Source organism: Streptomyces sp. NPDC091282 (assembly GCF_044757385.1).
GTDB lineage: Bacteria > Actinomycetota > Actinomycetes > Streptomycetales > Streptomycetaceae > Streptomyces > Streptomyces gramineus.
Genome location: NZ_JBIVUX010000001.1, coordinates 1,086,246 through 1,143,323, shown reverse-complemented (window position 1 = coordinate 1,143,323; position 57,078 = coordinate 1,086,246). Strand labels below are relative to the sequence as shown.

General features: G+C 72.7%; 52 protein-coding genes, 1 tRNA gene and 2 pseudogenes (2 of these 55 running past the window's edge). 45 read left to right on the top strand and 10 right to left on the bottom strand.

The features are described from left to right. From ACIQOE_RS05170 to ACIQOE_RS05150, 5 genes are all read left to right on the top strand, one after another. Positions 1-134, top strand: partial view of a response regulator transcription factor gene (locus ACIQOE_RS05170; RefSeq protein WP_351328154.1) — the final stretch only. It extends 715 nt beyond the left edge of the window; the window shows 134 of its 849 coding nt (coding positions 716-849); its start codon lies beyond the left edge, outside the window; it ends in the stop codon at positions 132-134. A gap of 489 nt (positions 135-623) precedes the next feature. Next, positions 624-1,811, top strand: coding sequence for an acyltransferase family protein (locus ACIQOE_RS05165; protein WP_401409706.1), 1,188 nt, complete (start codon positions 624-626; stop codon positions 1,809-1,811). A 188-nt stretch (positions 1,812-1,999) separates the two neighbouring features. Beyond that, the gene (locus tag ACIQOE_RS05160) at positions 2,000-2,806 is read left to right on the top strand and encodes an SAM-dependent methyltransferase (RefSeq protein ID WP_401409704.1); all 807 of its coding nucleotides are present in this window, start codon (positions 2,000-2,002) and stop codon (positions 2,804-2,806) included. A 435-nt stretch (positions 2,807-3,241) separates the two neighbouring features. Continuing rightward, positions 3,242-3,901 carry a hemerythrin domain-containing protein gene (locus ACIQOE_RS05155; protein ID WP_351328160.1) on the top strand — a complete coding sequence of 220 codons (660 nt, stop codon included), beginning with the start codon at positions 3,242-3,244 and terminating at the stop codon, positions 3,899-3,901. A gap of 1,106 nt (positions 3,902-5,007) precedes the next feature. Continuing rightward, complete coding sequence (locus ACIQOE_RS05150) at positions 5,008-5,640, top strand: ScbR family autoregulator-binding transcription factor (RefSeq protein WP_365559878.1); 633 nt, start codon at positions 5,008-5,010, stop codon at positions 5,638-5,640. 89 nt (positions 5,641-5,729) lie between these two features. Here the strand turns inward: ACIQOE_RS05150 and ACIQOE_RS05145 are convergent, their stop codons facing one another. Further along, positions 5,730-6,311: a TetR/AcrR family transcriptional regulator gene (locus ACIQOE_RS05145; protein WP_365572222.1), complete on the bottom strand. Its 582-nt coding sequence runs from the start codon at positions 6,309-6,311 to the stop codon at positions 5,730-5,732. Between the two features lie 400 nt (positions 6,312-6,711). Here ACIQOE_RS05145 and ACIQOE_RS05140 point away from each other — a divergent pair, with 400 nt between their 5' ends. From ACIQOE_RS05140 to ACIQOE_RS04990, 31 genes and pseudogenes are all read left to right on the top strand, one after another. Continuing rightward, positions 6,712-7,341: an OvmZ protein gene (locus ACIQOE_RS05140; protein ID WP_351328166.1), complete on the top strand. Its 630-nt coding sequence runs from the start codon at positions 6,712-6,714 to the stop codon at positions 7,339-7,341. Further along, on the top strand, positions 7,341-7,550 hold the full coding sequence (locus ACIQOE_RS05135) for a hypothetical protein (RefSeq protein ID WP_351328168.1): 210 nt from the start codon (positions 7,341-7,343) through the stop codon (positions 7,548-7,550). Before ACIQOE_RS05140 ends, ACIQOE_RS05135 begins: the two co-directional genes overlap by 1 nt. A 309-nt stretch (positions 7,551-7,859) precedes the next feature. Then, positions 7,860-8,231, top strand: a complete 372-nt coding sequence (locus tag ACIQOE_RS05130) for a dehydrogenase (protein WP_351328170.1) — start codon at positions 7,860-7,862, stop codon at positions 8,229-8,231. Further along, positions 8,228-9,214 (top strand): ester cyclase, encoded by a 987-nt coding sequence (locus ACIQOE_RS05125; protein WP_401409700.1) that lies wholly within the window; start codon positions 8,228-8,230, stop codon positions 9,212-9,214. Before ACIQOE_RS05130 ends, ACIQOE_RS05125 begins: the two co-directional genes overlap by 4 nt. Before the next feature lie 157 nt (positions 9,215-9,371). Next, positions 9,372-9,776: a nitroreductase family deazaflavin-dependent oxidoreductase gene (locus ACIQOE_RS05120; protein ID WP_351328173.1), complete on the top strand. Its 405-nt coding sequence runs from the start codon at positions 9,372-9,374 to the stop codon at positions 9,774-9,776. Beyond that, positions 9,773-10,366, top strand: a complete 594-nt coding sequence (locus ACIQOE_RS05115; RefSeq protein WP_351328174.1) for an NAD(P)H-dependent oxidoreductase — start codon at positions 9,773-9,775, stop codon at positions 10,364-10,366. The genes ACIQOE_RS05120 and ACIQOE_RS05115 overlap by 4 nt, the downstream gene beginning before the upstream one ends. An 81-nt stretch (positions 10,367-10,447) precedes the next feature. Continuing rightward, positions 10,448-11,779 (top strand): cation:proton antiporter, encoded by a 1,332-nt coding sequence (locus ACIQOE_RS05110; RefSeq protein WP_365572225.1) that lies wholly within the window; start codon positions 10,448-10,450, stop codon positions 11,777-11,779. Positions 11,780-12,056: 277 nt separating this feature from the next. Beyond that, entirely contained in the window at positions 12,057-13,526 is a 1,470-nt protein-coding gene (locus ACIQOE_RS05105; RefSeq protein ID WP_351328178.1) for an MFS transporter, read from the top strand. A 99-nt stretch (positions 13,527-13,625) separates the two neighbouring features. Further along, the gene (locus ACIQOE_RS05100; protein ID WP_351328179.1) at positions 13,626-14,666 is read left to right on the top strand and encodes a methyltransferase; all 1,041 of its coding nucleotides are present in this window, start codon (positions 13,626-13,628) and stop codon (positions 14,664-14,666) included. A 139-nt stretch (positions 14,667-14,805) separates the two neighbouring features. Next, positions 14,806-15,726 carry a MarR family transcriptional regulator gene (locus tag ACIQOE_RS05095; protein WP_351328181.1) on the top strand — a complete coding sequence of 307 codons (921 nt, stop codon included), beginning with the start codon at positions 14,806-14,808 and terminating at the stop codon, positions 15,724-15,726. Between the two features lie 165 nt (positions 15,727-15,891). After that, on the top strand, positions 15,892-17,607 hold the full coding sequence (locus tag ACIQOE_RS05090) for an FAD-dependent monooxygenase (protein ID WP_351328183.1): 1,716 nt from the start codon (positions 15,892-15,894) through the stop codon (positions 17,605-17,607). A gap of 45 nt (positions 17,608-17,652) precedes the next feature. Continuing rightward, positions 17,653-18,228 carry a flavin reductase family protein gene (locus ACIQOE_RS05085; RefSeq protein ID WP_351328185.1) on the top strand — a complete coding sequence of 192 codons (576 nt, stop codon included), beginning with the start codon at positions 17,653-17,655 and terminating at the stop codon, positions 18,226-18,228. Between the two features lies 1 nt (position 18,229). Continuing rightward, positions 18,230-19,694: pseudogene (locus tag ACIQOE_RS05080) on the top strand (acetyl/propionyl/methylcrotonyl-CoA carboxylase subunit alpha); the annotation flags it as partial. 74 nt (positions 19,695-19,768) lie between these two features. Beyond that, positions 19,769-19,999 (top strand): annotated as a pseudogene (locus ACIQOE_RS05075) (acetyl-CoA carboxylase biotin carboxyl carrier protein subunit); the annotation flags it as partial. Between the two features lie 29 nt (positions 20,000-20,028). Further along, positions 20,029-20,973: a hypothetical protein gene (locus ACIQOE_RS05070; RefSeq protein WP_365572231.1), complete on the top strand. Its 945-nt coding sequence runs from the start codon at positions 20,029-20,031 to the stop codon at positions 20,971-20,973. Positions 20,974-21,032: 59 nt separating this feature from the next. After that, positions 21,033-22,499, top strand: a complete 1,467-nt coding sequence (locus ACIQOE_RS05065; protein ID WP_351328189.1) for an FAD-dependent monooxygenase — start codon at positions 21,033-21,035, stop codon at positions 22,497-22,499. 155 nt (positions 22,500-22,654) lie between these two features. Beyond that, on the top strand, positions 22,655-22,984 hold the full coding sequence (locus tag ACIQOE_RS05060) for a TcmI family type II polyketide cyclase (protein WP_351328191.1): 330 nt from the start codon (positions 22,655-22,657) through the stop codon (positions 22,982-22,984). After that, on the top strand, positions 22,981-24,255 hold the full coding sequence (locus ACIQOE_RS05055; RefSeq protein ID WP_351328193.1) for a beta-ketoacyl-[acyl-carrier-protein] synthase family protein: 1,275 nt from the start codon (positions 22,981-22,983) through the stop codon (positions 24,253-24,255). Before ACIQOE_RS05060 ends, ACIQOE_RS05055 begins: the two co-directional genes overlap by 4 nt. Next, on the top strand, positions 24,252-25,460 hold the full coding sequence (locus tag ACIQOE_RS05050) for a ketosynthase chain-length factor (protein WP_351328195.1): 1,209 nt from the start codon (positions 24,252-24,254) through the stop codon (positions 25,458-25,460). The genes ACIQOE_RS05055 and ACIQOE_RS05050 overlap by 4 nt, the downstream gene beginning before the upstream one ends. Before the next feature lie 235 nt (positions 25,461-25,695). After that, positions 25,696-25,971: an acyl carrier protein gene (locus ACIQOE_RS05045; RefSeq protein ID WP_351328196.1), complete on the top strand. Its 276-nt coding sequence runs from the start codon at positions 25,696-25,698 to the stop codon at positions 25,969-25,971. Positions 25,972-26,081: 110 nt separating this feature from the next. After that, a complete protein-coding gene (gene fabG / locus ACIQOE_RS05040) occupies positions 26,082-26,867 on the top strand; it encodes a 3-oxoacyl-ACP reductase FabG (protein ID WP_351328198.1) in 786 nt (261 codons plus the stop codon). 29 nt (positions 26,868-26,896) lie between these two features. After that, complete coding sequence (locus ACIQOE_RS05035; RefSeq protein WP_365559866.1) at positions 26,897-27,835, top strand: aromatase/cyclase; 939 nt, start codon at positions 26,897-26,899, stop codon at positions 27,833-27,835. 3 nt (positions 27,836-27,838) lie between these two features. After that, positions 27,839-30,133, top strand: coding sequence for an SDR family oxidoreductase (locus ACIQOE_RS05030; protein ID WP_401409693.1), 2,295 nt, complete (start codon positions 27,839-27,841; stop codon positions 30,131-30,133). 4 nt (positions 30,134-30,137) lie between these two features. Further along, complete coding sequence (locus tag ACIQOE_RS05025) at positions 30,138-31,706, top strand: MFS transporter (protein ID WP_401409691.1); 1,569 nt, start codon at positions 30,138-30,140, stop codon at positions 31,704-31,706. 2 nt (positions 31,707-31,708) lie between these two features. Beyond that, positions 31,709-32,164 (top strand): acyl carrier protein, encoded by a 456-nt coding sequence (locus ACIQOE_RS05020; RefSeq protein WP_351328203.1) that lies wholly within the window; start codon positions 31,709-31,711, stop codon positions 32,162-32,164. Between the two features lie 8 nt (positions 32,165-32,172). Then, entirely contained in the window at positions 32,173-33,018 is an 846-nt protein-coding gene (locus tag ACIQOE_RS05015) for a 4'-phosphopantetheinyl transferase superfamily protein (RefSeq protein WP_351328205.1), read from the top strand. 103 nt (positions 33,019-33,121) lie between these two features. Beyond that, entirely contained in the window at positions 33,122-34,633 is a 1,512-nt protein-coding gene (locus ACIQOE_RS05010; protein WP_351328213.1) for an acyl-CoA carboxylase subunit beta, read from the top strand. Continuing rightward, positions 34,630-34,962 (top strand): acyl-CoA carboxylase epsilon subunit, encoded by a 333-nt coding sequence (locus ACIQOE_RS05005; RefSeq protein ID WP_401409688.1) that lies wholly within the window; start codon positions 34,630-34,632, stop codon positions 34,960-34,962. The genes ACIQOE_RS05010 and ACIQOE_RS05005 overlap by 4 nt, the downstream gene beginning before the upstream one ends. A gap of 36 nt (positions 34,963-34,998) precedes the next feature. Beyond that, positions 34,999-35,574 (top strand): nuclear transport factor 2 family protein, encoded by a 576-nt coding sequence (locus ACIQOE_RS05000; protein WP_351329172.1) that lies wholly within the window; start codon positions 34,999-35,001, stop codon positions 35,572-35,574. Between the two features lie 4 nt (positions 35,575-35,578). After that, a complete protein-coding gene (locus ACIQOE_RS04995) occupies positions 35,579-35,887 on the top strand; it encodes an acyl carrier protein (protein WP_351329174.1) in 309 nt (102 codons plus the stop codon). A 164-nt stretch (positions 35,888-36,051) separates the two neighbouring features. Beyond that, complete coding sequence (locus tag ACIQOE_RS04990; protein ID WP_401410115.1) at positions 36,052-36,741, top strand: GAF and ANTAR domain-containing protein; 690 nt, start codon at positions 36,052-36,054, stop codon at positions 36,739-36,741. A gap of 83 nt (positions 36,742-36,824) precedes the next feature. Here the strand turns inward: ACIQOE_RS04990 and ACIQOE_RS04985 are convergent. After that, positions 36,825-36,897, bottom strand: a tRNA-Arg gene (locus ACIQOE_RS04985). A gap of 320 nt (positions 36,898-37,217) precedes the next feature. Here ACIQOE_RS04985 and ACIQOE_RS04980 point away from each other — a divergent pair. The 5 genes from ACIQOE_RS04980 (at position 37,218) to ACIQOE_RS04960 (ending at position 44,017) form a co-directional block, all read left to right on the top strand. After that, positions 37,218-38,825 carry a dynamin family protein gene (locus tag ACIQOE_RS04980; RefSeq protein ID WP_351319256.1) on the top strand — a complete coding sequence of 536 codons (1,608 nt, stop codon included), beginning with the start codon at positions 37,218-37,220 and terminating at the stop codon, positions 38,823-38,825. A gap of 3 nt (positions 38,826-38,828) precedes the next feature. After that, positions 38,829-41,177, top strand: coding sequence for a GTPase (locus ACIQOE_RS04975; protein WP_401409686.1), 2,349 nt, complete (start codon positions 38,829-38,831; stop codon positions 41,175-41,177). 216 nt (positions 41,178-41,393) lie between these two features. After that, complete coding sequence (locus ACIQOE_RS04970) at positions 41,394-41,861, top strand: single-stranded DNA-binding protein (protein ID WP_401409684.1); 468 nt, start codon at positions 41,394-41,396, stop codon at positions 41,859-41,861. A gap of 371 nt (positions 41,862-42,232) precedes the next feature. Next, positions 42,233-43,612, top strand: a complete 1,380-nt coding sequence (locus ACIQOE_RS04965; protein WP_401409682.1) for a Cys-Gln thioester bond-forming surface protein — start codon at positions 42,233-42,235, stop codon at positions 43,610-43,612. A gap of 36 nt (positions 43,613-43,648) precedes the next feature. Next, a complete protein-coding gene (locus tag ACIQOE_RS04960) occupies positions 43,649-44,017 on the top strand; it encodes a hypothetical protein (protein ID WP_399008104.1) in 369 nt (122 codons plus the stop codon). 21 nt (positions 44,018-44,038) lie between these two features. On the opposite strand, the gene ACIQOE_RS04955 is transcribed toward ACIQOE_RS04960, so the two are convergent. Then, a complete protein-coding gene (locus ACIQOE_RS04955) occupies positions 44,039-44,260 on the bottom strand; it encodes a hypothetical protein (protein WP_351319266.1) in 222 nt (73 codons plus the stop codon). Positions 44,261-44,440: 180 nt separating this feature from the next. Between ACIQOE_RS04955 and ettA the strand changes: the two genes are divergently transcribed. From ettA to ACIQOE_RS04940, 3 genes are read left to right on the top strand one after another with little or no spacing between them, the layout of a single operon-like run. Continuing rightward, on the top strand, positions 44,441-46,105 hold the full coding sequence (ettA, locus tag ACIQOE_RS04950; RefSeq protein WP_351319268.1) for an energy-dependent translational throttle protein EttA: 1,665 nt from the start codon (positions 44,441-44,443) through the stop codon (positions 46,103-46,105). 6 nt (positions 46,106-46,111) lie between these two features. Further along, positions 46,112-46,522, top strand: a complete 411-nt coding sequence (locus ACIQOE_RS04945) for a thioesterase family protein (protein ID WP_351935378.1) — start codon at positions 46,112-46,114, stop codon at positions 46,520-46,522. Next, positions 46,519-47,187, top strand: coding sequence for a hypothetical protein (locus tag ACIQOE_RS04940; protein WP_401409679.1), 669 nt, complete (start codon positions 46,519-46,521; stop codon positions 47,185-47,187). The genes ACIQOE_RS04945 and ACIQOE_RS04940 overlap by 4 nt, the downstream gene beginning before the upstream one ends. Before the next feature lie 15 nt (positions 47,188-47,202). On the opposite strand, the gene ACIQOE_RS04935 is transcribed toward ACIQOE_RS04940, so the two are convergent. After that, a complete protein-coding gene (locus ACIQOE_RS04935; protein ID WP_351319273.1) occupies positions 47,203-47,607 on the bottom strand; it encodes a globin in 405 nt (134 codons plus the stop codon). Positions 47,608-47,685: 78 nt separating this feature from the next. Here ACIQOE_RS04935 and ACIQOE_RS04930 point away from each other — a divergent pair, with 78 nt between their 5' ends. Beyond that, positions 47,686-48,669 carry a methyltransferase domain-containing protein gene (locus ACIQOE_RS04930; RefSeq protein WP_401409677.1) on the top strand — a complete coding sequence of 328 codons (984 nt, stop codon included), beginning with the start codon at positions 47,686-47,688 and terminating at the stop codon, positions 48,667-48,669. Between the two features lie 21 nt (positions 48,670-48,690). On the opposite strand, the gene ACIQOE_RS04925 is transcribed toward ACIQOE_RS04930, so the two are convergent. The 6 genes from ACIQOE_RS04925 to ACIQOE_RS04900 all read right to left on the bottom strand — a co-directional run. Next, the gene (locus tag ACIQOE_RS04925; RefSeq protein ID WP_401409675.1) at positions 48,691-50,214 is read right to left on the bottom strand and encodes an FHA domain-containing protein; all 1,524 of its coding nucleotides are present in this window, start codon (positions 50,212-50,214) and stop codon (positions 48,691-48,693) included. A 66-nt stretch (positions 50,215-50,280) separates the two neighbouring features. Then, entirely contained in the window at positions 50,281-51,624 is a 1,344-nt protein-coding gene (locus ACIQOE_RS04920) for a VWA domain-containing protein (RefSeq protein ID WP_401409673.1), read from the bottom strand. 124 nt (positions 51,625-51,748) lie between these two features. Then, positions 51,749-53,074, bottom strand: coding sequence for a PP2C family serine/threonine-protein phosphatase (locus ACIQOE_RS04915; RefSeq protein ID WP_362643251.1), 1,326 nt, complete (start codon positions 53,072-53,074; stop codon positions 51,749-51,751). Next, a complete protein-coding gene (locus tag ACIQOE_RS04910) occupies positions 53,075-55,576 on the bottom strand; it encodes a tetratricopeptide repeat protein (protein ID WP_401410113.1) in 2,502 nt (833 codons plus the stop codon). Between the two features lie 23 nt (positions 55,577-55,599). Further along, a complete protein-coding gene (locus ACIQOE_RS04905) occupies positions 55,600-56,931 on the bottom strand; it encodes a hypothetical protein (RefSeq protein WP_351319283.1) in 1,332 nt (443 codons plus the stop codon). Between the two features lie 47 nt (positions 56,932-56,978). Next, positions 56,979-57,078, bottom strand: the final stretch of a protein-coding gene (locus ACIQOE_RS04900; RefSeq protein ID WP_351319868.1) for a glutamate ABC transporter substrate-binding protein. It continues 926 nt past the right edge of the window; 100 of the gene's 1,026 nt are visible here — the last part of the coding sequence; its start codon lies beyond the right edge, outside the window; its stop codon occupies positions 56,979-56,981.

Below are 57,078 nucleotides of genomic sequence, written 5' to 3'. Positions count from 1 at the left end.
TCGGCACCCTGCGCGGCAAACTGGGCGACAGCGCCTGGATCGTGACGGTCCGGGGCGTCGGCTTCCGGATCGGAGACCCCACCGGACCGCCGCCGGACGAGCTGCCCGCGCGCGCGGGCGTCGGACGCGGCTGACCTCGGCCGGGCCCGCGACGTCCCGCCGGGCGTCGCGAGGCCGACAGGACGCCGACGGCACGGACCGGGCCCGCGGGCCGCCCCGCACCCGCGTCCCGGTGCCGCCGCCCGCGCCCCGCCGTCACCGGTGTGCCGGAACGGGGCGCGGAACTCCGGCATGCCCTCCCGCGGACGGCCGCGCACCGCCCCTCTCCCGCCCCGGAAGACCCGCCGCGGGGCCGCGCGAAGAAGCGGGTTGACTTCCGTGAAGCGGCCCTGTCACGCTCTTCGCGGCGGTCCATGTGCGTCTCCAGCACGCCCGTGGCCTCTCAGGCAGCCGGGTCCACCGCCGTCGCACCTCTCTCGTCGCGCTCCTCCCATCGCGCCTTCCATCGCGCTTCACCGTGCGCCGCCGACACCGCGCGGCGGGCCCCCTCGGGCCCGCCGCGCGGTGTTCGTCGTACGGCGCCAGCGCTTCCGTGCCGTTCGTGCCGTACGAAGGAGAGATCCATGACCATCCCCACCCAGCGTTCCCGAGCGGAGGCGCCCGGCCGGTCCGGGCGGGCGGTGTCGCTCGGCGGACTGCCCTCGCTCACCGGCCTCAGGTTCTACGCGGCGACGGCCGTGTTCCTGTACCACGTCACGAGCCCCCAGCTCAGCCCGTTCAGCGGCAGCACCGCGCACGACGCGGCCCGGCTGTTCGGCATCGCGGGCGGCCTCGGGGTGTCGTTCTTCTTCCTCCTCAGCGGGTTCATCCTCACCTGGTCCGCCCGCGCCACGGACACCCCGGGCCGGTTCATGCGCCGCCGCCTGGTCAAGCTGTTCCCCAACCACCTGGTCACCTTCGTGATCGCGCTGCTGGTCTTCGCGGGCGCGACCGTCACCTCGGTGCGCCAGTGGCTGCCCAACCTGCTGCTCGTGCAGAGCTGGTCCTGGGACCCGGCGGTCTCCTTCAGCGTCAACGCCCCCAGCTGGTCGCTCGGTTGCGAGCTGCTGTTCTACCTGTGCTTCCCGCTGCTGCTGCGCGCGGTGAACGCGATATCCCCGCGCCGGCTGTGGGCCTGGGCGATCGGCTTCGCCGTCGCCGTCGGTGCCGTGCCCGCGTTCGCGTACGCCGTGCTGCCCGGCCGGGTGACCATCCCCGGCTGGCAGGTCAGCACCGTGCAGAACTGGTTCGTGTACCAGCTGCCGCCGGTGCGGATGCTGGAGTTCGTGCTCGGCATGCTGCTCGCCCGGGTCGTCCTGACCGGCCGGTGGGTGGGCGTCCGGCTGTGGCAGGCGGTGCTGCTGTGCGTCGCCGCGTACGCCGTCGCGCTCTACGTCCCCTACCTGTACGCCCTGTCCGCGGTCTGGGTGATCCCGCTCGGCCTGCTCATCCCGGCCGCCGCGGTCGCCGACACGAGCGGGCTGCGGTCGCCGTTCCGGGGGCGGGTGATGAAGTGGCTCGGCGAGGTGTCGTTCGCCTTCTACCTGCTGCAGGCCACCGTGCTGATCGGCGGCAACAAGTACCTGGCCGGGCACGCCCCGTACGGCGTCGGCGAGGCGGTCGCGCTGAGCCTGCTCGCCTGGGCGATCACCACCGTCCTCGCGTACGTGCTGTACACCCTGGTCGAGCGGCCGGCGATGAAGCACTTCAGCCGTCCCCGCCGGAAGGCCGCGGACATGCCCGCAACTGAACGGCCGGTCAGCATCCGTTGACAACGGAAGCGTGCACATGTCACGCTTTTCCGCAGAGCCCTTATGCCTTGAAACGGCACGACAAAGGCGATGTCCACCGGTAAGCACCGGTTCGGACATCGCCTTTTCTGTTTGCCCGTCCACGTGCCGGCCGGTCCCGCACGGGCTCCTCCGCAGCAAACCCAGCCCCTCACCAAGGATGTGTGGCCATGCCCGAGACCCCCACCCCCGACCAGATCCCGCACGCCGCGCGCATCATGGACTACTTCCTGGGAGGTTCCGAGAACCTTCCGGTGGACCGCGCCGCGGCGGACGGCATCGTGAAGCTGCTGCCCGGCGGCCCGCTGGGGGCGCGTGCCAACCGGCGCTTCCTCAACCGCGCGGTGCGCGAGGCCACCCGGCGCGGCATCACCCAGTTCCTCGACATCGGCAGCGGCATCCCGGCCGCCGAGGCCACGCACGAGGTGGCGCCCGAGGCCAAGGTCGTCTACGTCGACAACGACCAGGTCGTCGGCGTCATCGCGCGCCGCATCCTGGGGGAGGCCTCGGACGGCCGCACCGCCTACGTCGACGCGGACTTCCGCGAGCCCGAGGCCGTGCTGTCGGCGCCCGCGACCAAGGAACTGCTGGACTTCTCCCAGCCGGTGGCGGTGCTCTTCGGCGCGCTGCTGCACTTCATCGTGGACTCCCAGGACCCGTACGCCACGGTCGAGCGCTACAAGGAGGCGCTGGCCCCCGGCAGCTTCGTCATCCTCACCCACTCCAGCCCCGACTACGTCTCCGCGCCGGTGCGGGCCGCCGTCGACGAGCTGTACACGAACCTGCGGGTCGACCTCGCCTCGCGGTCCCGTGCGGAGATCACGCGGTTCGTGGAGACCGACGGCTGGACGGTGCTCGAACCGGGTGTGGTCTCCGTCAACGAGTGGGAGACCGAGGACGAGCGGGCCGCGGACGCGGACTACCAGACCAACCGGGAGGACACGGCCGGCTTCGCCGCCGTCGCCGTGAAGAACTGATCCACCCTGACGCGGCCGGCCCGGCCCCCGCGGGCCGGCCGCGTCACCCCCTTCGAGGGCAAGTCGCCGCGGAAAAAGCCGAGTTGACGGCCCTCCGGGCGAAGTGTCACACTTTTTTCGGCGGCTTCCTGCCCTGAACCCCCTTCCGTGTCCGATCGGTGTCCCCGACCTGGGCACGGCTTTTTTCGTTTCGCCCGCTCGGCCGCTCCGGCCGGGGTCGGGATCCGGACCACGACCCGCCCGGAATCAGCCAAGAAGGGCCGGACCCGGCCTCTTCTCCGGCCGGGCCGAGGGGCCTCACACCGCATCTGACCTGCCATTTCAGGTACTAGTGGGCGGCTCTGATAGTTGGCGGACTGCTAGTTAGCAAGTTGATGGATAAGCAGGTTGACGATACCCTCGGGGTACGGCAACGCAGCAGTGAGGGAGACAGTGATGAGCCAGGAGTTCAAGAACCACGACATGACGATGATGTTCGCGATCCACGACGCCCTGCGGCGTGAGCTGGAGCGGATCGCCCGGATCACCGCCCGGGTCGACGAGGACCCCCGTCATGTGCTGAGCACCGCGGTGGGCTGGGAGCTCTTCAAGAAGTTCCTGACCATCCACCACACCTCCGAGGACGTCACCGTCTGGCCCGTGATGCAGCGGGCGCTGGCCGGGCAGCCGGACGAACTGGCCCTGCTGGACGCCATGGAGGCCGAGCACGCGGTCATCGACCCGCTGCTCGCCGACATCGACGCCGCCCTCGCCGACCGGGACTCCGGGCTGCAGCGCCTCGGCGGTCTGACCGACACCCTCTACACCCAGCTCGGCGGCCACCTCGACCACGAGGAGGGCGAGGCGCTGAAGCTCATGGACATCACCATGACGACGGAGGAGTGGGTGACGTTCTCCAAGGAGCAGAGCGGCCGTGTCGGCGACGACGCCCGCCGCTACCTGCCCTGGCTGCTCGACGACATGTCCGCCGCGAAGGTCGCCGGCATCCTCGGCAAGATGCCGGAGCACCTGCGCAACGCGTACGAGACCGAGTGGCGCGCGGCCTACGAGGACCTGGACATCTGGGGCACCCGCGCCCACACCAACGCCCGCTGACACCCTCCCGGGGACGTCCCGTCAACGGCCGGAGCGGAACCCCGCGGGGTTCGTGGCGGCACCGGCCGGGGCGTCCGCCTCGGGACGCCGCCGGAGGCGTCCGGCGGGCGTCGGCGGTGCGGGCGGGCGGGCGGCGATCGTGCGGGCGGTGTCGGCGGTGCGGGCGTCCCGCCGGCGGGCCCGTGCCTGGACGGCGCCGCCACCGAGAGCAACCGCTCCACCCAGCCGCCCTGTTGAAGACCCGCACCTTCGGTGCCGACCCGGCGAGACGCCCTCCAGAAGGCGCCGCTCCCGCGAGATGCTCGCCTTGAAGGTGCCACTTCCGCGAGATGCTCGCCCAGCAGGCGCCGCTCCCGCGAGCGGCGTGCCAGGGAAGTCGCCGGTCCGTGCGGGGCCCGCCCAGGACACCGCCGGTTCCTGAAACGCCCGCCCGATCGGACGCCGCCGCTCCCGAGCCGCCCGCCCGCGCCGCGAGTGCCCAGAAGGTGCCGCTCCCACGAGTCGGCCGCCCGGTGGCCGCCGTTCCCGAGCCGCCCGCCCGCAGTCGCCGGGCCCGGACCGCCTCGAAGGTGCCGCTCCCCGCGAGCAGGCGGTCCGGTGGCCGTCGCCCCGAAGCGTCGGCCGACGTGGTCGAGCCCCTTGGGCCGAACCCCGGCCCCGCGCCCGGGGCGAAGCGCCTCCACGGCACCCGGCGCGCCCGCCGGCCCTCGCGGCACCGCAGGGATCACGCCATCCGGCAACGTCCCCGGCCCCGTCGACGAGCGAGCCCCACCGCCAGGTGCGGCCATCCCCTCGGCCGACCCCCGCCGCGCCCGTCACGCCGACGTGCCGCTCCCTCCCGCCAGGAGGGCCCCACGGCAGGCGGGTGGACCCGCCCTCTTCCGCGCAGGCCTCGCCGCGCCTCTCCCCGGACCGTGATCGCGCCCGGAGCGCCCCGGTGTCTCTCCCCGGCCGCTTCCGCATGTCGCCAGGTCACGCCCGGTTCCGGTGGTCGTGCCCGGAACCGCTTTCCGACAACTCCCCCCGCGGTACTGACCGTATGCCGTCTCCGCGCATACGATACAGACAAGTCTGTTGAATTCAGTGGGAGAGCGTAAGGAACTGGCATGGCTCAGCAAGAACGCGGGAAGCGATCACGGCGTTCGATCCTGGAGGCGGCGGCCCAGGTCTTCGACGAGCGCGGCTACGACGCCGCCAGCACCAACGAGATCCTGGCGCGTACCGGCCTCACCCGGGGTTCCCTCTATCATCACTTCCCCTCCAAGGAGGCCATCGCGCTCGCCCTGGTGCAGGCGCACGGCGAAGCCCTGGAGGTCCCCGACCGGCCGGTGCGGCTGCAGTCGGTCATCGACCTGACCCTCGAATTCGCCCGCCGCCTCCAGCACGACGCGGTGCTGCGCGCGAGCGTGCGGCTGACCATAGAGCAGACGTCGTTCGACTGTCCGCCCAGGACCACCTACGAACAGTCCACGGACACCATCCTGATGCTGCTCCAGGAGGCCGAGAAGCGCGACGAGATCCTCCCCGGCGTGGACGTGCAGGAGGTCACCTCGCTGATCGTCGGCTCCTTCACCGGCCTGCAGATCATGTCCCAGGCCTACAGCAACCGCGCCGATCTGCCCGAACGCACCGGCGTCTTCTGGAAGTTCCTGCTCCCCGGCCTCGCCACGCCCGGTCTGATCGGCCGGCTGCGCGTCACGCCTTTGGACGTCTCCGAGACCCCCGACCCCCTGAACTGACCGTCCCTGCCCCTCGCTTCGGCCGGCGGCTCGCCGGCCGGCGGGTGCGCGACCTCGTGCCGGGTGGACGACCGCCCGGCCGCGGATCCTCAGATCCGGCGCTCGCCGCCCCGGTTGGGCCGGTCGCGGTCGAAGAGCGGCCGCAGCAGCCGCCACAGCCGATCGGCTATCTCCCCGTCCCACCAGCTCGGATCGGTGTGGCCCAGCGTCTCGATGCCCGCCGCCACCACCACGGCCAGATCGGCCAGGTCGTCCGCCGGTTCCTCCGCCGCCTTCTGCGCCTCGGTGACCCGCTCGTGCACGGCGGCCAGCAGGTCGTCGCGCAGCCGGGGCGGGCCCGCCGAGCCGTCCGCGGCCAGCTGCATCCCCGCCCGGACCACCTTCTCGGTGCGCATCGCCTCGCCGAGCGCCGTCAGGAACCGCCGGGGCGACTCCGCCACCGGCCCCCGGAACGCCTCCTCCACCAGCGTCTCGACCCGCTGCCGGGCCTCCTCGTAGACGGCGGCGGTCAGGGCGGCGGTCGAGGAGAAGTGGTGGTACAGCGCCCCCCGGCTGACTCCGGCGCGGCGGCAGATGTTGATCAGCCCCGCGTCCGACAGGCCGCCGTCCGCGATGAGTTCGGCGGTGGCCTGGACGAGAACCTGACGTGTCTGTTCGGATCGCGCCTGCATCCGGTGGCACCTGCCTTCTCTTCCCTGGTGTGCTGGCTCCGCACATCTCCCCGCAGGCGCTGCCGTCGACGGTGCAGCGAATCATACAGCCATGCCTGTTTATGGAGGGACCCCTCGTACAGAGCTACCCGTGTGCGATCTCCAGGGAATCCAAATGCGCAGATTATGGGGGTCGTTGTCCGGAAACCGGCTCATCGGGCCGAGGTGTCGACGTCCTTCAATCAGATAGGTCTGTTTGGTATGAGTGATCCATTCCGGCCACTTGACGCAGGTTTGACACTCCGCTGACACAGCTGCGGAGGATTGTGGGAACCCTGAACCGCCGTCCGTTGAAGCCGTCCGCACCCCCCGTGAGACTGGATGCAGTTCCGGTTGGACCAAGGAAACGGGGGAGATCCGAATGGAAGAGACCGAGCGGCTGACGGCCGGTCATCGCAGCCGCGACTGCCGACGGCTCTGCGGCCGGATCTGCGCCCGCTGCGTGGACCGGATCGACGGCGCGCTGCGCACCCTGCTCGACCTGTACCGGGAGAGCGACCAGGCCCTGGTGCCCGGCGCGCCGGTGCTGCGCGAACGGGTGAGCGGCAGCCGCGCCTCCGTCGGCATCGTCCTCGACGAGCGGGCCCTGGCGCTGCGGACCCGCGCCGCCGAGGTGATGACGCTGTGGGCGCGTATGGTCGTGGACGAGCGGGCCGGTGCCAGGCCCGGCTCCGGCGAGCGCGGGGTGGCCACGCTGGTGCGGTTCCTGCGCCGGCAGCTGCCCTGGCTCGCCGGGCACCCGGCGGGAGCGGACTTCGACGAGGAACTCATCGAGCTGCTGGGGGAGTTCGGCGGCCTGCTCGGCCCCGGTCCGGCCCGCAGGCTCGAACTCGGGCCGTGCACCCGGTCGGAGTGCGCCGGCACCCTGTACGGCGTGCTGACGGCGGGCGACGGCGACCGGGTGCCGTCCCAGGTGTCCTGCGACGGCGGCCACTCTCTGCCGCCGCGCCAGTGGCTGCTGGTGGCCGGCCGGATGCGGGAGGCGGCCTGATGGCGGCCGGGTCCGAGTGGACGGCGGGCGGCAGGGCCCGCCCGCGCCGGGTGCCGACCGAACTGGCCGCCCTGGCGATGGGGGTGACCCCGGCGACCATCCGCAAATGGGCCAGCCGCGGCAAGATCACCCGTCATGGCGGCCCGCAGCGCGCCGAGTACGACCTCGACGAACTGTTCGCGATCGCCCGCCGGGACGCGGACGAGTAGACCACCACCGAGAGACGCGGATCCGTGCGGGGATCCGTGCGAAGAAGAAGCCCCTGCGGCGCATCCCCCCGCCGCAGGGGCTTCTTCGGTGCATTGATAATCAACTAGCCATATTTCCATAGAAGTTGACTCCATCCGACCATGGGTGTCACACTTTTCCCGGCGCCCCATGCCCGAATCCGGGCGGCGCCCGTCCCGGGCCCCGGTCTCCGAGCCCGCAGGACCCTTCACAACCCTCACGCATCCGCGTCCCGTCCGGGGCGCGGATTTTCTGTTTCCTTCTCGCCCCGACTTGAGGAAGTGTGGTCCATGCCTGTTTCCACCTGGACACCCGTCGGTCAATGGACGGGGACGGTCACGCACGACGGTGAGGTGGACGAGTACACCGTCACCTTCGTGCCGGACGGTTCCCTCTCGGTCACCACGAAGAAGAGCACCGGCTACGGCTCCTGGACCGTCACCGGCGAGGACTCGCTCCAGTTCTCCCTGCGCGAGGACTTCAACCTCGACGTCACCCAGATCAGCCCCAACGGCCACCGGGCCGCCTACATACAGATCGACATCGACGCGCGGCACGACGACGGCGCGCTCACCGGCGAGGGCAAGGCCGTCGTGCACGGCCCGGACGACGTCGTGATCTACGCGACGGGCGCCCAGACCGAAGCGCGCCGGGTGTCATGACGTCCGAGGTCGCCCGGCTGGCCGACCTGGTGAGCCTCAGGGACCTGGTCGGGCACTATCTGGCCAGCCTCGACGAGGGCGGCTTCGACGAGACCTGGGCCCGGTCCCTGTTCACCGAGGACATCGAGATGACGTTCCCGGTGGGCAGCCACGGCGGTCTGGCCGGGGTCGCCGGCTTCACCGAGGAGATCATGGCGCGCTGGGGCCGCACCCACCACCACGGCTCGGAGAGCCAGGTGGAGGTGGACGGCGACACGGCCCGGCTCAGCTGGAGCCTGATCGCCTCCCACGTGCACCACGGCTCGCCGCTCCCGCCGGACCCCACGCAGTACTTCCAGCTCGGCGGCCGGTTCACCGGCACCGCCCGGCGCACCCCCGGCGGCTGGCGCTTCGACCGGCTGCGGCTGCGGATCGTCTGGACCACCGGAGCCGTGCCCAAGGGCGTGACCCAGGTCGACCGGCAGACGCTCGACACCCGGGGCAACACCACCACTTCAGCGAAGGAGAACGCACCCATGCCCACCACGCTCACCCCCGCGCAGCAGAGGGAACTGATCGAGAAGGTCTTCCACGAGGGCCTGGACCTGGGCGACCTCTCGGCCGCCGACCGCTACCTGACGGCGGACTTCCGCAACAACGGCAGCCACGACGACTCCATGCGGGGCCCGGAGGCGTTCAAGCACACCATCCGGATCCAGCAGTCCGCGTTCAGCGAGATCAAGTACGAGATCCTCGACTTCATCTCGGACGGCGACAAGGCCGCCATCCGCTGGGTCATGCACGGCAAGCACACCGGCCCGTTCATCGGCATCCAGCCGACCGGGCTCCAGGTGCAGCACCAGGCGATCATCTGGTTCCGCTTCGAGGGCGACAAGATCGCCGAGCGCTGGGGCATCGTCGACAACTTCTCGCTCCAGAAGTTCCTCCAGTCCGGCGGCAAGCCGGTCGGCCCGCTGACCCCCGCGGGCAAGCCCGGGGCCTGAGCAGGCCGCCCGGCGCGCCCGGCCCCCGCCGACGGTGCGGGGGCCGGGCGCGCCCGTGCCGCAGGACGTACCGCCGACACAGACCGCGCGGATCCGCGAGCCCCCGGATCCGTGTCGCACGGAATCGAAGGAACCGACGGAGCAAGGGACCAAGACCATGCCGATCGACAGAAAAGTCGCCCGTTTCAACCGGCGGTTCGCCAACCATCTCGTCGGGCCGCTGTTCAGCCGGCTGCCCGGGTTCGGGAAGGTCCACCACCGCGGCCGCAAGTCCGGGCGGGAGTTCGCCACCCCGGTGAAGCTGTTCCGGCGCGGCGCTGACATCATCATCACGCTGCCCTATGGACCCGGCTCCGACTGGGTCAAGAACGTGCTGGCGGCGGGCGGTTGCGAGATCACCACGCGCGGCCGCCGGATCCAGCTGAGCAACCCGGTGGTCTTCAGCGACGACGGCACGACGAAGATGCCCGCCCTGACCCGGCGGATCCTCTCCCGGGTCGAGGCCACCGAGTTCATCGCGCTGACGCCGGTCCAGGCAACGGTGCCGGCGGCCCGGCCGTGACCGCCGCCGGCCTGGTGACCCGCCCGGCGCGGGTCGCGCTGCTGGTCGGCTCCGCCCGGGACGGCAGGCTCGCCCCGGACGTCGCGGGCTGGTTCGCGCGGGTCGCCGCCCGCCGCGACGACCTCGTCCTGGACGTCGTCGACGTGGCCGAGCACCTGCTGCCGGCGAGCCTGGACGCGGACGACCCGAGGGCCGCGGCGCTGCGGCCCCGGCTCGCCGGCGCCGAGGCGTACGTGGTCGTCGTACCGGAGTACAACCGCAGCGTCCCCGGTCCGCTGAAGACGCTCATCGACAGCTTCCAGAGCGAGTGGGAGGCCAAGCCGGTCGGCTTCGTCGGCTACGGGCTCGGCATGGCGGGCGGGGTGCGGGCGATCGAGCACCTGCGGCAGATCTTCGCCGAGTTCCACTGCGTGGGGATGAAGGACACCGTCACGTTCCCGCGCGTGCTCGAACACTACGACGCCGACGGCACCTTCCCGGCGGAGCCGGCCGGCGCCGAGGCAGCCGCCAAGCTGATGCTGGACCAACTCCTCTGGTGGGCGACGGCGCTGCGCGACGCCAAGGCCGTCCGGCCGTACAGCGCCCCGTGAGGGGCGCGGGGAACCCCGCGGTTCCCCGCGCCCCGGAAAAAAGGGGCGTTCCCCTCACCCCCTCTTCACCAGGAGAACGCGATGGCTGCTGCCGCCGCCCCTGATCCCCTCACCCCGCTCCTCGTCGCCGTGCCGGTCGTGATCATCGCGTGCCGGGCCGGTGCCCAGATCCTCAAACGGCTCGGACAGCCGCCCGTGGTCGGCGAGATACTCGTCGGCATCCTGCTCGGCCCCTCGCTGCTGGGCTGGCTCTGGCCCGCGGCGCAGACCTGGCTGTTCCCGGCGGCGGCGCTGCCCTACATCGGCGTGCTCGGCAACATCGGGCTGCTCGTGTTCATGTTCCTCGTCGGCCTCGAACTCGACCTCACGTCGCTGCGCGGCAACAGCAGAACCGCCGTCGCCGTCTCCCAGGCCGGGATCGCGCTGCCGCTGGTGCTGGGCACGCTGCTGGCGCTCGGCATGTACGGCGACTTCGCGCCGGAGGGCACGAAGAAGCTGCCGTTCGTGCTCTTCATCGCCGTGTCCATGAGCATCACGGCGTTCCCGGTGCTGGCCCGCATCCTCACCGACCGCGGGCTGTACCGCACGAAGGTCGGCGCGCTCGCCATGGCCGCCGCCGCGGTGGACGACGTCAGCGCCTGGTGCCTGCTGGCCGTCGTGGTGGCGGTGACCAAGAGCAACTCGCCGATGGACGCGCTGACCACGGCGGGATACGCCGTCGCGTTCGCGGCCGTCATGTTCTTCGTCGTACGGCCGCTGCTGGCCCGGTGGGCCGCGCGGGCCGAGCGCCGCCACTCCGACGGCGTCGTGCTGGTCGTGCTGTTCAGCGGGCTGAGCGTGGCCGCCTACGCCACCGACCGGATCGGCGTGCACGCGCTGTTCGGGGCCTTCCTGTTCGGGGTCGTGACCCCGCGCGGCAGCCGGCGGGTCGAGGCGACCGCGGCCCGGATGCGGGCCTTCGCGGTGCCGGTGCTGCTGCCGCTGTTCTTCGTCAGCACCGGGCTGAAGACCGACGTCGGACTGCTCGGCGGCGGCGTGGCCCAGTGGCTGTGGACGGCCGCGGTGCTCGTGGTCGCGGTGGTCGGCAAATTCGGCGGCGGCGCGCTCGCCGCCCGGCTGTCCGGCCGCGGCTGGCGGGACTCCCTGTCCCTCGGCGCGCTCATGAACTGCCGGGGCCTGACCGAGCTGATCGTGCTGAACATCGGCCTCGGCCTCGGGGTGATCGGCCCCGGGCTGTTCACCGTCCTGGTGCTGATGGCGCTGCTCACCACGGCCATGACCACGCCCGCGCTGACCCGGTTCCGCAAGGGGATCGACGAGGAGCAGGAGCGCGCGCAGGACCAGGACCAGGACCAGGAAGCGAACGGAATCGGCCAGGACGAACCGGCCCTCGGAGCGACCGCAGGCCGTTGACCTGCGGGCTCGGTACCGGTCCTGTCCGTGGCGCCCCCAGGGCGCATAGTTCAGGCCCTGATGGTTGGAAAACTGTTGGTTGCCTGGTTGATAGATAAGCACGTTGACGATACGATCGCTGTGCGAAACCGAAGCAGAGACGAGCCAGACCCGCGGGACTCCCGGCGACCGGGACAGCGCGGCCGGCTCCACCAGCCGCGGAACCCGAGGGCCGGCCGCCGCTCGGCGTACGGCCAGTCCACCCCCCCAAAGTCCCGAGAAGACACGGAGACATCTCATGTCGCTGCAAGACCGCACTCAGGCCGTCCCCAAGGCCGCGGCTCCGCCGCAGCAGGACGGCAAACTCGGCCTCGCACTGCTGGTCATCGCCGCAGCCCAGCTCATGCTCGTCCTCGACAACACGATCGTCACCGTCGCCCTGCCGAGCATGCAGAGCGCCCTGGGCCTGAGCGAGTCCAGCCTCGGCTGGATCGTCACCGCCTACGCCCTCGCCTTCGGCGGGCTGCTGCTGGCCGGCGGACGCGCCGGCGACCTCTTCGGCCGCCGCCGGGTCTTCCGCATCGGCCTGGTCCTGTTCACCGGCGCCTCGCTGCTCGGCGGCCTGGCGCAGAGCGGCGAACTGCTGATCATCGCCCGTGTCATCCAGGGCGCCGGAGCCGCCATCGCGGCACCCACCGCCCTGTCCCTGCTGGCCACCACCTTCCCGGCGGGCCCCGCCCGCAACAAGGCGCTCGGCGTGTACGGCGCGATGGGCGGACTCGGCTCGGTCGTCGGCCTGCTGCTCGGCGGCGCGCTCACCGAGTACCTCAGCTGGCGCTGGGTGATGTTCGTGAACATCCCGATCGCGCTCGCCGTCCTGATCGGCACCGGCGTCCTCGTCGAGGGCGGCCGTGAGCGCGGCAAGGTCGACTTCCTCGGCGCCCTCACCGCCACCCTGGGCTTCGGCTCGCTCGTCTACGCCATCAACCGCGCCGGCGACAAGGGCTTCGACAGCGTCACCGTGATCGGCCTCGGCGCCGCGCTCGTCCTGCTCCTCGCCTTCGTCCTGATCCAGCGCAGCAGCTCCACGCCGATGATCCCGCGCGGTGTGCTGGCCGACCGCAGCCGCGTCGGCGCCAACCTGATCATGCTGCTGGTCGGCGCGGGCATGCTCGCCACCTTCTACTTCCTGACCCTCTACATGCAGGTCGTCAAGGGCTACGCCCCCATGATCACCGGTGTCGCCTACCTGCCCTTCGCGCTCGGCATGGGCATCGCGGCCGGCGGCATCGGCCCGCAGCTGCTCGCCAGGATGTCCGAGCGCAAGGTCGTCGCCATCGGCCTGCTGATCGGCATCCTGGGCATGGTCTGGTTCAGCTTCATCAAGCCCGGCCAGAACCCGTGGGCGGTCCTGCTGCCCGCCCAGCTGGTCGCCGGTCTCGGCCTCGGATCGGTCTTCGTGGCCGTCACCATCGTCAGCGTCCGCGGTGTCGAGCCGCAGGCCACCGGCGCGGCCTCCGGCCTGGTCAACACCGCCCAGCAGATCGGTGGCGCCATCGGCCTCGCCGGCCTCGCGGCGGCGGCCACCGCCATCACCGACCACGAGCTGCCCGGCAACATGCCGCACGCCCTGACCACCGGCTACTCCTACGGGTTCCTGCTCGGCGGCGCGCTGTACCTGGTGGCCCTGATCGTGGCCCTGACCACGCTCCCGGCCACCGCCCCGCAGCACCACCAGGAGGGCGAGGCAGCCCCCGCCACCCTGTGATCCGGCCCCGGCGGCCCCGCCCTGTCCACTCGGGCGGGGCCGCCGGCACCCCCTGTCCGACCCCCCTGTCCTACCCCCCACGCACGCCAGGAGGCCGACATGACCGACCGGAGCGAACCCCGAGGACAGCGGCGCTCCCTCGCCCTGTGGGAGCTGGCCGACCTCGTCACCCCGATGGCCGTGCGAGTGGCCGCCACCTACCGGGTCGCCGACCACATCGCCGCCGGAACGGCCACCGCGTCCGGCATCGCCCGGGCCGAGCAGCTGCACGCCGAATCCCTCGACCGGGTGCTGCGCCACCTCGTCACCGCCGGCGTCCTCACCCGGGCCGAGGACGGCGCGGCCTACGGACTGACCGGGCTGGGCGAGCAGCTGCGCTCGGACCACCCCGACGCCCAGGCCCTGCTGCTCGACGCCGGGGGCGCGTTCGGCCGCGGCGACCTCAGCCTGGTGGACCTGCTCCACACCGTCCGCACCGGCGGCCCCGCCTACCCGGTGCGCCACGGGATCGGCTTCTGGGACGACCTGGACACCGACCGCGCGCTCGCCGAGTCCTTCGACCGGATGATGGCCGACAACCTCTCCCGCGACCTCCCCTCGATCGCCGCCGCCTACGACTGGTCCGCACGCGGCCACGTCTACGACCTCGGCGGCGGCAACGGGGCACTGCTCGCCGGTCTGCTCCACGCCCACCCGGCGCTGCGCGGCACGGTCGTCGACCTGCCCGGGACGGTGGCCCGCGCCGAGGCGCACTTCCGCGCCGCGGGGCTGGCCGGCCGCGCCGGCGTCGTGCCCGGCAGCTTCTTCGACGAGCTGCCCGCGGGCGGCGGCGCCTACGTGCTCTCCTCCGTCCTGCACAACTGGACCGACAAGGAGGCCGTGCAGATCCTGCGGCGCTGTGCCGACGCCGTCGCCGACGACGGGCGGGTCATCGTCGTCGAGGAGACCGGCGAAGGCACCGAGACCGGCATGGACCTGCGGATGATGGCCTACTTCGGGGGCGCCGAACGCTCCCGGGACGAGCTGGTGCGGCTCGCCGCGCAGGCAGGTCTCGCGGTGGCGGGGGTGTACCGGGCCGGCGGCCAGGCCGCCGCCGTCCGCACCTTGATCGAACTGGTGCGCGACGATCGATCACAGTGACCCATCGGGGCCGCTGCCCGCTCCGGGCGTGCTCCCGGGGCGGTGCAGCGGGCCGAACGGTGTGCGGGCCGGTGCATATACTTGCGAAGGAGGTGCTGTCGTGCGGAGTTCGGGCGATTCAGGTGGTGCGCACGGTCCGGTGACCCGGACCGAGGAGACCGCGGAGGTTCCCGGAGCCCTCCCGGAGTCGCTCACGGACTTCATCAGCTATCTCCTGCGCCGGGTCTACGCGCAGTTCTCGTCCACCGGCGACGGCGGCGACAGCGACTCCCGTGACTTCCTGGTCCTCGACGCGCTCACCGGCCGCGACTGGGAGTCCCAGCTCGACCTGGCGGAGCGGCTCGGCATCAACCGCACCATCATGGTCTCGGTCATCGACCGGCTGGAGGCCCGCGGCGAGGTCCGGCGCACCCGCAACCCCGACAACCGCCGCCAGTACGTGCTGTCCCTGACCGACCGGGGGCGTGAGGCCGTCGAGGCCAGTCGCCGCACGGTCGCCGCCCGGGACGCCCGGCTCACCGCCGTCCTGACCGACGAGGAGACCGCCCGGCTCGACGAACTGCTGGCCCGGCTGCTGCCCGAGTCGGCGCAGCCCCTGGTGCAGGGCACCGAGTACCTGGTCGCCCAGGCCCACCACCGGCTGCGCAAGCACGGCGACGACAAGCTGGCCGGCACCGGGCTGCGGGTGCGCCACTACGGCCCGCTGTCCGCCCTCGACGTCTTCGGCCCCATCTCCCAGCAGCGGCTCGCCGAACTGCTCGCCATCACCGGGCCGGCCGCCTCCCAGCTGGTGGACGAACTGGTCAAGCTGGGCCTGGTCCAGCGCGGCCGCGACCCGCACGACCGGCGCCGCTACGCGCTCGAAGTGACCGCGACGGGCCGGGAGAAGCTCGCCCTCATCGCGGACGCCGTCGCCGAACTCGCCACCGACATCTCCGACCGGCTCGGACCGGACGGCGACGAGGAACTGCGGGCCCTGCTGGTGAAACTGCTGGCCCCCACGCATTCCGGACCGGCGTTCGCCGGCAATACCAAGTCATCTGTTTCCGCCAGGGGTTGATTCTCTGGCCAAAGGCTGTCACGCTTGATTCGGCGGTAGACGCACGCCTTTCCAGGCTCCTCGTATCCACGAGGGGCCTTTTTTCATGCGGACTTTTCCACGGATTCGACACGGACGTTCACGCGGATTTCCGACCCTCGACGCCTTCGACGAAGGAGACAGCTCATGGTCGCGCAGAAGACCGACGGCTCGCCCGAACCGGCGCGCATACCCGAGGACATGACCTACGACGTCATCATCCTCGGCTCGGGCCTCGCCGGCTCCGTCACCGGCACCATCCTCGCCAAGCACGGCGCCAAGGTGCTGCTGGTCGACGCGGCGGCCCACCCGCGCTTCGCGATCGGCGAGTCCATGACCCCGCAGCTCGTGGAATGGATCCACATCCTCTCCGAGCGCCACGACATCCCCGAACTGAAAAGCCTGTCCAGTGTCCAGGCCTCCACCCGTGACATCGGGCCGACCTTCGGCACCAAGGCGCATTTCGGCTTCATGAAGCACGAGGTCGGAAAGGAACCCGACCCGCGCGCCGCCACCCAGCTCGCCCTGCCGAAGATATTCCACCAGAACAGTCACATGTTCCGGCAGGACAGCGACGCATTCATGTTCCACGTCGCGATCAAATACGGCTGCACCCCCCGGCAGAACTGGCGCGCCAACGAAGTCGATTTCGACGAGGACGGCGTCACCGTCACCGGAAAGAGCGCCGCACCGGGCGCCGCGTCCGAGCAGTACCGCGCCAAGTACCTGGTGGACGCCTCCGGTTTCCGCTCGCCGCTGGCCGACAAGTTCGACCTGCGCGACAAGCCCACCGCCCGCTTCAAGCACCACTCCCGCTCGATGTTCACGCACTACGTCGGCATCAAGCGGTTCGACGACGTCAGCGGCCACCCGCAGGACCTGCGCCCGCCGGCCGACTGGCACACCGGCACCATGCACCACCTCATCGAACGCGGCTGGTTCTGGATCATCCCGTTCGACAACCACCCCGAGTCCCGCAACCCGCTGTGCAGCATCGGCCTGACCATGGACGAGCGCACCTACCCCAAGCCCAAGGACATCACCCCGGAGCAGGAGTTCCAGCTCTTCCTCGACAAGTACCCGGCGGTCAAGCGCCAGTTCGACGGCGCCACCCGGGTCCGCGAGTGGATCTCCACCGACCGCCTCCAGTACTCCTCGAAGCAGACCATCGGCGACCGCTGGTGCCTGATGTCCCACGCGGCCGGCTTCCTGGACCCGCTGTTCTCCCGCGGCCTGTCCAACACCCTGGAGGTCGTCGACGCCCTCACCTCCCGGCTGATCCCCGCCCTCAGGGACGGCGACTTCTCCGCCGAGCGCTTCGAGTACGTCGAGCGGGTCGAGCAGGGCCTGCTCCAGTACAACGACGACCTGGTCAACAGCTCCTTCATCGCCTTCTCCCACTTCCGGCTGTGGAACGCGGTGTTCCGGGTCTGGGGCTCCTTCATCACCCCCGGCACCATGCGGCTGACCCGGGCCCGCCTCAAGCACTTCAAGGACCACGACGTCCGGCACTTCGACGAGCTGGAGAACGTGCCCTACCCGGGCCTGTGGTGGCCGCAGAGCGACTCCTTCAAGAAGATCCTGGAGGCCACCGCCGAGACCTGCGAGAAGTACGAGGCCGGCGCGCTCACCGGCGACGAGGCCGCCGACATCGTCTTCGGGCTGCTCAAGGAGTCGCCGGTCGTCAACCCGGTCTTCGGCTGGAAGGACGAGCAGCAGCGCTTCATCTACCCGTCGGTCGGGACGATGGCCCGCTTCCTGTACTGGGCCTCGGTCCAGGCCCCGCCCGAGATGAACAGCGTCGGCCGCGAGTTCCTGCTCGGCATCGTCAAGGCCGGGGCGAAGGTCCGCAAGCTTCTCTGACCCGCGCGGCAACCCCCTCGACACACCCCCCAGAAAGGGATGCGCATGTCCGCAGCAGCGCGGTCACTGACCCGCGCCCAGGAGACCCGGACCGCCGAGCAGACCCGGAACATCGAGCCACTGAGTCTGCGCCGCGTCTGCGGTCTGTTCACGACCGGTGTCACGGTCATCACCACCGGCCCGGACGGCGACGCGGACGGTACCACCGTCAACTCCTTCACCTCCGTCTCGCTGGAACCCCCGCTGGTGCTGTTCTGTCTGCACCGCAACTCCCGGCTGCACACGCTGCTGGAGCAGAGCGGCGGGTTCACCGTCAACTTCCTGTCCGGCCGCCAGCAGCCGCTGGCCCGGCACTTCGCCGGGCGCCGGGCCACCGCCTTCGAGGGCATCCCGCACCACTTCACCGAGGACGGGCTGCCCGTGCTCAGCGAGGCCCTCGCCTACCTGACCTGCACCACGGTCGACATCCACACGGCCGGCGACCACGAGATCGTCATCGGCGAGGTGGTCGACCTCGGCGTGCCCGAGCACGGCCTGGAGCCGCTGGTCTTCTTCGACGGCTCGCTCGGCCCGCTGCAGTCCGGCACGGACCGCTTCCACCACACCGAACAGGCGTCCTGACATGCGCCGGGTGCTCATCGCCAACCGTGGCGAGATAGCCGTGCGTGTCGCCCGGGCCTGCCGGGACGCCGGGATCGCCAGCGTCGCCGTCTACGCGGACCCCGACCGGGACGCCCTGCACGTCCGGGTCGCCGACGCGGCCTACGCCCTGGGCGGTGACACTCCGGCCACCAGTTACCTGGACATCGACAAGGTCCTGCGGGCCGCCCGGGAGACCGGCGCGGACGCCGTCCACCCGGGCTACGGCTTCCTCTCCGAGAACGCGGAGTTCGCCCAGGCCGTGCTGGACGCGGGCCTGACCTGGATCGGCCCGCCACCGCAGGCCATCCGCGACCTCGGCGACAAGGTCGCCGCCCGGCACATCGCCCAGCGGGCCGGTGCGCCGCTGGTCGCCGGCACCCCGGACCCGGTCTCCGGCGCCGACGAGGTCGTGGCCTTCGCGGCGGAACACGGCCTGCCGATCGCCATCAAGGCCGCCTTCGGCGGCGGCGGGCGCGGGCTGAAGGTCGCCCGGACGCTGGAGGAGGTGCCGGAGCTCTATGAGTCGGCGGTGCGGGAGGCGGTGGCCGCCTTCGGGCGCGGCGAATGTTTCGTGGAGCGCTACCTGGACCGGCCGCGGCATGTGGAGACGCAGTGCCTCGCCGACCGGCACGGCAACGTGGTCGTCGTATCCACGCGTGACTGTTCGCTGCAGCGTCGGCACCAGAAGTTGGTGGAGGAGGCGCCGGCGCCGTTCCTGACGGCGGAGCAGACCGCCGAGCTGTACCGCGCCTCCAAGGCGATCCTGCGGGAGGCCGGCTATGTCGGCGCGGGAACCTGCGAGTTCCTGGTCGGCCAGGACGGCACGGTCTCCTTCCTGGAGGTCAACACCCGGCTCCAGGTCGAGCACCCGGTGTCCGAGGAGGTCGCCGGCATCGACCTGGTCCGCGAGATGTTCCGGATCGCCGACGGCGAGGAACTCGGCTACGACGATCCCGAACTGCGCGGCCACTCCTTCGAGTTCCGCATCAACGGCGAGGACCCGGGCCGGGGCTTCCTGCCCGCTCCCGGCACGGTCACCCGCTTCGACGCGCCGTCGGGTCCGGGCGTCCGGCTGGACGCGGGCGTGGAGGCGGGCAGCGTGATCGGCCCGGCCTGGGACTCGCTGCTGGCCAAGCTGATCGTCACCGGCCGCACCCGCGAGGAGGCCCTGGAGCGGGCCGCCCGCGCCCTGGACGAGTTCCAGGTCGAGGGCATGGCCACCGCCATCCCGTTCCACCGGGCCGTCGTCCGGGACCCGGCGTTCGCCCCGCGGAGCGGCCCGTTCACCGTCCACACCCGGTGGATCGAGACCGAGTTCGCCAACGGCATCGAACCCTTCACCCCGCCCGCCCCCGGCACCGCTGCGGCACCGGACGAGCGCGAGACCGTGGTCGTCGAGGTCGGCGGACACCGCCTGGAGGTCTCGCTGCCCGCGGTCCTCGGCCGGGTCCCGGACCGGATGCCGAGCCTGGTGGGGGCGGCCGCGCCGCGGACCCGCCGCCGCGGCACGTCCGGCCCCGCGCCGGCCGCGTCCGGCGACACGCTCACCTCGCCGATGCAGGGCACCGTCGTCAAGGTCGCCGTCACCGAAGGGCAGAGCGTCGAGAAGGGCGACCTGATCGTGGTCGTCGAGGCCATGAAGATGGAGCAGCCGCTCACCGCGCACCGCTCCGGCACCGTGACCGGGATCGCCGCCGAGGTGGGGCAGGCCCTCGCCGCCGGCGCGACCGTGTGCGCCATCAAGGACTGAACCAGCCGACGGATCGAGGACCGGTCGACGTGGCACACCTCACCTACACCGACGCCATGGACGAAGCGCTGGACCGGCTGCGTTCCGTGGGATACGAGCACGGGCGCAGCTTCGTCAACCACGCCCCGATGGCCGCCGAGGCACTGGCGCACATGGGCTACGCCGACGAGGTGCCCGGCTGGGTGGAGGGGCACCTGCGCAGCCACTCCTTCCACGACGTGCCCGAGCGGCGGTTCGCCATCGACCCGGCCGACGAGGCCGAGTGGCGCCACGCGCTCGGCGAGTTCGGCCGGGTCGCCGACTGGACCGCCCTGTTCGAACGGGAACTGGCCGAGGCCCCGTGGACCGAGGTGCTGGCCCGCTGGTGGCCCCGGCTGCTGCCCGGCATGTCCGGGATGCTCACCCACGGGGTGATCCGCACCGCGCACGCGGTGCGCGCCGTGGCGACGGCCGGCCCCGGCCACCGCAGGCAACTGACCGAACTGGCCCAGGGCCTGGGCTACTGGGCGGCCCGCTACTCCGAGGGCGGGGTCGTCGCCACGGCGGATCCGGGCGAGGACCCGGACCTCGACGCGGCGGCGGCCCTGGACGGACTCGTCGCCGAGTTCTCCGGGATCTACGCCACCCTCCCGCACCGGCACCCGGTCCCGCTGATCCACTCGGTCACCGGGCCCGCCGCCGTACGCCTGGTGGTGGAGCACCTGCCGCAGGAGCAGCGCCTGCCCTCGTACCGGGTCGCGCGGGCCGTCAGCCGCACGATGCTCGACTGGTTCCACGCCGTGCCCCGGCCCGCCGCCCCGCTGCCCGACGCCCCCGACCCGGCCGCCCTGTTCGCCGAGGCCGCGCAGATCGGCGACGAGCACGCCATCAAGCTCGCCGAAGTGGCCGTACGGCACGAGGCGTATGCGCCCGATCCGCGGCACGCGGCGGCCGCCCAGGCCGCCAACCGGGCCATCGGGCGCCTGTACCGCTGACAGATCGTCTTCGACGGTCCCGCAGACCGGACCGTACGGAACCGTTCCCGAGGAGTGTCATGGACGCACAAGTCATCGTCGTGGGCGCCGGTCCGGCCGGCATGATGCTCGCGGGCGAGCTACGGCTCGCGGGCGCCGACGTCATCGTTCTGGAGAAGCTGCCCGCGCGCACCGGAGAGTCGCGCGGCCTCGGCTTCACCGCCCGCACCATGGAGGTCTTCGACCAGCGCGGCCTGCTGCCCCGCTTCGGGGACATCGAGGTCAGCAACGTGGGCCACTTCGGCGGCCTGCCGGTCGACTTCGGTGTCCTGGACGGCGCCCACCAGGCCGCCAAAACGATCCCTCAGTCGGTCACCGAGACCGTCCTGGAGGAGTGGGCCGGCCGGCTCGGCGCCGACATCCGCCGCCGGCACGAGGTGCTGTCCGTCAAGGAGAAGGAGGACAGCGTCGAGGTCGAGGTGCGCGGCCCCGAGGGCGTGCACCGGCTGCGCGCCGAGTACCTGGTGGGCTGCGACGGCGGCCGCTCCACCATCCGCAAGGCCGCCGGCTTCGACTTCCCCGGCACCCCCTCGACGCTGGAGATGTACCTCGCCGACGTCAAGGGCATCGAGCTGGAGCCCCGGATGATCGGCGAGACCCTGCCCGGCGGCATGGTCATGGTCGGCCCGCTGCCCGGCGGCATCACCCGCCTGATCATCTGCGAGCGCGGCACCCCGCCGCAGCGCCGGGACAAGCCGCCCACCTGGGCCGAGGCCGCGGCCGCCTGGCAGCGGCTGACCGGCGACGACATCTCGCACGCCGAAGCCGTGTGGGTCTCCTCCTTCGGTGACGGCACCCGCCTGGTCACCGAGTACCGGCGCGGCCGGATCCTGCTCGCCGGCGACTCCGCCCACATCCACCTGCCGGCCGGCGGCCAGGGCATGAACACGAGCATCCAGGACGCCGTGAACCTGGGCTGGAAGCTCGGCGCGGTGGTCGGCGGCCGGGCCCCCGAGGCACTGCTCGACACCTACCACGACGAACGGCACCCGGTCGGCGAGCGGCTGATGATGAACACCCGCGCCCAGGGCCTGCTGTTCCTGTCCGGCCCCGAGGTGCAGCCGCTGCGCGACGTGCTGAACGAACTGATCCGCTACCCCGAGGTCAGCAAGCACCTGGCCGCGATGGTCTCCGGCCTGGAGATCCACTACGACCTCGACGGCGGCACGGGCGCGCTGCTCGGCCGGCGGCTGCCGAACGTGCCGCTGACCGGCCACTCCCGGCTGGCCTCCAGCACGGAGGCGCTGCGCGCCGGACGCGGTGTGCTGCTCGACCTCGCCGGCAACCCGCGGCTGCGGGAGCGGGCCTGGGCGTGGCGGGACCGGGTGGACGTGGTGACGGCGACCGCGGACCTGCCGGCCGGCAGCCCGCTCGCGGACACCACGGCGGTGCTGGTCCGGCCCGACGGATACGTGGCCTGGGTGGCGCCGGGCAGCCACGCGGATCTGCCGATGGCGCTGGAGCGGTGGTTCGGGCCGGCGCGGTGAGGCCGTGCCGCGGTTCGTCGTCGTGCGACTGCCCCGCCGTCGTGGCTGGTCGCGCAGTTCCTCCCCCAGCCTTCGGCCGGGGGGACCCCCAGCGCCCCTTCGGCCGCTGCCCCTTGCGGGGCGATGACAAGTAGCCCCCTTTGAGGAGAATCCCCATGCACAGCACCCTGATCGTCGCCCGGATGGAGCCGGCTCACAGCCAGGAGGTGGCCCGGTTGTTCAAGGAGTTCGACGAGACCGAGATGCCGCACCTGATGGGCACCCGGCGCCGTGAGCTGTTCGCCTACCGCGGGCTGTACTTCCACCTTCAGCACTTCGACACCGACAACGGCGGCGAGCTGATCGAGTCGGCCAAGACCGACCCGCGGTTCGTGCAGATCAGCGAGGACCTGAAGCCGTTCATCCAGGCGTACGACCCGGCCACCTGGCGGTCTCCCGCCGACGCGGTCGCCACGCGCTTCTACGACTGGGAGGGCCGGGCGTGAACGCCAGGCGAGTGGTCATCACCGGGGTCGGGGTCATCGCCCCCGGCGGTGTCGGCACCAAGAACTTCTGGAACCTGCTCAGCGAGGGCCGCACCGCGACCCGCGGCATCACCTTCTTCGACCCGTCGTCCTTCCGGTCCCGGGTCGCCGCCGAGGTCGACTTCGACCCGGAGGAGCACGGGCTGAGCCCGCAGGAGATACGGCGCATGGACCGCGCGGCGCAACTGGCCGTCGTCAGCGCCCGCGAGGCCCTCGCCGACAGCGGACTCGACCTGTCCGGCGCCGACCCGCACCGGGTCGGGGTCACCATCGGCAGCGCGGTCGGCGCCACCATGGGCCTGGACCAGGAGTACCGGGTGGTCAGCGACGGCGGCCGGCTCGACCTGGTCGACCACACCTACGCCGTCCCGCACCTCTACAACTACCTGGTGCCCAGCTCCTTCGCCGCCGAGGTGGCCTGGGCGGTGGGCGCCGAGGGCCCGGCCGCCGTCGTCTCCACCGGCTGCACCTCGGGTCTCGACTCCGTCGGGCACGCCGTCGAGCTGATCCGGGAGGGCTCCGCCTGCGCGGTGATCGCCGGCGCCACCGACGCCCCGATCTCCCCGATCACCCTGGCCTGCTTCGACGCCATCAAGGCCACCACCCCGCGCAACGACGACCCCGAGCACGCCTCGCGTCCCTTCGACGGCACCCGCAACGGGTTCGTCCTCGGCGAGGGATCGGCCGTCTTCGTCCTGGAGGAGCTGGAGGCGGCCCGCAGCCGGGGCGCGCACATCTACGCCGAGATCGCCGGGTACGCCTCGCGCTGCAACGCCTTCCACATGACCGGACTGCGGCCGGACGGCGCCGAGATGGCCGAGGCGATCTCGGTCGCCCTGGACGAGGCGCGCCTGAACCCCGAGGCCATCGACTACATCAACGCGCACGGCTCCGGCACCAAGCAGAACGACCGGCACGAGACCGCCGCGTTCAAGAAGAGCCTCGGCGACCACGCCTACCGGACCCCGGTGTCCTCCATCAAGTCGATGGTCGGCCACTCGCTCGGCGCGATCGGCTCCATCGAGATCGCCGCGTCCGTGCTCGCCATGGAGCACCACGTGGTGCCCCCGACGGCGAACCTGCACACCCCCGACCCCGAGTGCGACCTGGACTACGTCCCGCTCACCGCCCGCGAGCACCGCACCGACGCGGTCCTCACCGTGGGCAGCGGGTTCGGCGGCTTCCAGAGCGCGATGGTGCTCGCCCGACCGGAGAGGAACACGGCAGCATGAGCACGCGCACGGTTGTCACCGGGCTCGGCATCGCCGCGCCCAACGGACTCGGCACCGCCGACTACTGGGCCGCGGCCCGCGCCGGCAAGAGCGGCATCGCCCGGATCACCCGCTTCGACCCGTCCGGCTACCCGGCGAAACTGGCCGGAGAGGTCCCCGGGTTCAACGCCGGGGAGCACCTGCCGAGCCGGCTGCTCGCCCAGACCGACCACATGACCCGCCTCGCGCTCGTCGCGACGGACTGGGCGCTGGCCGACGCCGACGTCACCCCGGCCGACCTGCCCGCGTACGACATGGGCGTGGTCACCGCCAGCTCCTCCGGCGGCTTCGAGTTCGGCCAGGGCGAGCTGCAGAAGCTGTGGAGCCAGGGCAGTCAGTTCGTCTCGGCATACCAGTCGTTCGCCTGGTTCTACGCCGTCAACAGCGGCCAGATCTCCATCCGCAACGGGATGAAGGGGCCCAGCGGGGTCGTCGTCTCGGACCAGGCGGGCGGCCTGGAGGCACTGGCCCACGCCCGCCGGCAGATCCGCAAGGGGACGCAGCTCATCGTCTCCGGGGCGATCGACGCGTCCATCTGCCCGTGGGGGTGGGTGGCGCAGCTGGCCAGCGACCGGCTGTCCACGTCGGAGGAGCCCGAGCGCTCCTACCTGCCGTTCGACCCGGCCGCGGCCGGGCACGTGGCCGGCGAGGGCGGGGCGATCCTGATCCTGGAGGCCGAGGAGACGGCCGTACGGCGCGGCGCGCGGGTGTACGGGGAGATCGCCGGGTACGGCGCCACGTTCGACCCGGCGCCGGGCAGCGAGCGGCCGCCGGGGCTGCGCAAGGCCGTCGAACTGGCCCTCGCCGACGCGGGCGTGGACGCGGCCGACGTGGACGTCGTCTTCGCCGACGCGGCGGCCGTGCCGGAGCTTGACCGGGTGGAGGCGGACGCGCTGAGCGACGTCTTCGGCCCGCACGGGGTGCCGGTGACGGCGCCGAAGACGATGACCGGGCGGCTGTACTCGGGTGCGGCGCCGCTGGACGTGGCCACCGCGCTCCTCGCCATCAGGGACGGGGTCGTGCCCGCGACGGTGCACGTCTCGCCGGAGGCGGGATACGACCTCGACCTGGTGGTGGGGGAGGCGCGGCTGACCGAGGTGCGTACGGCGCTGGTGCTGGCGCGTGGCTATGGCGGCTTCAACTCCGCGATGGTCGTACGGGCCTGATCCGTCCCGGGGGTGCGCGCCATACCGCGACCGCGGGTCCGCCGTGGCTGGTCGCGCAGTTCCTCCCCCAGCCTTCGGCCGGGGGTGCCCCCAGCGCCCCTTGCGGGGCGCCTGCCCCCGCTCCCTCCCAAAGACACACCCGTCCTTCCGGTCCACCACTCTCTCCCACGCCGGGCCGGAAGGGCGGGTGTTCCCGTTCGTGGAAACGATTCGCAGAACCGAAAGGAAGATCACCGTGGCCACCCAGTCCTTCACCCTCGACGACCTCAAGCGGATCCTGCTGGAGGCCGCCGGTGCCGACGAGAGCGTCGACCTCGACGGGGACATCCTCGACACCGACTTCGAGGAGCTCAGCTACGAGTCGCTCGCCATCCTGGAGACCTGCGGGCGCATCGAGCGGGAGTACGACATCACGCTCGACGACTCCGTGGTGACCGAGGCGAAGACCCCCCGCGAGCTGCTCGCCCTCGTCAACACCCAGCTCGGTGACGTCACCGCCACCGCCGCCTGACCACGCTCCATCCCCTCCTGCCGCCGGCGCCCGCCCCCGATCGTTCCGGGCGCCGGCGGCACCCCCACGCCCTGTGCACGACTCGAACGCCCTGAAAGGGAGCGGCAGACATGTCCGAACAGCAGCAAAAGGTCGCCCTGGTCTCCGGGGCCACCAGCGGGATCGGCCTCGCCTCGGCGCGGCTGCTGGCCCAGCAGGGCCACCGCGTCTTCATCGGCTCCCGCGACGCCGCGAACGTGGAGCGGACCGTCAAGGAACTGCGCGCGGAGGGCCTGGAGGTCGACGGCGCCACCCTCGACGTCCGGTCCGCGCTGTCCATCGCGAACTTCGTCCAGGCCGCCGTCGACCGCTACGGCAGCGTCGACGTCCTGGTCAACAACGCCGGCCGGTCCGGCGGCGGGGTCACCGCCGACATCGACGACGAACTCTGGTACGACGTCGTCGAGACCAACCTGAACAGCGTCTTCCGCCTCACCCGCGCCGTCCTGACCACCGGTGGCATGCGGGACAAGAGCCGCGGCCGGATCATCAACATCGCCTCGACGGCCGGCAAGCAGGGCGTGGTCCTCGGTGCGCCGTACTCCGCCTCCAAGCACGGCGTGGTCGGCTTCACCAAGGCCCTCGGCAACGAGCTGGCGCCCACCGGCATCACCGTCAACGCGGTCTGCCCGGGATACGTCGAGACGCCCATGGCCCAGCGCGTCCGGGCCGGCTACGCGGCCGCCTACGCCACCTCCGAGGACGCCATCCTCGACAAGTTCCAGGCGAAGATCCCGCTCGGCCGCTACTCCACGCCCGAGGAGGTCGCCGGACTCGTCGGCTACCTCGCCTCCGACACCGCCGCCTCCATCACCGCCCAGGCCCTGAACGTCTGCGGCGGCCTCGGCAACTTCTGAAAACCCCGGCACCCTCTAGGAGTTCACGCATGTCCGAGCCGAAGGAAGTCGAGCACGAGATCACGATCTCGGCGCCGGCCGCCGAGGTCTACCGGCTGATCGCCGACGTGGCCCACTGGCCGCGGATCTTCCCGCCGACCATCTACGTCGACCACCTGGAGCGCTCCGCCGACCAGGAGCTGATCGGGATCTGGGCCACCGCCAACGGCGAGGCCAAGAACTGGACGTCGCGCCGGGTGCTGGACCCCGACGGTCTGCGGATCACCTTCCGGCAGACGGTCTCCACCCCGCCCGTCGCGAGCATGGGCGGCACCTGGATCATCGAGCCGCTCGACGACGGCAGCGCCCGGGTCAGGCTGCTGCACGACTACACCGCCGTCGGCGACGACCCGGCCGGGCTCGCCTGGATCGACGAGGCCGTCGACCGCAACTCCCGCTCCGAGCTGGCCGCGCTGAAGACCAACGTCGAACTCGCCACCGCCTCCGAGGAGCTGACCTTCTCCTTCGAGGACACCGTCGAGGTCGACGGCTCCGCCAAGGACCTCTACGACTTCGTCAACGAGGCCGACCGCTGGTCCGAGCGGCTGCCTCACGTGGCGACCGTCCGCCTCACCGAGGACACCCCGGGCCTGCAGACCCTGGAGATGGACACCCGCGCCAAGGACGGCTCGACGCACACCACCAAGTCCTACCGGGTCTGCCTGGACGGCCGGAAGATCGCCTACAAGCAGACCACCCTGCCGGCCCTGATGACCCTGCACACCGGCTACTGGACGTTCCGCGAGACGGACGAGGGCACCTTCGCCTCCTCGCAGCACACCGTCGTGCTGCGCCCGGAGAACATCGAGAAGATCCTCGGCCCGGACGCCGGGGTCGCCGAGGCCCGCGCGTACGTGCAGAGCGCGCTCAGCACCAACAGCCGCGCCACCCTGAACCACGCCAAGGCGTACGCCGAAGCGAGGCGCTGACCCATGGCCGGTGCCGACGCTGTCGAGACGCACGTCGTGGTGGTCGGCGCCGGACCCGTCGGGCTGATGCTCGCCGGGGAACTGCGGCTCGGCGGCGCCGAAGTGACCGTACTGGAACGCCTGGACGCCCCGACCACGGAGTCACGGGCGTCCACCCTGCACGCCCGCACCATGGAACTGCTGCGCCAGCGCGGCCTGCTCGACGGACCCGGCGGCTTCGGCGACCCCGAGCCGCCGCCCCAGGAGCCGCGCGGCCACTTCGGCGGCCTCCCGCTCGACCTCACCCTGCCCAGCAGCCACCCCGGCCAGTGGAAGGTGCCGCAGACCCGCACCGAGGAACTCCTCGGCGCCTGGGCGGAACGGCTCGGGGCCCGGGTGCTGCGCGGCCACCAGGTCGTGGCGCTGCGGCAGGAGCGGGACCGGGTGCTCGTCACCGCCGAACGCGGCCGCGAACGGCGGGAGTTCTCCGCACGGTACGTGGTCGGCTGCGACGGCGAGCACTCCGCCGTACGCAGCCTCGCGGGCATCGCCTTCCCCGGCGACGACGCCGGCCGGGAGCTGATCCGCGCCGACGTCGACGGCATCGACATCCAGAACCGGCGCTTCCAGCGGCTCCCGAACGGACTCGCCATCGCCGCCCGCCGCGGCGACGGCGTCACCCGCGTCATGGTCCACCGGTTCGGCACCCCGCCCCGCGGCTCGGGCGAGGCGGAGTTCGCCGACATCGTGACCGCCTGGCGGGACGTCACCGGCGAGGACATCGCCCACGGCACCCCGCTGTGGGTCAACTCCTTCGGCGACGCGTCCCGGCAGGCCGAGCACTACCGCGCCGGCCGCGTGCTGCTGGCCGGCGACGCGGCCCACCAGCAGATGCCGATCGGCGGCCAGGCCCTGAACCTCGGCCTCCAGGACGCCGTCAACCTCGGCTGGAAGCTCGCGGCCACCGTCCTCGGCCGGGCCCCGGCGGGACTGCTGGACACCTATCACGACGAACGGCACGCGGTCGGACGGCGCGTCCTGTCCAACATCCGCGCCCAGGCCCGGCTGCTGCTCGGCGGCCCCGAGGTGGACCCGGTCCGCTCGGTCGTCGGCGAACTCACCTCGTACGAGAACGTCCGCGCGCACCTAGCGGGGATGATCAGCGGTCTCGACGTGCGGTACGGCGACGCTCCGCGGGGCGAGGAGCCCGGACCCGTCGGCGCACGGCTGCCCGAGCTGCGGCTCGACTCGGGAGCGACCACCGCCGAACTGCTGCACTCCGCGCGCGGGCTGCTGCTCGTCACGGACGGGTCGCTGACCGGGGCGGCCGGCGACTGGTCGGCCTCGGTCGACACGGTCACCGCCCGCCCCCAGGACACCGGCCCGCTCTCCTTCGGGGCCGTGCTCGTACGCCCCGACGGTTACGTCGCCTGGGCGGGCGGCTCCGCGGACGGACTGCGCACGGCCCTCGGCCGCTGGTTCGCACCCGCGGCGGCCACCCCGCCCGCCGCGCGCACCGTCCCGCGAACACCACAACTGACTGGCAGGAGAAAGAACATGGCCAACCTGACGGGAAAGACCGCCCTGGTCACCGGCGCCAGCCGGGGCATGGGCCGGGCCACCGCCGAGCGGCTCGCCGCCGACGGCGCGCTGGTCGCCGTGCACTACGGCACCAGCGAGGAGGCCGCCGCCGAGGTGGTCGCCGGGATCGAGAAGGACGGCGGCCGGGCGTTCGCCGTCAAGGCGGAGCTGGGCACGCCCGGCGACGTCCACGAGCTGTTCCTCGCCGTGGAGGCGGGACTGAAGGAGCGCACCGGCGAGACCGACCTGAACATCCTGGTCAACAACGCCGGTGTGATGGGCGGCGTCAAGGCCGAGGACACCACCCCCGAGCAGTTCGACCGGATCTTCGCCGTCAACGCGAAGGCGCCGTTCTTCGTCATCCAGCGGGCCCTGGCCAACATGCCCGACGGCGGCCGGATCGTGAACATCTCCTCGGGCCTGACCCGGTTCGCCAACCCGGACGAGATCGCCTACGCCATGAGCAAGGGCGCGGTGGAGCAGCTGGCGCTGCACTACGCCAAGCTGCTGGGCCCGCGCGGGATCACCGTGAACAGCGTCGCGCCGGGCATCACCCGCAACGGCAACCCGGTGTTCGGCATCCCCGAGGCCGTCGAGGCCATGTCCGCGCTGTCCACCTTCAACCGGGTCGGCGAACCGCAGGACGTCGCCGACGTCATCGCCTTCCTCGTCTCCGACGACGCCCGCTGGGTCACCGGCTCCTTCGTCGACGCGAGCGGCGGCACCCTCCTCGGGTGACCCGGTGACCAGGACCCTTCCGTCACCGGTCGCCGCCGGTCCGGACGAGCGGTTCGGCCCCCGCCTGTGGGGCCTGCTGCTCGTCCTCGCCGGCAACATGCTCATCGACGCGCTGGAGGTGTCCGTCGCGGTGGTGGCGCTGCCCGCCATCGGCACGGACCTCGGCGCCGCGCCGACCGTCACCCAGTGGGCGATGACCGGCTTCGCCGCCGGCTTCGGCGGACTGCTGCTGTTCGGCGCCCGCGTGGTGACCCTGCTCGGCCGCCGCCCGGTCTACCTCGCGGCGCTTCTCGCCTTCGCCGCCGCCTCCGTGCTCAGCGCCCTCGCCCAGGACCCGTGGCTGCTCCTGGCCACCCGCCTGGTCAAGGGCTTCTGCGCGGCCCTCACCGCCCCCACCGGCCTCGCCATCATCACCAGCACCTTCCCCGAGGGCAGGCCCCGCAGCCGGGCGGTCTCCGTCTACACCCTGTTCGGCGCGGGCGGCTTCACGGCCGGCCTGGTCCTGTCGGGCTGGCTGACGGAGACGTCCTGGCGCTGGGCGTTCGCCTTCCCGGCCCCGGTGGTGCTGGTGCTCTTCGCGTTCGGACTGAGCCTGATCCCGAGGGAAGCCGACCCGAACCCCGTGACAAGGAGCGGCGGCAGCGACCCCGAGGGGCGCGGGGCCGTACCGGACATGCGGCCACCGCGGCGTGGGCGCGACCAGCCCCCACCGGGCCGCAGCCGAACGACGACGTCGCAGCGCTACGACATCCCCGGCGCCGTCACCCTCCTGGCAACCCTGCTCGCCCTCGTCCAGGGCGTCACCCAGCTCCCCGGCCACGGCTGGAGCGACCCGAGAGCCGTCGGGCCGCTCTGCGCCGCCGCCGTGCTGCTGGCGGTGTTCTGCCGGATCGAGCGCCGCTCGCCCCACCCCCTGCTCACGTTCGGCCCCTCGCTGCGCGGCAACCCCGCCCTGCTCCGCTCCGCCGCCGGCGCCGCCTGTCTCAACGGGTCCTACCTGGGCCTGCTGTTCGTCCTCACGTACCAGACCCAGACCCTGGCCCACTGGTCCCCGCTGCGCGCGGCCCTCGCCCTCACCCCGGCCGCCGTACCCCCGGCGCTGACCGCGCTGGCCTCCGGCCGCCTGGTCACCCGGTTCGGCGCCCCTCGCCTGATCGTGGCCGGCGCGGCCTGCGCGTTCGCCGGCTACCTGCTCCAACTGCGGCCCCATGCGTGGCCGTTGGACTACCCCGGCCGCATGCTCCCCACGCTGCTGCTGGTCGGCGCCGGCTTCGTGCTGTCCTTCGCCGCGCTGAACATGCAGGCGATGTCTCGCCTCGCGCCCGCCGACAGGCTCACCGGCAGTGGCCTGTACCAGACGGCCGTCCAGCTCGCCGCGGTCGTCGCCGTCGCCGTCGTCGCCGCCCTGCTCGTCGCCGGGGCACCCGCGGCGGGCGCCGGCCCGGCAGCCGCGGCGGACGCCTGCCGGCCCGCGCTGACCCTGGTCGCCGTCCTCGGCTTCCTGGGCCTGCTCGTCGGCCTCACCGGCCTGCTCCGAAAAACCCCACCCTCCTCACTCCATCACGGGGAATGACCATGGACCAGACAACGCAGACCTGGGTCTTCGACGACCTGGAGGACGAATTAGACGATCTGGACTACGAGTTCGAGCGCGACCAGATCGTCGAGGTGATCCCGCCCAGCCTTCCGCACCTCGCCTCCGTCGGCCTCGCCGAACGCACCCGGATCATCGACGCGTACGTGCGCGGCGAACTCGCCCGGGTCCTGCGGGTGTCACCCGAGAGCATCGACACCGTGGGCCGCCCGATGAACAGCCTGGGCATCGGCTCCATCAACGGCCTGGAGCTCCAGCGCCGGATGGAGGCCGCGCTGTGCGTCGACGTCAACCTCAACCGGCTGCTGCGCGCCAACAGCGCCGCCGAGCTGGTGGAGTGCCTGGCCGGACAGCTCGGTCCGGAGGACAGCCCGCACAAGCACGCAGGGAAGGCCGAGTACCACCTGGTCGCGCACGACGTGCCGAGCCCGAGGTGATCGGCCGGATGCCGGTCCTCCAGTCCGGCACGCAGACCCTCGCGACCGCGCCCCGGCTGCCGGCCGCCGGGCAGCTGGACGTCTGGATGGTCCGCCGGGCGGCGCTGGAGACCGCGGCGGAACTGCTCGACCTGAGCGAGCTGAGCGAGGCGGAGCGCCGGCGGACCGCGTCCTTCGTCCGGCCCGCGGACGGGGTGACGTACGCCTCCGCGCACGTCGCCCTGCGCCGGCTGCTCGGCGCCTACCTGGGGCTGGCCCCCCAGGAGGTGCCGTTCGTGCGCGAGCCCTGCCCGGGCTGCGCCGAGCCGCACGGCCGCCCGGCCGTCGTCCACCCCGACCCGCCGCTGCACTTCTCGCTGGCGCACAGCCACGGCATGGCCGTGATCGCCGTCTCCCGGACGGTCGTCGGCGCCGACGTGGAGCGGCTGCCGCGGGCCGAGACCGTCGAGGTGTGCACCCCGGCCCTGCACCCCGGAGAGCAGGCGGAGCTGGCCGCGCTCGACGACGCGGGCCGGCGGCGCGCGGCCTTCGGCCGGCTGTGGACCCGCAAGGAGGCCTACCTCAAGGCGCTGGGCACCGGGCTGTCCCGCGACCCCGGCCACGACTACCTGGGTGCCGACCGGCACCGCAGGCCGGCCGGGTGGACGCTGCTCGACCTGCCGTCCGGGCCCCGGCACAACGCGGCCGTCGCCGTGCGCGGCGGGGCACCGGACCAGGTCACCGTGCGCTGGGTGCCGCCGTTCGCGCTGTACGCGGGACAGACGGTCGACCTGGACGCCGACGGCACCGTGGGCGTGCCCGTGCACCGGGGCGCCGACGGCACGAACACCGCAGTATCCGACTGGGGAGCGTGACCCACCAATGTCACTCGAACAGAAAGCCGACCGACCGAGCCTGCACGACCGCGAGCACCGCGGCCAGTGGAGCGCCACCGAGCGGATCGAGGAGCTCGGCCTCATGAAGGAGGCCGCCCGGCACGGCGATCCGCTCGCCACCGAGCGCCAGCACGCCAAGGGCAAGCTCACCGCGTACGAACGCATCGAACTCCTGCTCGACGAGGGGTCGTTCAACGAGGTCGAGATGCTCCGCCGGCACCGTGCCACCGGCTTCGGCCTGGAGAAGAAGCGACCCTACACCGACGGTGTGATCACCGGCTGGGGCACGGTCCACGGCCGTACCGTCTTCGTCTACGCGCACGACTTCCGCATCTTCGGCGGCGCCCTCGGCGAGGCCCACGCCCAGAAGATCCACAAGATCATGGACATGGCCGTCGCGGCCGGGGCCCCGCTGGTGTCCCTGAACGACGGCGCCGGCGCCCGGATCCAGGAGGGCGTCTCGGCGCTCGCCGGCTACGGCGGCATCTTCCAGCGCAACACCCGCGCCTCCGGGGTGATCCCGCAGATCAGCGTGATGCTCGGCCCGTGCGCGGGCGGCGCCGCCTACTCGCCGGCGCTGACCGACTTCGTCTTCATGGTCCGGGACATCGCCCAGATGTTCATCACGGGACCGGACGTCGTCAAGGCGGTGACCGGCGAGGAGATCACCCAGAACGACCTCGGCGGCGCCGACGTCCACGCCACCGCCTCCGGCGTGGCCCACTTCGCCTACGACGACGTGCGCAGCTGCCTGGAGGACGTACGGCACCTGCTGTCGCTGCTGCCGTCCAACAACCGCGACCTGCCGCCGCGGGTGCCGACCGAGGACCCCGCCGACCGGCGCACCGACCACCTCCTCGAACTGGTCCCGGAGGACCCCGGCCGGGTCTACGACATCCGGTCCGTCATCGAGGAGATCGTCGACGACGGCGACTTCTTCGAGATCCAGCCCGGCTTCGCGACCAACGTGGTGTGCGCGCTGTCCCGGCTGGACGGCGACGTCGTCGGCATCGTCGCCAGCCAGCCCGCCTCCTTCGCCGGCGTCCTGGACATCGACGCCAGCGAGAAGGCGGCGCGGTTCGTGCAGTTCTGCGACGCGTTCAACATCCCGCTGGTCACCCTGATCGACGTGCCGGGCTTCCTGCCGGGCGTCGACCAGGAGCACAACGGCATCATCCGGCGCGGTGCGAAGCTGCTGTACGCCTACTGCAACGCCACCGTGCCCCGCATCTCCCTGGTGCTGCGCAAGGCCTACGGCGGCGCGTACATCGTCATGGACTCCCGCTCCATCGGCACCGACCTGGCGCTGGCCTGGCCGTCCAACGAGATCGCCGTGATGGGCGCGGAGGGCGCGGCGAACGTCATCTTCCGCCGGGAGATCGCGGCCGCGGACGACCCCGAGTCCACCCGCGCGCAGAAGATCAAGGAGTACCAGGCGGAGCTGATGCACCCCTACTACGCGGCCGAACGCGGTCTGATCGACGACGTCATCGACCCGCGGCAGACCCGGAGCACCCTGATCCGCGCCCTCGCGATGCTGCGCAGCAAGCAGGCCGACCTGCCGTGCCGCAAGCACGGCAACCCGCCGCAGTGAACGCGGCCCGGACCGCGCCGTCCGGCCCGGCGGACGCCACCGCCGCCGGCGGCGGCCCGCGCGCCACCGGCGGCGCGGAGGCCGCCGGCGGTGCCACCGGTGCCGCCGGCCCGGACGGCGCCCTGGTCATCAAGGTCGTCAAGGGCGCGGCGAGCCCCGCCGAGCTGGCCGCGCTGACCACCGTCCTGCTGGCCCGCGCGGCCGCCCTGGCCGCCGTGGACCCGTGCCCGCTCAAGTCCCGTCCGGTGGCCGGCTGGCGCCGCCCGGAACGCCTCGCGGCGCACCGCGACCCCCGCGGCTGGCGGGTCGCGGGCTCACCCGCGGCCTGACCCGGCCCCCTCACCCGAATTGGAGCCACGGACCCCATGACGTCCCCGTCCCTCGACCGGTCCGGCACGGTCCTCGAACTGCGTGCCGAACTCGACGCCCTGCGCGCCGAGTTCACCGCACTCGCGGACCGTGCGGCCGTCGCCGAACTGATCGACCGCTACATCACCCTGCTCGACACCCAGGACGAGAACGGCTTCGACCCGGACTGGCCGGCCACGGTCTTCACCCCGGACTGCCGCCTGGAGTTCCCGGTCGGCACGGTCGAGGGCCGCGACCAGGCCGCCGCCTTCCACTACGACCGCAAGTCCCGCTTCGCGCGCACCCACCACCTGGCCGCCAACTACGGCATCCGGGTGGACGGGGACACCGCGCGGATCCGCATCCACCTCGTCGCGTCCCACGTGCACCACGACGACGGTCCGGACCCGGACGGCCGCTTCGACATCGGCGGCCACAGCGAGGGCGAGGCGGTCCGCACCCCGGAGGGCTGGCGGCTCAGCCGCTGGCGCTTCCACCTGATGTGGTCCGACGGCGCCGGCCCGCGCCCCGGCCCCGCCCCCGACGCACTGCGCAGTTCCCAGCCCCGCCCACGCCAGACGAAAGGACGATGAGACCGTGTCAGGTACACCGACCACCGCGCTCGACCTGGGCGCCCTGCGCGAGACTCCCGGCGACGACCGCCGGCGCGCCTTCGAGACCTTCCTCTGCCGGAATCTGGCCCAGCACCTGGACATCCCGCCGGCCCACCGTATCGCCCGCAACCGCCCCCTCTACACCCAGGGCATCGACTCCCTCACGGCCCTGACCCTCCAGCGCACCCTGGAGTCGGCCCTGAACATCCCGGTGCCCGCCCACCACCTCCTGCGCGAGCAGTCGGTGGGCGAACTGGCCGCCACACTCAGCGACTTGGTGGACCGGACCTGAGTCTCACGGATGCTCCTGTGCCGTTGGGTGCGAGATGCCCCCGCATCTCGCACCCAACGGCACAGCAGTCCTGTGACAACGTTGTCGGAATCCGGTTCGCGCCGGGCCCCGCGCGCGTCGCGTGGCATGCTGAGGGCCGGACGGACCGAGAGGTGGCGGACGCGATGGACTGGGCCCGGTTCGCGCAGCAGCTGGCGGCGATGGCACGCGACCTGCTGGCGCAGGAGTCGGTCGACGCCACCCTGGCACGGATCACCGCCTCGGCCACCGAACTGGTGGAGGGCTGCGACGCGGCCGGCATCCTGGTGCTGCGCGGCACGGAGGTGCGCACGCTCGCGCCCACGGACCGGCTGGTCGTCGACAGCGACTGGCTCCAGGAGCGGCTGGGCGAGGGGCCGTGCTTCGACGTCGCCCAGGCCGAGACCGACGAGCGGGTCTTCCGCATCCGCGACTTCACCGTCGACCAGCCCCGCTGGCCCGCCTACGCGCCCGCGGCCCACCGGCTCGGCGTGGGCAGCATGATGGGCTTCCTGCTGTACACCGAGGACGAGGAACTGGGCGCGCTGAACGTCTACTCCCGCCGCCCCGGAGCCTTCACGGAGGCCAGTGAACTGGCCGGCTGGCTGCTCGCCTCCCACGGGGCCGTCGCCTTCTCCAGCGCCCGCACCCAGGCCCAGCTGGAACAGGCCGTCGCCACCCGGCACGTGATCGGCGAGGCCATGGGCATCCTGATGGGCGGCCACCACCTCACCGAGGAGGAGGCCTTCGGCGTACTGCGCCGCTACTCGCAGGAGAACAACGTCAAACTCCGCGAGGTCGCCCGCCGGATCTGCGAAGAGGGCCCGCTGTCCTGAACGCCACGGGTGACCGGCCGTGCGACCGGCCTCGTGTGCCCGCCGGTGCGCGTGCGCCCGGTGAGGACGAGCCATGTTCTGGGCGCCCCCGGCAGGACTCGAACCTGCGGCCAAGCGCTTAGAAGGCGCCTGCTCTATCCACTGAGCTACGGGGGCTCGCTGTACTGGCGTCGTACGTCCTGCCCTGGCCGGACCGGTCCGTGACGGTGCCGGGGACAAGGATAGAACTCCCCGGTCCTCGTCCCGGTTGCTTCGCCTCCGTGGCTCAATGTGGAGGTTCGGTGAAGTGGTCCTGATAATCGCAGGCGGGTACGAATCGTGCATCGCTTTTGGCGCCTGGCGCACCGGGTGTTGTGCACTCGTTATGCCTGGACTGTGCCTCCGTCCCGGTCGTCCCTTCCGCCCGTTGTGTCCTGTCGGCGCGCAGACATGTCTATATGCTTCAGAATTCCCCTAAAATTGGGCATTCTTCGCATGTGGTGACCTTGGACGTACGGCCCCAGCTGCTCGACACGCTCTCCGCTCTGCGCGACCGTGTCGCCGCCGCACGCTTCCCGCTGCCCCTGGCCGGGGCCGCACGCGCGCGTGCCAATCGCGACGAACTGCTCGCCCAGCTCGACGACTATCTGGTGCCCCGGCTCAAAGAGCCCGAAGCACCGCTGCTCGCCGTCGTCGGCGGCTCCACCGGCGCGGGCAAGTCGACCCTCGTCAACTCCCTGGTGGGCCGCCGGGTCAGTGAGGCCGGTGTGCTGCGGCCCACGACCCGCACACCGGTACTGGTCTGTCATCCCGAGGACCATCACTGGTTCAGCGGCATGCGCGTGCTGCCCGACCTCACACGCGTGTGGGTGCCGCACCAGGAACCCGGCGACGACCCCCTCCTCCCCGGCGAGAACCCCGCGCGCGTGCTGCGTGTCGAGACCGTCGACAGCCTCCCGCGCGGGCTGGCCCTCCTCGATGCACCCGACATCGACTCCCTGGTCGTCGACAACCGGGTCCTCGCCGCCGAACTGATCTGTGCCGCCGACATCTGGGTGATGGTCACGACGGCCGCGCGCTACGCCGACGCCGTCCCCTGGCACCTGCTGCGTACCGCCAAGGAGTACGACGCCACCCTGGTGACGGTCCTGGACCGGGTACCGCACACGGTCGTCTCCGAGGTCTCCCGGCAGTACGGCGCCCTCCTGACCAAGGCCGGACTCGGCGAGGTGCCCCGGTTCACGGTGCCCGAGCTGCCGGAGTCCGCGTGGGGCGGCGGACTGCTCCCGGCCACCGCCGTCGCCCCGCTGCGCGCCTGGCTCCTGCAGCAGGCCCAGGACCCCGGCGCCCGTCGGCAGACCCTGGCCCGCACCGCCCACGGCGTCCTCGACTCCCTCAAGGCCCGGCTGCCCGAGCTGGCCGGCGCCGCCGCCGCCCAGTACGCCGCGGCCCTGCGGCTGAACTCCGCCGTCGAGACCGCCTACGACAGCGAGCACACGCGCGTGCGCGGCCGGCTGCAGAGCGGCGCGGTCCTCGCCGGCGACGCCCTCAAACGCTGGCGCGCCTTCCCCGTCGACTGCGCCGCGGGCGAACTCCTGGACGCCCTGGTGGAGAGCCTCGCCGCACTGCTGCTGTGCGCCGTCACCGCCGCCGACGAGCGGGTCGACGACTCCTGGCGCCGCGAACCCGCTTCCTCGGCCCCCGGACTCGCCGACCGGGACCCCTCCCTGGAGAGCGCCGAGCACCGCATCGGCATCGCCGTCCGGCGCTGGCGGCGCGAGCTGGAGGAGTACGCCGACGACGAGGTGCGCGAGCTGGACCGCAGCGTCGCACCGGAGTCCGAGGGCGTCGCCGCCCTGGTGGCCACCGCGCTGCTCGGCGGGCGCCGCACCCGGGCGGCGGGGGAGCGGCTCGCCGAGCGCATCGGCGCCCACGGCGCGCTGCGGCTGCGGGACCGGGCGGGACGGCTGCTCGGGGAGCACGTGGACCGCGTCATGCACACCGAACGCGAACGCCGGCTCGCCCCGCTGGACGCCCTGGACGTCCATCCCGAGCCGCAGGCCGAACTCATCGCCGCCCTGTCCGTCCTCCAGAAGGAGAGGTGACCGGTGACCGCCGTCACTGACCACGACCACACGGATCGCATGGAACGCATGGATCACACCGGTGACTACACAGGCGACCGTCCGGGTGATGACACGGGTGGTCGCACCGCCGACCGAGAGGGCGGCCCGACCGCGTCCGGCTCCGCGCCGGAACCGGGACGCGAGCCCGCGCGCGAGCCGGGACGGCAGACGGGGCGCCGGCCGGGCCGGGAGACGGGCCGGGAGGCCGGCCGCGAGACCGTGCCCGACACCGCCCACGATCCCGGCCAGGACCCGGTGAGGGCCGCCGCGCAGGACACCGCGAAGGGCACCGCGATGGAGTCGGTCAGGGATCCGGGGAGGGACGCGGGCCAGGGCCTGGTCCGGGGACGGGAGCCGGGCACGGGCTCCGCGAAGGGCGCCGGGACGGACGCGTCCGCACCGGACCACCGCGGGGACACCGCGCCCCGCCTCGCGAAGGACCCGGCGCCGGAGGCCTCCGACGACCGGCGGGAGGGGACCGGGGCGGAGCCCGCGGACCGGACCGCCGCCGTCGACGGGACCGACACCGAGACCGTCCCGCACGCGCGCGGGCGGGAGCAGCGGGAGCAGCCGCAGCGCGAGCAGCGGCAGGACCGTCAGGAACCCGGCGACGACGGCGAGGCCGGGGCCGAGGAGGACGTCTGGGACGACGGCCTCATCGCCCGCCGGGTCACCGAGACCGCCAAGGCCGCCGTCCCCGTCGTGGAGACCCGCGGCCCGGGCGCCCCGCTCCCGGCCCCGCTGGCGTACGAGGGCCCGCTGCGCTCCCGCCTCGACGCGCTGCGCGAACTCGTCGGCCTGTCCCGCACCCGCCTCGACAGCCAGACCCTCTCCGAGGCCGGCCGGGTCCTCGACGAGGCCGCCGCCCGCCGCCGGCTCTCCGGCCAGCACACCGTCATCGCCATCGCGGGCGCCACCGGGAGCGGCAAGTCGCAGCTGTTCAACGCGCTCGCCGGCGTCGCCATCTCGGAGACCGGCGTACGGCGCCCGACCACCGCCTCGCCCATCGCGTGCAGCTGGAGCGACGGCAGCGCCGCCCTCATCGACCGGCTCGGCATCCCGGGCCGGCTGCGCCGCCGCCCCGTGCACAACCCGGAGGCGGACGCCCAGCTGCGCGGCCTGATCCTGATCGACCTGCCCGACCACGACTCGGCGGTGGTCCAGCACCGCGAACACGTCGACCGGATCCTGAAGCTGGTGGACGCGGTGATCTGGGTCGTCGACCCGGAGAAGTACGCCGACGCGGTGCTCCACGAGCGCTACCTGCGGCCCCTGTCCGGCCACGCCGAGGTCATGTTCATCGTCCTCAACCAGACCGACCGGCTGCCCGGCGAGGCCGCCGACCTGGTCCTGGACGACCTGCGCCGGGTCCTGGACGAGGACGGCGTCGCGCTCGGCGAGTACGGCGAACCGGGCGCCACGGTGCTCGCGCTGTCCGCGCTCACCGGCGACGGCGTCGGCGAACTGCGCGAGTCCCTCGGCCAGTTCGTCTCCGAGCGGGGCGCCGCCGCCCGCCGGGTCGCCGCCGACGTCGACGCCGCCGCGGCCGGGCTGCGGCCCGTGTACGCCACCGGGCGCCGCGCCGGGCTCAGCGAGGAGGCGCGCGAGGACTTCGCCGCCCGGCTGGCCGACGCGGTGGGCGCCACCGCCGCCGGTGAGGCCGCCGAACGCGCCTGGCTGCGCAACGCCAACCGGGCCTGCGGCACGCCGTGGCTGCGGCTGTGGCGCTGGCACAAGGGGCGCGCCGACCAGCCCACGGGACGCCTCCAGCAGGCCCAGCCGGAGGAGGAGGCCACCGCCCGCCAGCGCGTCGAGCAGGCCGTGCGCACGGTCTCCGACCGGGCCTCGGCGGGCCTGCCCGCGCCGTGGGCGCAGGCGGTGCGCGAGGCGGCCGTACGCGGGTCGCAGGGCCTGCCGGAGGCGCTGGACGACCTCGCGACCCAGGCCGGGCTGCCGCCGGGCCGTCCGCCGCGGCCCGGCTGGTGGCCGGTGGCGGTGCTCGCCCAGGCCGCCATGACCCTCCTCCAGGTGGTCGGCGGGCTGTGGCTGGTCGGGCAGATCGCCGGGGTGATGGCGCCCAATCTGGGCGTGCCGGTGCTGCTGATGGTCGCCGGCATCATCGGCGGGCCGCTGGTCGAGTGGGGCTGCCGGATGGCGGCCCGGGGACCGGCCCGGCGGTACGGGCTGGAGGCGGAACGCCGGCTGCGGGAGGCTGCGGCCGGCTGCGGCCGGGCCCGGGTGCTGGATCCGGTGGCGGCGGAGCTGCTGCGCTACCAGGAGGTGCGGGAGCAGTACGCCAGGGTGACGCGCACGGGGGCCGGGGTGGGGTGAGGCCGCCCGGGGGAAACGGATCACCCGTCCGGGTGGCGGAGTTGTCCACAGGCCGGCGGTGGTCCACAGCGCTCGGCGGGTCCGCTCCGGCGGCGGCAGTCTGGGTCCCGCGGCGATCGCCAGGAGGGCGGTGGCCGCGAAGGACACAGCCGTACGGGACGGGCCCGTGGGCGGATCCGGCCCGGCCGTGGCGGCCGGGCGAGGGAGGGATGCCTGATGAACGAGACACTGGTCTGCGCGGTGGGCAACGTGGCGACGCAGCCGGTCTACCGGGAACTGGCGGCGGGGCCGTCGGCGCGGTTCCGGCTGGCGGTGACCTCGCGTTACTGGGACCGCGACAAGAACACCTGGACCGACGGCCACACCAACTTCTTCACGGTGTGGGCCAACCGGCAGCTCGCCACCAACGCGGCGGCCTCGCTCTCCGTCGGCGATCCGGTCGTCGTGCAGGGGCGGCTCAAGGTGCGCACCGAGACGCGTGAGGGCCAGCAGTGGACCTCCGCCGACATCGACGCGGTGGCGATCGGCCACGACCTCGCCCGCGGCACGGCGGCCTTCCGGCGGGCGGCGAAGCCGGAGACGGCGGCACCGGCACCGCCCCGCCCGGAGCCGGACTGGCAGACACCCGAGGAGCCCGCCGACGCGGCGGAGCGACGGCGGGTGGAACCTGTGGCGGTGACGTGAAGCCCCTGTGCGGAAAGCCCAATCCGCCCTCGACCGGCCGAACTGCGGCCTGTTGAACGCTCCTTGACGGTGTATCGGCGCATGGACCCGGAAGTGTCCACCATGACGGCCGAGTCGACGTGTAGATGACCGCCGTCCGTCCGGCGCTCCGCGATAACGATTACGGATCGGATCGCTCATCGGACCATCTCACCGGGAATGGGCGGTCCGGCTGATCCATAGGATGCCGGGCGTGGCCCCTGGGGTCACTGATTCTGCTGGTGGGACCGCCCCCCGTGGTCAAGGGGTCCTGCTCGAAGGGGAATTCTGTGCTCGTTGCGTTCTCTGGTTCCTCGGCGCCCGGTGCGTCCGCCAGGCCCTCCGGCACGCCCGTGTCCGCGAGAGGCGTGGCCCGCCTCGCCGCCGCGGTAGTGGCGTCCGGGCTGGTGGCCGCCGCCGTGCTGACCGGCGCCGGCCGGGCCGCCGCCGACGACGGCACCGGGCAGAGCCAGAGCGGGGCGACGGCCACCATCGGCGCCCTGAAGACCTACGGCGAGGCCGTCGTGCACGGCACGGACGGCGACGAGCAGGTCTCCGCGGGCCTGTTCGAGATGTCCGTGGACGGCGGCGGCACGCTCCAGACGTACTGCGTCGACCTCCACAACCCCACCCAGCGGGACGCCAAGTACCACGAGACGGCCTGGAGCGGCACCTCGCTGGGCGCCAACACGAACGCCGGCCGGATCCGCTGGATCCTGCAGAACTCCTACCCGCAGGTCAACGACCTCGCCGCGCTCGCCCGCAAGGCCGGGGCCGGCACCCTCAGCGAGCAGGACGCGGCGGCCGGCACCCAGGTGGCGATCTGGCGCTACTCCGACGGCGCGGACGTCGACGCCGTGGACCCGCAGGCCGAGAAGCTCGCCGACTACCTGGAGAAGAACGCCCGCGGCCAGTCGGAGCCCGAGGCCTCGCTGACTCTGGACCCGCCCGCGGTCTCCGGCCGGCCCGGCGCCCTGCTGGGCCCGGTCACCGTGCACACCAACGCGCGCACCGTCACCGTGGTCCCGCCCGCCGACGCGGCCCTGACCGGCGTCCGGATCACCGACAAGGGCGGCAGGCCCGTCACCACGGCGCGCAACGGCGCGGAGCTGTACTTCCAGGTCCCCGACGACGCGACGGACGCCTCCGCCGAACTCACCGTGCAGGCCTCGACCACCGTCCCGGTCGGCCGCGCCTTCACCTCCGAGAGCCGCAGCCAGACGCAGATCCTGGCCGGCTCCAGCGAGTCCACGGTCGCCGCGACCGCGAACGCGACCTGGGCGGAACAGGGCGCGATACCGGCGCTGTCCGCCGAGAAGAACTGCGCCACGGGCGGCGTGGACATCACCGCGGCCAACACCGGCGACCAGCCGTTCACCTTCGAGCTGATGGACACCGAGCACACCATCCCCGCGAACACCTCGCGGACGGTGACCATCCCGCTCCAGGAGGACCAGGTCTACGACTTCACGATCACCGGCGCGGGCGGCCTGGAGCGGCGCTTCACCGGCGTCTTCGACTGCAAGACCCAGGCCGCCGAGAGCGGGCTCGCCGCCCAGACCCTCAGCGAGCCCAGCCCCGCCTCGGTCGGCGGCACCGCCTCCGACGTCAACCTCGCCGCGACCGGCGGCGACTCCGCGACCGGCGTGATCACCGGTGTCGCCATCGGCCTGGTGGTGATCGGCGGCGCCGTCCTGGTGATCCTCCGCCGCCGCGAGAACCCCACCGACTGACCCCCACCGAGGGGCCCCGCAGGGCAGTATGGCCCCATGACCAAGTCATCCCGCGGCACCTCGTCCGGCTCGGTGCTGTCCCTGTGGTCCGAGGACTCGGTCCTGTCGATCGGCTCCGTGGGATCCGTCCTGTCCATCGGCTCGGTCGGCTCGGCCCTGTCCGTCGGCTCGATCGGCAGCGCCCTGTCGGCCGGCTCCATCGGCTCGGCGCTGTCCCTGATCTCGGCGGGCTCATGGCTGAGCACGGGCTCCGTCCTGTCGGCCCAGTCCCGCTGGTCGGTCCTGTCCTGGCGCTCGACCTCGGCCTTCCGCGCAGCGGGAACGATCGCCGCGGCAACCCTGACCGCCACCCTCCTCCACCACACCCTGAACCGCCCCCGCCTCGCAGGCGCGCGGAAGGGGTGACACGGCCCGGACCCGGCGGGGCTACTCGCCGGGCTTCCTGTCCAGTACCTCGATGTTCGACCAGATGCCGTCCAGCCCGAAAGGCGCCAGGTACTCCTCGAGGATGAGGAACGGCGGACCGGCGTGCGGCTCCCGCCCCACCCACACGGTGTCGCACTCGTAGCAGAGCCGGAACGACCCGGCCCCTCCCCGGACGCGGGCACGGGTGACCCATCCCTGGTCGCATCGCGGACACCAGACCACAGCCGCCTCCTTCGGTACACCGGCCGGACGGTGACCACAGCCGACGGCCCGCCACCGCACCCGTCAATGAAACCCCAGGTCACAGCCCCCCGACCAAACGGGTTAACACCCAACGCTGGACGTCAGGCAAGATGGGGTGTATCTGCCCACTGCCAGATTCAAGCTGCCGGACGGTTTCTCTTGGCTGAGTTCATTTACACCATGCGCAAGGCGCGCAAAGCGCACGGCGACAAGGTGATCCTCGACGACGTCACCCTGAGCTTCCTGCCGGGGGCGAAGATCGGCGTCGTCGGTCCGAACGGCGCCGGTAAGTCGACCGTGCTGAAGATCATGGCGGGGCTGGAGCAGCCCTCCAACGGTGACGCGTTCCTCTCGCCCGGCTACAGCGTCGGCATCCTCATGCAGGAGCCGAAGCTCAACGAGGAGAAGACCGTCCTGGAGAACGTCCAGGAGGGCGTCGCCGAGATCAAGGGCAAGCTCGACCGGTTCAACGAGATCGCCGAGCTGATGGCGACCGACTACTCCGACGCGCTGCTCGACGAGATGGGCAAGCTCCAGGAGGACCTGGACCACACCAACGCGTGGGACCTCGACGCCCAGCTGGAGCAGGCCATGGACGCGCTGGGCTGCCCGCCCGGCGACTGGCCCGTCACCACCCTCTCCGGTGGTGAGAAGCGCCGCGTCGCGCTCTGCAAGCTGCTCCTGGAAGCCCCCGACCTGCTGCTCCTCGACGAGCCCACCAACCACCTCGACGCCGAGTCGGTGAACTGGCTGGAGCAGCACCTCGCCAAGTACGCCGGCACCGTCGTGGCCATCACCCACGACCGGTACTTCCTGGACAACGTCGCCGAGTGGATCCTCGAACTCGACCGCGGCCGCGCCTACCCCTACGAGGGCAACTACTCCACCTACCTGGAGAGCAAGGCGAGCCGTCTCAAGGTAGAGGGCCAGAAGGACGCCAAGCGGCAGAAGCGCCTCAAGGAGGAGCTGGAGTGGGTCCGCTCCAACGCCAAGGGACGCCAGGCCAAGTCCAAGGCCCGTCTCGCGCGGTACGAGGAGATGGCCGCCGAGGCCGACAAGATGCGGAAGCTGGACTTCGAGGAGATCCAGATCCCGCCGGGCCCGCGGCTCGGCAGCATCGTCGTCGAGGTCGACAAGCTGAACAAGGCCTTCGGTGAGAAGGTCCTCGTCGACGGCCTCAGCTTCACGCTGCCGCGCAACGGCATCGTCGGCGTCATCGGCCCGAACGGCGCCGGCAAGACCACCCTGTTCAAGATGATCCAGGGCCTGGAGACGCCGGACTCCGGCGACATCAAGGTCGGCGAGACCGTCAAGATCTCCTACGTCGACCAGGGCCGCTCCAACCTGGACCCGAAGAAGACGCTGTGGGAGGTCGTCTCCGACGGCCTCGACTACATCAACGTCGGCCAGGTCGAGATGCCGAGCCGGGCGTACGTGTCCGCGTTCGGGTTCAAGGGCCCGGACCAGCAGAAGCCGACCGGTGTCCTGTCCGGCGGTGAGCGCAACCGCCTCAACCTGGCGCTCACCCTCAAGCAGGGCGGCAACCTCCTGCTCCTCGACGAGCCGACCAACGACCTGGACGTCGAGACCCTCTCCAGCCTGGAGAACGCGCTCCTCGAATTCCCCGGCTGCGCCGTGGTCGTCTCCCACGACCGCTGGTTCCTGGACCGGGTCGCCACCCACATCCTCGCCTACGAGGGCGAGTCCAAGTGGTTCTGGTTCGAGGGCAACTTCGAGTCGTACGAGAAGAACAAGATCGAGCGGCTGGGACCGGACGCCGCGCGTCCGCACCGGGCCACCTACAAGAAGCTGACCCGGGGCTGATCACACTTGCGCCACCACTACCGCTGCCCCCTGCGCTGGTCCGACATGGACGCGTACGGCCATGTCAACAACGTGGTCTTCATCCGCTACCTGGAGGAAGCGCGTATCGATTTCCTGTTCCGGCCGGAAAAGGACTTCAAGCAGGGGTCGGTGGTGGCCCGCCACGAGATCGACTACAAGCGGCAGCTCGTCCACCGGCACCACCCGGTGGACATCGAGCTGTGGATCACGGAGATCAGGGCCGCCTCCTTCACCATCACCTACGAGGTGAAGGACGACGACACGATCTACGTACGGGCCTCCACGGTGGTCGTGCCCTTCGACTTCGAGACGGGCCGGCCGCGGCGGATCACCGCCGACGAGCGGGACTTCCTGGAGGAGTACCGGGACGACAAGGAGGAGGCCGTCGCCGCATGACGGTGCTCCACCTGGCCGACGACGGGGAGGCGGCGGATCTCGCCGCCTTCCTGTCCCGGCTGCTGCACTACGACCGTTCGGCCGCGGTACGCCTCCAGGCGGCCGGCACCGCGCTGGCCGTCTTCGGGCGGCCGCCGTCCTTCGAGGTGCTGGCGATCCGCGCGGTCCGGCTCGCCAAGCCGTACGAGAGCGGCCTCGACGTCACCCTCGACGTGACCGTCTCCGCCGGGGAGTTGCTGGAGGCGGTGGACGAACAGGCCGGCACGGCCGCGGTGCCGGGCGCGGTCACCGGACCGCCGTGGGCGGGCGTTCTGCCGCCGCGCGGCGGCTGGCGCGAGGAGCCGGGACTGCCCGCGCCGGCGGCGCTGGCGGCCACCGTGGCGGCCGCGGTGGGCGAATTCCGGTCCCGTACCGCGGAGTTGGCGCCGCAGAGCCGTACCAGGGCCGAACTCGACCGGATCGGGCGGGACATCTGGTCCCGGACCGTGGGCGGCACCCGGCTTCCGGTACGGGCCGTGCACGCGGCCCAGTCGCTGCGCTTCCTGCGCCCGGCCGACGAGGCCGTCCTGCTCTCCGCGGGCGCGTGGCTGCGGCTGCGCACGCCGTTCGGGTCGATCGCCGTACGGCGGGCGGGACTCGGGGCGCTGGACGTCAGCGTCCGCTGACCCGGCGTCCCGTGGTCAGTCCGGGGTGTTCACCATCGAGGCGGCCGCGTAGGTGAGGTAGTTCCACAGCGTCTCGTGGTGTTCCTCGGACAGGCCCAGCTCGTCCACGGCCACCCGCATGTGCCGCAGCCAGGCGTCGTGCGCGGCCCGGTCCACGGTGAAGGGGGCGTGCCGCATCCGCAGCCGGGGGTGGCCGCGGTTGTCGCTGTAGGTCGTGGGGCCGCCCCAGTACTGCATGAGGAACAGGGTGAGCCGTTCCTCGGCCGGGCCCAGGTCCTCCTCCGGGTACATCGGCTTGAGCAGCGGGTCCCCGGCGACGCCCTCGTAGAAACGGTGGACCAGCCTGCGGAAGGTCTCCTCCCCGCCGACCTGCTCGTAGAAGGTCTTCTCCTGCAGCGTGCCGCGCCGAATCTCTCTCACCCGTACATGGTCTCAGACGCGGTGGCCGAGGACTCAAGGCTTAGGACCCCCGCCGACGCGGGGTTCTAGGGTGGACGCATGGGCGCTCACGACCTCGGGGTCCCGGACATCGAAGGGCTCGCCGCGACGGCACGCGAAGAGCTGGTGCGGGAGATCGACGCCGAGGGAGTCTGGGCGGCGGAGCCGGTGTGGCGGGCGGCCTTCGCCGCGGTGCCCCGGCACCTGTTCGTGCCGTACTACTACGCGGCCGGGGCGGACGGGCACGAACGCCGGTGGGGCGAGAGCCCCGACCCGCGGGCCCGGGAGCGCTGGGTGCGGGGTGCCTACGAGGACGTTCCGCTGGCCACCCGGCTGTGCGACGGCCGGCTGCTGTCCTCCAGCAGCCAGCCCTCGCTGATGGCCCGGATGCTGGTCGCGCTGGGGGTCGCCGACGGCGACCGGGTGCTGGAGATCGGCGCCGGCACCGGCTACAACGCGGCGCTGCTGGCACACCGGCTCGGCGACGGCGGTCTCGTCACCACCGTCGACGTCGATCCGGAGATCACCGAGTCGGCACGGCGGCACCTGGCCGCGGCCGGGTACCGGCCGGCCGTCGTCACCGGGGACGGGACGCGGGGCGTGCCGGCGCGCGCGCCGTTCGACCGGATCATCGCGACCTGCGCGACGACGGGCGTGCCGCGGGCCTGGGTCGCGCAGTGCGCGGCGGGCGGGCGGATCCTCGCGCCGGTGGCCACGGGCCTGCTGGCGCTGGCCGTCCGGGGCGACGGGTGCGCCGAGGGGCGGTTCCTGCCGTCGGCGGCCTTCTTCGTGCCGCTGCGCGGGCCGAGCCCTCAGGAGCCGCCGGACGTGAGCGGGGTGCCGTCCCGGGCGCTCGACGACGAGGTGTTCCGGTTCCTGCTGGAGCTGACCCGGGGCGTGCTCGGCCCGCGGGAGGCCCACCGGATCTGGCGGCGTGCGGGCATGCCGGGGCGGGAGCGGTACGGGGTCACCGTCACGCCGGACGGCGGGTGGCTGTGGCTGGACGACCGGGAGGGGCCGTGGGTCTGGCCGCTCCCGGTCTGAGTCCCGTACGGGCGGTCCGGCTCAGCCCCGCCGGACGGTGATCGTCGTCCAGGCGCCCACGTGCACCCGGTCCCCGTCCTGCAGCGGCACCGGGACGAAGGGCTGGATCGGCTCCTCGCCGCCGTTGACCGTGGTGCCGTTCGTCGAGTTCTGGTCGACGACCGCCCAGCTGCCGTCCGGCTGCTGGACCAGGACCGCGTGCTGGTGCGAGACGCCCGGGTCCTCCGGCGGCACCGCCAGGTCGATGTCCGGGGTGTCGCCGGTGGAGTGCCGGCGGCGGCCGATGGTGACCTGGTTGCCGGCCAGGGTGCGCTGCTGCTCGGGGGAGTAGGCGGGCAGGTTGAGGCCGGCCGCCTCCGGACCCGAGCGCTGCATCATGGCCATGAAGTACGCGCGGTCCGGGCCGATCGTCGCCGTCCAGGTCGCCGGGCCCTGCGGGGCCTGCGGGTAGCCGGGACCGGCCGGGGCGCCGGGCTGCGGGTAGCCGTACCCGCCCTGGGCGGGGGCCGGGGGTGCGCCGGGGCCGCCCGCGGGCGGCGAGATCACCCAGTCGTCGTCGCCGCCGAAGGGCGGGCCGCCGGCCGCGGGCCTGCCGGTCTCCTGCGGGAAGCCGGGCGGTGCGGGCGGAGCCGACTGCTGGAAGGCGCCGGGGGCGCCGCCGGTGGTCGCGCCGGGCTGCCGACGGGACGGGTCGCCGCCGAAGGGACCGGCGGCGGGGTCGCGGGTGAAGGGACCGGAGGACGGGCCGGCGCCGGGCGGGCCGCCGAACGCGGACGGGCCGCCGGAGGTCTGGGCCGGAGCACCGCCGAACGCCGGCGGCGGAGCCGAGGGGCCGCGCTCGCCGCCGAAGGGCGGAGGGGACGACTGGCCCCGCTCGCCGCCGAACCCGGAGGGCCCGGCCTGGCCGCGGTCGCCGAACGCCGGAGGGCCGGACGGTCCGCGGTCGCCGCCGAAGGCGGGGGGTCCCTGCTGGCCGCGGTCGCCGCCGAACGGGGGCGGGCCGGCCTGGCCGCGGTCGCCGAACGCCGGAGGTCCGGGCGGACCCGACGGGCCGCCGCCGCGCTCGTTCGCGAACGGCGTCGGACCCGAGGGCTCGCTGCCGAAGGAGGGGATCGGCTCCGCGGGGCGGTTCACCTGGGAGGGACGCGAGCCCTGGTACTCGTAGGAGTCGGTGTTGCCGCCGTACGACGGCGGGGTGGGCGGCCGGAAGGTCGGCGCGGCCGGGCCGCCGCCGGCGGGCGGGCGCGGGGCGGCCGGGGTGTACGAGGTGGCCGTGTTGGTCAGGAAGTTCCAGCGGCACTCCTCGCAGAACGGCGCGCCGCCCTCGCGGGGGGTGCGGCACTGCGGGCACAGCTCCGGCTCGTGCCCGTTCGGCACGGCGGACAGGTGCCGGCCGCCGGCCTGGGCACCGGGCCCGGGCGGCGGGAAGCCGTAGCCGCCGGCGGTCGGCGGGGGCGGCGGGGGCACGGCACCGGCCATGCGGTGACCGCACACCTCGCACCAGTCGTCGGAACCCGACTGGTGTCCGTTCGGGCAGGTCGGCATGTCGGTGGTTCCCTCTCTGTCAGGTTCGTCCTGAGCCTGTCCGGGTGTCCTGCGTGTGCTGTCAGGTCACTTCTTTACACGAACAGTCTTTGTGGACCGGGTCTCGAGCGTCATCTCGTCGGCCTCGGCCACCTTCGCTTTCAATCGCACAGTACCCGTCGCGGCGTCGACCACGTCCACCACCTTCGCAAGCAGTTTCGCAGTATCCGCGTTCCCCGAGGCGCTGGCGAGCTGAACGGCCCGGCCCAGTTTGGCCGTTGCTCCGTCCATATCGCCCGCTTTGCGAAGATCCAGCCCTTGCTGGATGGCTTGTGCCAGTTCGGCTTGGCCGGTGTAGTGGGCGACTTGGGGATTGATGGAGGTCGAGGCGACCATGTCGTCCGTCCACACCGCCCTGACCAGTCCCTGCGCGCCCAGGTTCTGGGCGCTGCCGTCGGGCTGCGGGACCACCAACGACACCCGGGCGGCGAGCATTTCCTGACCGAGCCCGGCCGTCGGGACCTCCACGCAGACGTGGTAGTCCCGGGACTCGTCGCCCCAGGAGCCGGTCGGATAGTCCCCGGCGCGCGGCCCGGCCTCGGCGCGGCGGCCGGTCAACTCCGCCACCGTGGGCGCCACTTGCTTGACGAACTTGATGGTCGTGCCGACCGGCGTCCACAGCCGCAGCGCGACGTCCGCGACCTCCTTGCCCATCGCCGTCTCCATCATCCGCGTGAAGTCGGCGGCCAGGCCCGTGGGGTCGGCGACGATGTCCGCGGTGCCGAGGAGCGCGGAGGCTATCCCTGTGACTTCTTTCACTTCCCAGTCGGTGCCCACACCGCGGGCGTCACAGGTGAACCGTCCGGCGCAGGAGTCCAGGGCGGTCCTCAGGTCCTCCGGCGACTCGTGCTCGTTGCGGCCGTCGGTGAGCAGGATGCCGTGCCGGATCGAGACGTCCGCCGAGGACAGCAGCCGGTCGGCCAGCCGCAGCCAGGTCCCGATCGCCGTACCGCCGCCCGCGCTCAGCCGGCGCAGCGCCTGCTTGGCCTGCTCCCGGGTGGTGCGGTCGGCCACCGCGAGCCGCCCGGCGCCCGGATAGACCTCCTTGGCGACGTGCGTGCCGCCGACCACCGCGAAATGGGTGCCGTCGCGCAGGGTGTCGATCGCGGCCGCGGTGGCGTCCCGGGCATTGCGCATCTTGGTCGGCGGATAGTCCATCGAACCCGAGCAGTCCACCATGATCACCACGCCGGCGGCCGGCCCCTGACCGGGCGCGTACGTCGTCGTCCCCGCCGCGCTGCCGACGGTGCCGCCGCCGGTCGACGTCACCGTGACGATCGCGTTGACCTCGCGGCCGCCGTCCGGCAGGTACTCGTTCTGGTAGACGTCCACCGAGAACTGCGGCACGTTCGACTTCGAGAAATTGGCCATGACTGCTCCGGTCCCCCTCCACCCCACGCGTGGTGGGTGCTGACGGTGTGCGGACCGGTCCCCTCCGGTCCGCGGGTACTGCCTGGTGCGTCTCGTTCCCGTTTACGGCCGTTTTGCGGCGGCCTCAGGCGGATCCTGCCCCCTGCGGCGGTGCCGGGAACGGGAGCAGCGCCACTGTTACGTTGTCGTGGCCCCCGCCGTCCAGGGCGTGGCCGACCAGGACCCGGGCCGCGTGCAGCGGCCGCGCCGCCGCGTCGGCGGGCACGACCTCGGCCATCTCCTCGGCCGACTCCGCGTAGTTCCACAGGCCGTCCGTGCACACCACGACCACACCGGGCCGGTCCGGCTTGAAGGAAGCGGTGTGCGGCTCCAGTTCGTAGGCGTCCGCGCCGAGCCAGCCGGTGATCGCGTGGGCCCGCTCGTCGGCGTACGCCTCGGCCTCGCTCATCAGCCCCGCGGCCACCATCTGCGCCGCCCAGGAGTCGTCCTCGGTGAGCCGGGCCGGCGGTGCGTCGCGGTCCACCGGCACCCAGTAGACCCGGCTGTCGCCGACCCAGCCGACCACCAGCAGGCCCGCGGCCACGATCGAGGCGACGAGCGTGCACGCCGGGGCGTTCTGGTGCGGGGTGTGCTCGCGGGCCTCCGGGGGCTCCTCGGCGAGGGCGTTGACCGCCTCGGAGGCGGCGACGATCGCCTCGTGCATCGCCGCCTGCGGGTGCGTGCCCTGCGGCAGCGCGGCCAGCAGCGCCTCGCTCGCGGCCCGGGACGCGGCCAGCGAGGCCTCGTCGGGGCGGGTCGCGGAGGAGACGCCGTCGCAGACGACCGCGAACACCGCCGGGGTCCCGTCCGGCAGCGCGGCGTGCCCCACGCTGAACGCGTCCTCGTTGCGGTGGTGGCGCAGCCCGCGGTCGCTGACGGCGGCCAGCGGACCGGACTCCTGCTCCATGTGGTCGCGTTCGCGCGGCTGGGCGTGCCCGCAGTTCTCGCAGTAGCCGTCGTCGTCGACCCGGCCCGCCCGGCAGGCCACGCAGACCTTCGGCAGCTCGGTCGTCTCGGCGCTCTCGGTGGCGGAGGCGGCCACCCGCGGGTCCGGCGCCTGGAGGGCGTAGTCGTCGTCGGGCTCCGGCGGCCGGTCGAAACGCACCCCGGCGGCCGGCGGCACCGGCGCGCCGTGCGGCGCCGAACCCGGCAGCGGCTTGCCGCCCGAGTCCGTGCCGGGCAGGTCCGACGGCAGGTGCGGGGCCGCCGTCGGGCCGGAGCTGTCCGGCTCGGGCGGTGGCCAGGCCACACCGGGGGAGCCCATGGTGAGGGTCGGGTGGTCCTGGGGCGCGGCGGGCACGGCCGACAGGTCGTACCCGCACGCACCGCAGAACAGGTCACCCGATTCGAGCGGCTCGGCGCAGCTCGGGCACTTCGCCGGTGCTGCCTGCTGGGGCATCTGCGACATCAACTACACCCACGTCCGGGGGCGGTAACGGTTGGCCCGTTCCACCAGCTCGATCCTCTCCTCACCGCCGGTCGCCAGTCTGGCCAGCGTGCGGTACGAGCGCTCCAGGCCGAAGCGCAGGCCCCGCTCGTCCAGACCGCTGCCGAGCAGCACCCGGCCGCCGACGACGGGCTGGAAGTCCCGGCCTCCGGAGAGTATCCAGTCCAGCGCGCAGCCGAGGACTTCCGCCGACAACTGCTCACGCCGCGCCGGATCCAGACCGTACGCGTCCAGCGCCTCGATCTGCCCGGCGGCGGCCGTCAGATCGTCCAGGAACGGCGTGTCGTCGGGCGTCGCGGTCCGGTGCCGCAGCCGCGACCGCACGGCCGCCACCCGGGCCGCCGTGTAGTGGATCGACGCCTCCGGCACCGATTCCAGGGTACGCACCGCACCGCGCCGGTCCCCGGCCGCCAGCTGCACCCGGGCCAGGCCGAACGCGGAGCTGACGAAGCCCGGGTCGGTCGCCCACACCAGCCGGTAGTACTCGGCCGCGTTGTCCAGCTGGCCGAGCACCTCCGCGCACAGGCCGAGCGCCAGCTTGGGCGCGGTCTCGCCGGGAAAGGCGTCGTAGATCGCGTCGAAGGACAGCGCCGCGCCCTCGTGGTCGCCGGTGACCAGGGCGCTCACACCGCGGTACCAGACCACCCGCCAGTCGTCGGGCTGCTCGTCCTCCAGCCGGCCGAGGGTCAGCAGCGCCGCCTCGAAGTCGCCGTTCTCCAGCCGGGCCCGGATCTGGCGCAGCCGGGTCTCGACCGTCTGCGACGGTGCCGCGGCCAGCGCGCTGAGCAGGCTGACCTCGCCCGCTCCCGAGGTGGTCAGCCCCGCCAGGAACCCGGCGTTCGGGTCGTTCGGATCGACCGTGGGGACCGGCAGGGCGAGCGCCACCGCCGGGACCGGGACGGGCCGCACCAGGGACGGTGCGTCCCCGGATGCCGCGCCCGGCGGCTCCAGCGCGAGCGTCCTGGACGCCACCGCCCGCGCGCCCAGCCGGGACACGTCCCCGGCCAGCTTCGGGAACAGCTCCGTGTCCATGACCTTGACCTCGGGCCCGAACAGGGTCGACAGCGCCGGCCTGGCCCTGCCGGTCTGCACCGACACGACCTCGCGCAGCACACCCGTCAGCTGCTCCGCCATCTCCTGCGCGGAGGCGAACCGGCGGGCCGGGTCGGGGTCGGTGGCCCGCACCAGCAGCCGGTAGAAGGACTCGTAGCTCCGGAACACCTCGATGGTGTCCGGGTCGGGCAGCGAGTCCACGAAGACGGTCGTGTAGCCCTGGAAGTCGAACGTGAGGACCGCGAGGGTACGGCCGACCGTGTACAGGTCGGAGGCGACCGACGGGCCGACCTCGGCGACCTCCGGGGCCTGGTAGCCGACCGTGCCGTAGATCGCCGACTCGTCGTCGTCCATGCGGCGCACCGCGCCCATGTCGATCAGCTTGAGCTGGTCCTCGGTCTGGATGGCGTTGTCGACCTTGAAGTCGCAGTACAGCAGGTTGCGGCTGTGCAGATGGCCGAGGGCTTCCAGGGCCTCGATGCCGTAGGCGCAGGCCTGCTCCACCGGCAGCGGGTCGCGGCGGCCCTCCGGGGTGCGCCGGTCGTTGGCGATCTCCTTGAGGGACTTGCCGCCGACGTACTCCATGACGATGTAGCCGTCGAGCGAACCGGTGCGCTGGTCCAGGTGCTCCACGAAGTTGTAGATCCGGACGATGTTGGCGTGCTCGATCTCCGCGAGGAACCGCCGCTCGGAGATCGCGGCGGCCATCGCGTCCTGGTCGCCGGTGTCCAGCAGGCCCTTGAGCACCACCCAGCGGTCGGAGACCGCCCGGTCCACCGCCAGGTAGATCCAGCCAAGACCGCCGTGCGCGATGCAGCCCACGACCTCGTACTGGCCGTGCACGACGTCCCCGGCCTTCAGCTTGGGCACGAACGAGTACGGGTTCCCGCACTTGGTGCAGAACCCCTCGGTGCGCCCCTCCCGCTCCCCGCGGGCCCGGCCGACCGGCGCCCCGCAGTCCGAGCGCGAGCAGAACCGCTTCCGCTCGGGCACCTCGGGGTTGTCCAGGACCATCTCGCGCGGGTCCGGCCTCGGCACCTGCGGGACCGTGACAAGACCCGCGCCCAGCCGGCTGCGCCCCGACCCGCTGGTCGACGAACCCGAGCTGCGCACCGACACCGAACGGCCCGTCGACCTGCCCGACAGGGACCGCGAGAGCCGCCCGGACACCGAGCGCCGTGACTTCGACGACTGCGAGGACGTACGCGAACTGCGGCCGGTGGAGCGCGCGCTGGCGCTGCTCGCCGAATCCCGGCCCCCGGCCGTGACCCCGGTGGGCGGCGATTCCACCGAGCCGCTCACCGAGACCACCGGGGCCAGACCACAGGTGTCGCAGTACAGCTCGCCGTCGCCGACGTCCTCGTACGTGCCCTCGCAGTCCGGCCGCTGGCACGTCTGTCCCGCCTGGCTCATCGCCGACGCATCCCCCTTGTCGCTCACGCTCCGGGTCCCCTCCGGTCCTCGGGACCGCTCTGCTGCGGCACCCGCGGCGCACCCAGCGCCTCGGCCGCCGCCTGCTGGTAGCGCAGCACCGCCTGCTCCGCGACCCGCAGGTCGCAGGGCGCGCTCCACAGCATCCGCCGGGCCGCGTCGTACCGCTCGATCAGGAACGGGTCCTCCGCAAGCCCGTGCCTGGCCACCTTCGCCTTGTAGGCGTCCAGTCGGCCGCGCAGCTCCGCGCGCACCGCCAGCGGCGCGGTGACCGCCGTCAACGACTCCCGCGCGCGCAGCAGTTCGTCCTCCGCCTTCTGCTCCAGCGACTCCAGGAGCGGCGACAGCCGGTGCCACTGGGCCGACCTGCGGTACTCCGCGGCCGTCGCCAGCTGCTCCTGCAGCGCGGTCGGCGGGCCGCTGACCACCGGCACCTCGGTCGCCGCGATCTTCGCCAGCACCTCGCCGCGCGCGGTACGCGCCTCGGCCAGGGTCCGGTCCGCCCGCGACAGCACGTCCCGCAGCGTGATCAGCCGGGCCTCGGCGTCCTGCCGGACCGTCAGCACGGCGTCGATCTCCCGCCGCACCTCCTCCAGCGCCCGCGCCTGACGGTCGTACGCCGCGGTGTCCGGCCGGCCGCCGCCCGGCGCCGAACTGCCCTGCGCCGGAACCCAGAAGCCCAGCGGGTCCGAGACCACGTCCTCGCGCAGCCTCGTCAGTATCCGGGTGATCCGCTCCAGGTCGTCGCCGGCCGGGTGCTCGCCGGGCCGCACGCCGACGGAGTGCGCCAGCTTGCGGGTGCGCTGCAGCTCCGCGGCGAGTAAATCGATCCGCGCGGGCAGCGCCGACCACACCGCGTCGGCGGTGACGACCATGTCCAGCGAGGTCGCGTACAGCTCGTTCATCCGGTCGACCAGGGTCTCCAGCGAGAAACGCTCGCTGAGCCGGCCGCCCGCGGACAGCAGCGTCGGCGCGTTGGCCGCCGCCGAGGCGCTGCCGGCGACCGTGACCGACTCGCCGCGCAGCAGCTCGGTCAGCTCCACCAGGTCCTCACGGCTGGACCAGCGGCGCCGCGCCCTGATCTCCCGGGCCGCGCGCAGAGCGTCCGTGTAGGCGTCGAAGTACGCCCACAGCAAGGTGATCGAGGCGTCGGCGGACGTCCAGCGCTCCCGGGTCGTCCCGGTGAGCTCGGCGCCCTCCAGGAGCCTGCGGCCCGCGTGGTCCTGGAGGGCGAGCAGCGAGGTCTCGATCGCCTCGTGCTCGGCGCCGAGCCGCGCCAGCGCACGGTCCACCTCGTCCCGGTCCATCACCGGCCCGGTGGGGTCCGTGACGCCCATCGATCACCTCTCGCTCGCTCGTCGGGGCTGGGCCGCGCGGATGCGGGTCAGCTGGTGCGCAGGTACTGCGGCGCCGACGGTTTGGACGCCGCCGAGTCCGCTCCCAGTGTCGCCGACAGCCACTTGTCGTACGACGCCTGCCAGCCG

Bases quoted from the DNA above. Each gene is read 5' to 3' on its own strand.
- ACIQOE_RS05165 (WP_401409706.1), top strand. From the start codon at position 624: ATGACCATCCCCACCCAGCGTTCCCGAGCGGAGGCGCCCGGCCGGTCC.
- ACIQOE_RS05160 (WP_401409704.1), top strand. From the start codon at position 2,000: ATGCCCGAGACCCCCACCCCCGACCAGATCCCGCACGCCGCGCGCATC.
- ACIQOE_RS05155 (WP_351328160.1), top strand. From the start codon at position 3,242: ATGAGCCAGGAGTTCAAGAACCACGACATGACGATGATGTTCGCGATC.
- ACIQOE_RS05150 (WP_365559878.1), top strand. From the start codon at position 5,008: ATGGCTCAGCAAGAACGCGGGAAGCGATCACGGCGTTCGATCCTGGAG.
- ACIQOE_RS05145 (WP_365572222.1), bottom strand. From the start codon at position 6,311: ATGCAGGCGCGATCCGAACAGACACGTCAGGTTCTCGTCCAGGCCACC.
- ACIQOE_RS05140 (WP_351328166.1), top strand. From the start codon at position 6,712: ATGGAAGAGACCGAGCGGCTGACGGCCGGTCATCGCAGCCGCGACTGC.
- ACIQOE_RS05135 (WP_351328168.1), top strand. From the start codon at position 7,341: ATGGCGGCCGGGTCCGAGTGGACGGCGGGCGGCAGGGCCCGCCCGCGC.
- ACIQOE_RS05130 (WP_351328170.1), top strand. From the start codon at position 7,860: ATGCCTGTTTCCACCTGGACACCCGTCGGTCAATGGACGGGGACGGTC.
- ACIQOE_RS05125 (WP_401409700.1), top strand. From the start codon at position 8,228: ATGACGTCCGAGGTCGCCCGGCTGGCCGACCTGGTGAGCCTCAGGGAC.
- ACIQOE_RS05120 (WP_351328173.1), top strand. From the start codon at position 9,372: ATGCCGATCGACAGAAAAGTCGCCCGTTTCAACCGGCGGTTCGCCAAC.
- ACIQOE_RS05110 (WP_365572225.1), top strand. From the start codon at position 10,448: ATGGCTGCTGCCGCCGCCCCTGATCCCCTCACCCCGCTCCTCGTCGCC.
- ACIQOE_RS05105 (WP_351328178.1), top strand. From the start codon at position 12,057: ATGTCGCTGCAAGACCGCACTCAGGCCGTCCCCAAGGCCGCGGCTCCG.
- ACIQOE_RS05100 (WP_351328179.1), top strand. From the start codon at position 13,626: ATGACCGACCGGAGCGAACCCCGAGGACAGCGGCGCTCCCTCGCCCTG.
- ACIQOE_RS05090 (WP_351328183.1), top strand. From the start codon at position 15,892: ATGGTCGCGCAGAAGACCGACGGCTCGCCCGAACCGGCGCGCATACCC.
- ACIQOE_RS05085 (WP_351328185.1), top strand. From the start codon at position 17,653: ATGTCCGCAGCAGCGCGGTCACTGACCCGCGCCCAGGAGACCCGGACC.
- ACIQOE_RS05065 (WP_351328189.1), top strand. From the start codon at position 21,033: ATGGACGCACAAGTCATCGTCGTGGGCGCCGGTCCGGCCGGCATGATG.
- ACIQOE_RS05060 (WP_351328191.1), top strand. From the start codon at position 22,655: ATGCACAGCACCCTGATCGTCGCCCGGATGGAGCCGGCTCACAGCCAG.
- ACIQOE_RS05050 (WP_351328195.1), top strand. From the start codon at position 24,252: ATGAGCACGCGCACGGTTGTCACCGGGCTCGGCATCGCCGCGCCCAAC.
- fabG (WP_351328198.1), top strand. From the start codon at position 26,082: ATGTCCGAACAGCAGCAAAAGGTCGCCCTGGTCTCCGGGGCCACCAGC.
- ACIQOE_RS05035 (WP_365559866.1), top strand. From the start codon at position 26,897: ATGTCCGAGCCGAAGGAAGTCGAGCACGAGATCACGATCTCGGCGCCG.
- ACIQOE_RS05030 (WP_401409693.1), top strand. From the start codon at position 27,839: ATGGCCGGTGCCGACGCTGTCGAGACGCACGTCGTGGTGGTCGGCGCC.
- ACIQOE_RS05020 (WP_351328203.1), top strand. From the start codon at position 31,709: ATGGACCAGACAACGCAGACCTGGGTCTTCGACGACCTGGAGGACGAA.
- ACIQOE_RS05015 (WP_351328205.1), top strand. From the start codon at position 32,173: ATGCCGGTCCTCCAGTCCGGCACGCAGACCCTCGCGACCGCGCCCCGG.
- ACIQOE_RS05010 (WP_351328213.1), top strand. From the start codon at position 33,122: ATGAAGGAGGCCGCCCGGCACGGCGATCCGCTCGCCACCGAGCGCCAG.
- ACIQOE_RS05000 (WP_351329172.1), top strand. From the start codon at position 34,999: ATGACGTCCCCGTCCCTCGACCGGTCCGGCACGGTCCTCGAACTGCGT.
- ACIQOE_RS04990 (WP_401410115.1), top strand. From the start codon at position 36,052: ATGGACTGGGCCCGGTTCGCGCAGCAGCTGGCGGCGATGGCACGCGAC.
- ACIQOE_RS04970 (WP_401409684.1), top strand. From the start codon at position 41,394: ATGAACGAGACACTGGTCTGCGCGGTGGGCAACGTGGCGACGCAGCCG.
- ACIQOE_RS04960 (WP_399008104.1), top strand. From the start codon at position 43,649: ATGACCAAGTCATCCCGCGGCACCTCGTCCGGCTCGGTGCTGTCCCTG.
- ACIQOE_RS04940 (WP_401409679.1), top strand. From the start codon at position 46,519: ATGACGGTGCTCCACCTGGCCGACGACGGGGAGGCGGCGGATCTCGCC.
- ACIQOE_RS04930 (WP_401409677.1), top strand. From the start codon at position 47,686: ATGGGCGCTCACGACCTCGGGGTCCCGGACATCGAAGGGCTCGCCGCG.
- ACIQOE_RS04925 (WP_401409675.1), bottom strand. From the start codon at position 50,214: ATGCCGACCTGCCCGAACGGACACCAGTCGGGTTCCGACGACTGGTGC.
- ACIQOE_RS04920 (WP_401409673.1), bottom strand. From the start codon at position 51,624: ATGGCCAATTTCTCGAAGTCGAACGTGCCGCAGTTCTCGGTGGACGTC.
- ACIQOE_RS04910 (WP_401410113.1), bottom strand. From the start codon at position 55,576: ATGAGCCAGGCGGGACAGACGTGCCAGCGGCCGGACTGCGAGGGCACG.
- ACIQOE_RS04905 (WP_351319283.1), bottom strand. From the start codon at position 56,931: ATGGGCGTCACGGACCCCACCGGGCCGGTGATGGACCGGGACGAGGTG.